This is a genomic window from Pseudomonas sp. GV047, assembly GCF_003058245.1.
Taxonomy (GTDB): Bacteria; Pseudomonadota; Gammaproteobacteria; order Pseudomonadales; family Pseudomonadaceae; genus Aquipseudomonas; species Aquipseudomonas marginalis.
The window spans coordinates 564,137-620,435 of record NZ_QCWA01000002.1 but is presented as its reverse complement, the minus strand read 5'-3'; the positions used below and the strand labels follow the sequence as shown (position 1 = coordinate 620,435).

Below are 56,299 nucleotides of genomic sequence, written 5' to 3'. Positions count from 1 at the left end.
CGGCGATAAATTGCTTTTTGGTAATCACAGGCCCTTCACTCATGCTGCTGCGTCCTCACTCAGGCCGCTGTGGCGCAAGAGTGCGTCAATCGACGGGGCACGTCCGCGGAAGTCGACGAACAGCACCATCGGCGCCTGGGAACCGCCGCGCGCCAGGATCGCCTCGCGGAAGGCACGGCCGGTCTCGGCATTGAGCACACCATCTTCTTCGAATTTGGAGAAGGCGTCCGCCGACAGCACTTCGGCCCATTTGTAGCTGTAGTAGCCCGCGGCATAACCGCCAGCGAAGATGTGCGCAAAGCTGTTGGGAAAACGATTGTAGGCCGGCGGACGCATCACCGACACCTCATCGCGCACGCCTTCGAGCACCTGCGCCACGCTGCGGCCATCACCATGGGTGGCATGCAACTCGAAGTCGAACAGCGAGAACTCCAACTGGCGCACCATCATCAGGCCGGACTGAAAGTTCTTCGCCGCGAGCATTTTTTCCAGCAGGTCCTGGGGCAGAGGCTCGCCGCTTTCATAATGGCCGGAGATCAGCGCCAGGCCTTCCGGCTCCCAGCACCAGTTCTCCATGAACTGGCTTGGCAACTCCACCGCATCCCACGCCACGCCATTGATACCGGACACGCCGGCATGCTCGACGCGGGTCAGCAGGTGATGCAGGCCATGGCCGAATTCGTGGAACAGGGTGGTCACTTCATCGTGGGTCAGCAGGGCAGGCTTGCCGCTGTCGGCCGGAGTGAAGTTGCACACCAGGTTCGCCACCGGGCTTTGCAGCGCACCGTCGATGGTACGACGACGGTCGCGCGCGCCGTCCATCCAGGCACCGCCACGCTTGTTGGCGCGGGCGTAGAGGTCGAAGAAGAAGCGCCCGACGTGCTGGCCGTTTTCCTTGATTTCAAACAGGCGAACATCCGGGTGCCAGGTGTCGAAGCCTTTTTGCTCGGCAATCTCGATGCCGTACAAACGCTGCACGATGGCGAACAGGCCGCCCAGCACCTTGTCGATCGGGAAGTAGGCGCGCAGGGCTTCCTGGGACACACTGTAGCGCTGCTCACGCAGCTTTTCGCCGTAGAAACCGCTGTCCCAGCTTTGCAGGTCGGCGCAGCCTTGTTCGGCGGCGTAGGCCTTGAGCTGTTGCAGGTCCTGGGCAGCGAACGGCTTGCTGCGCTTGGCCAGGTCGCGCAGGAAGCTCAACACCTGGTCGCTGGACTCGGCCATCTTGGTGGCCAGGCTCAGCTCGGAGAACGAGGCGTAACCCAAGAGCTTGGCCAGTTCCTGACGCAGGTCGAGGATCTGTTCCATCACCGGGCCGTTATCGTTCTGACCGGCATTCGGGCCCTGGTCTGACGCACGGGTGCAGTAGGCCGTGTAGATTTCTTCACGCAGGGCGCGGTCCTGGGCGTAGGTCATGACCGCGTAGTAGCTTGGAAACTCAAGGGTGATCAGCCAACCGTCGAGGCCTTTGGCCTGCGCGGCAGCGGCCATCTGCGCCTTGGCCGAATCGGTCAGGCCGGCGAGGGTGGCTTCCTCGGTGACGTGCTTGGTCCACGCCTGGGTGGCGTCCAGCAGTTGGTTGGAGAATTTGCTGCCCAGCTCGGAAAGCTTGCTCTGCACCTCGGCATAACGTTTTTGCTGCTCAGGCGGCAAATCGATACCCGAGAGGCGGAAGTCGCGCAGGGAGTGTTCGAGGATGGTTTTTTGCGCCACGTCGAAACCGGCGGCTTCCGGGCTGTTGGCCAGGGCTTCGAAGGCCTGGAACAGCGCGCGGTTCTGGCCCATCTCGGTGGAGTAGGCGCTCAACGCCGGCAGGCACGCCTCGTAGGCTTCGCGCAGTTCGGCGCTGTTGCACACGGCGTTGAGGTGGCTGACCGGGCTCCAGGCGGCGCCCAGGCGATCATTCAATTCGTCCATGGCCAGCACCAGGCCGGCCCATGTCGGATTTTTACCCTGGCTTTGCAGGATGCCTTCGATGGCAACACGGTTATCGGCGAGGATCTGTTCGATGGCCGGTTGCACGTGCTCGGCACGGATCGCCGAGAACGGCGGCAGGTCGTAGGACTGCAGAAGAGGGTTGTTCGCGCTCACGGTTGGCACCTTGGCTGAAGAAACATGTAAGAACAAAGATGGGGCCATCTTAATTACAATCAACGCCCACCGCAGCTATCAGCACATAAGAGAGAGGCTATCGTGACCCTTCGCACCTATCAGAACCACACGCCAACCCTGGGCGCCGGGGCTTTTGTCGATATTTCGGCGGTGGTGATCGGCGATGTCGAAATCGGCACCGACAGCTCGGTCTGGCCGCTGACCGTGATTCGCGGCGACATGCACCGCATCCGTATCGGCGCGCGCACCAGCGTGCAGGACGGCTGCGTGCTGCACATTACCCATGCCGGACCGTTCAATCCTGACGGTTTCCCGCTGCTGATCGGCGATGACGTGACCATCGCCCACAAGGTCATGCTGCATGGCTGCACGGTGGGCAATCGGATTTTGATCGGCATGGGCAGCATCGTGATGGACGGCGCCGTGGTGGAAGACGACGTCATCATCGGCGCCGGCAGCCTGGTGCCACCGGGCAAGAAACTCGACAGCGGTTTTTTGTATGTGGGCAGCCCGGTTAAACAAATCCGCCCGCTGACTGACAAGGAACGCGCCTTTTTCACCTACAGCGCCGCCAACTACGTGAAGCTCAAAGACCTGCACCTGGCTGAAGGATTCGACCAATGACCCTCCCTTACCAAACCGTGCTGTTCGACCTGGATGGCACCCTCACCGACCCACGCGAGGGCATCACCCGCTCGATCCAGTACGCCCTAGGCAAACTGGGCATTGACGAACCCGACCTGAGCAAACTCGAACACTTCATCGGTCCGCCGTTGCTGCAAGCCTTCATGCAGTTCTACGACTTCGATGAGGCCAAGGCCTGGGAGGCGGTGAATTTCTACCGCGAGCGCTTCAAGGTCACCGGGCTGTATGAAAACCGCGTATTCGACGGCGTGATGCCGCTGCTCGAAGACCTGGGCAAGCAGGGCCGCCAGTTGTACGTCGCCACGTCCAAGCCCTGGGTGTTTGCCCGCGAGATCGCGCGGCATTTCGATTTTGCCAGGCACTTCAAGGTGATCTACGGCAGCGAACTGGACGGGACACGCACCAACAAGGTCGAGTTGATTGCGCATGTGCTCCGCGAAGAAGGCCTGGATCCGGCCACTACCTTGATGATCGGTGATCGTAAGCACGACCTGATCGGGGCGCGCAGCAATGGGCTTGATTCGGCCGCCGTCGGTTACGGGTTTGGCAGTTTCGAAGAGTTGAACGCCGAGGCGCCGACCTGGCATTTCGAGACGTTGGCGCAGATGCATCAGGCGTTTTTGCAGCGGCCCTGAGGCCGCCATCGGTGGCAAGCCTCCTCCCACATTGGGAGCGGCTTGCCCCCGATGAGGCTCTACCGATCAGTACCTTCCAACCGCCTCAACGCAGCCTTGCGCTGCCCCACCGGCAACTCGCCCATCTTCTCCACTGCGGCGTAAAACTTGCGCCAATCCCCGCCTTCCTGCCTGAACAACGCCGCAAACGCCGGCACCCACCGGTCATACAGCCCGAACGGCAACAACCGCGCATTGTTCATCGGAAGGTTCATCCAGGCGTCATAACGCTTGTCCCCACCCCATTGGCTATCGCGCATCTGACGGTACTCACGGCGCAACGCCTCGAATTCGGCCGCCTTGGCCTGGCGCATCGCCTCGACGGACAGCGGTTGCACGTAGAGTTTTTCCAGGCGCTTACGGGTATCGAGGATCAACTGGGTAAATTGGTCCCGCTGCTGCCGCGTCGAGCTGCCAAGCGGCGCCAGGCCCTGGGCCGCGCGCCACTGGCGGGTGCCTTCCTGCTCGACGAAGCTGGCAAACGACTCGTTGAATTCGGTGTCGTCCTGCACGTAGAACCGCTGGTGCGCCAGCTCATGGAAGATCAGCGTGGCCAGGCGTTCGTCGCCCCAGTTCATCATCGAATTCATGATCGGGTCGTTGAACCAACCCAGGGTGGAATAGGCTTCGACGCCACCCATCGATACGTCCATGCCTTGCTGGCGCAACAATGCCGCCTCACCCCGTGCCGCGCCCTGGCGGTAATAGCCGCGATAGGCCACGCAACCGGCAATGGGGAAGCAATGGGTTTGAGGCGCCAGGGAAAATTCCTGCGTGGCGAAGACATTCCAGACCACATAAGGTCGGCCAATATCGGCATACAGCCGGTAACTTTGGTTGTCAGGCAGATGCAGGTGTTCGCTGGCGAAGGTTCGGGCTTTCTGTGCTTGAGCCAGATGATCACGCAGCCCCTGCGGACGCGACGGATCGGCGATGACCTCGGCAACCGGTTCCCGGGCTCGCAACAGCTGCCACTGGCCGCCCGCCAATTGGCTGTAGTAACTGACGCTGGAACAGCCACTGAGCAGCACGACTATCAACCCTGGAAGAAAACGCCTGACCATGCCCCGACCGCTCCTGGGTGATGTGTTCGCCAGACTATCGCGCCTGAAGGGGATTTTTCCACGGCGTGGCGTGTTTATACTCAAACCTCTCCTTGCGTTGAGTACCTGCCATGCGCCAGCTCCTGCTTCCCATCGTCGCCCTGTTGCTCAGCGCCTGCGCTTCGACCCCCCTGCCGCCGGTCGACCCGCATCAGGCCTGGGTCGATTTCGCTACGCCAACGCCGGGAGCCAAGCTGGTGATGGCGCAGCGCCTGGATGGTAAGAACCTGCCGGACGGACGCTACTTCCAGGTTTCACCGGGCAGTCACGAGTTGATGGTGCGCTTTGATTTCGAGGTGCCGACCGGCGGCAGCCTCAATGGCTTTGGGCAAACGGCCGACCGCACCTGTTTCATCACGCTGCAGTACGACCATTTCGAGGCTGGCCAACGCTATCGCCTGGAAGGGCGCTCATTGGCCTTCACGCCGAATATCCGGTTGTATAACGCCGCTCGCCAATTGCTGGCGGAAGAACGCAGCGTCAACTGTCTCTGATCAGTCGTTGTTCTTCTGATAGATGATGGCTTTGGTACCGTTCTCACAGCTGCCGACGACCATGGCGACGTCGTGCTTGTCAGCCTCTTCCTTGCTGACAATTTCCAAGGTGTAGGACGGAACCGCGTTCGCCTGGATCTTGACCTCAATCTCTTTCCTGAGCTCTTCGCAGTCTTTTGGTGCGGCCACAGCCGATGTGGCCAACACACCGCAAATGATCGCCAAAGCAAAACGTTTCATGTGTGAAGCTCCCTGAATGCATGCGCACGGGTGTGCGCCTAAGGCTGCATAGGCTATAGGACCACATTCGGGAAACACGAGTTCTGATTTAACGCAGAACAAAATGTGGGAGGGGGCTGGCCCACTCCCACAGTGGACCTGCGGTGTCAGCTGACCAGCGTGGCATCCAGGCTGATCTTCGCATTCAGCACCTTGGACACCGGGCACCCTTCCTTGGCCTTCTTGCTCAAGTCATCGAACTGCGCCTGGCTGGCACCCGGGATCTTGGCCTTGAGCACCAAGTGCACGGCGGTGATTGCGAAGCCGCCATCGACCTGGTCCAAGGTCACTTCGGCCTGGGTGTCGATGCTGTCAGCCTTGAGCCCGGCGTCGCCGAGAATCATGGAAAAGGCCATGGAGAAACAGCCGGCGTGGGCCGCGCCAATCAGTTCTTCAGGATTGGTACCCTTGCCGCCTTCGAAACGGGCCTTGAAGCCGTAGGGCGCTTCGCGCAGCACGCCGGTTTCGGTGGAAATGGAGCCCAGGCCAGTCTTCAGATCACCTTCCCAATGCGCGGATGCCTTTTTAACGATACTCATAGCTTTCTCCTCGAACGGTGGTTTTGCGTCGGTAAGGTTCTGAGGATAGACGCGCCGGCAAAGTTCAGTTGTAAGAGAAACCTAGCGATTAAGTAGGAAATTTCATTGCCGCTATTGAATCTCGGGTATATGCCCTCATTGCATAGAGCATGCACATGAAGCGGCAGGTTTTGGTTCGTCTAGGAAGCCTGCGCCCCCATTGGAGAAGCAGGCTTATGAAATCGCTGTCCGACGTAAAGTTTTCGACCCTCGACCTGGTGCCGGTGCGCGCCAACGGCAGCCCGGCGCAGTCGCTGCGCAATTCCCTGGATTTGGCCCAGCATGTGGAAAAGTTCGGCTACAACCGTTTCTGGGTGGCGGAACACCACAATATGGATGGCATCGCCAGCTCGGCCACCTCGGTATTGCTGGGCTACCTAGCCGGCGGTACCTCGACGATTCGCGTCGGCTCCGGCGGCGTGATGCTGCCCAACCATGCACCGCTGGTGATCGCCGAGCAGTTCGGCACCCTGGAAAGCCTCTACCCAGGGCGTATCGACCTGGGCCTGGGCCGCGCGCCCGGCTCCGACCAGATGACCGCCCGCGCCCTGCGCCGTGAACGCTCCGGCAGTGCGGATGACTTCCCGGAAGACGTGGCCGAACTGATGGCCTACCTCGGCCCACGCACACCGGACCAACGGGTGATTGCGGTGCCCGGCACCGGCACCAACGTACCGGTATGGCTGCTGGGTTCCAGCCTGTTCAGCGCGCAACTGGCGGGCGAACGCGGTTTGCCCTACGCCTTCGCCTCCCATTTCGCACCGCGTTTGATGCACGAGGCGATTCGCGTGTACCGCAACCACTTCAAGCCCTCGGCCGTGCTGGACAAGCCTTACGTGATGCTCGGCATTCCCTTGGTTGCCGCCGACACCGATGAACAGGCCGACTACCTGGCCACCTCGGTGTACCAGCGCATCCTTGCCTTGATGCGCGGGCAAAGCCTGGTCCAGCGCCCCCCCGTGAAAACCATGGACGGCCTGTGGCTGCCCCATGAAAAAGACGCCGTCGGCAGTTTCCTCGGACTGGCAATGGTGGGCAGCCCGGCTAAGATCCGCGCCAAGCTGGAAGTGCTGATCGAACAGACCGGCGCCGATGAATTGATCTTCACCTGCGACCTGTACGAGCACGCCGATCGGATTCATTCCTACGAGCTGCTGGCGCAGTTGATGAAGGGCTAACCCCCCAGGCGAAAAAAAAACCGACGCACCTGTGGCTAGGGAGCTTGCTCCCTAGCCACAGGTGCGTCGGCTTCAAGCCTGCCACACGGGATTAACCGCGCTTGTAGACGATTTCCTTGGTACCACCTTCACAGGTGCCAACCACTTTAGCGTCGGTCGAGGCGCCTTTATCCACGACTTCCAGCGAATAACCCGAAGCGCCCTTGGCGTCGATTTTCGCTGCAATTTCACTTTTCAGCTCTTCACAAGGCTTGCCCGCCGCCAGGGCCGTGCCCGCAATGCTCAACAAACCTACCGCTAACAGGAACTTCTTCATCCGTCACTTTCCTTGCGCTGATTGAAACGAGCGTGCCGAGGCTGCAGGCATCGGCACCCATTGTTTGTAGCGCAGGTTATGGCAATCGGCCAGCCGGCAAGTTCAACCGACGCGATCAACTACTGGCAATTCGGAACCCCACCTTGAGCGTGACCTGGTAGTGGGCAACCTTGCCATCCTTGATATGACCACGGGTCTCCGTCACCTCAAACCACTCCAAGTGCTTGATGCTCTTGTTGGCTTCGGCCAGGGCATTGTTGATTGCGTCTTCGATGCTGGTGGTGGATGAACCTACCAATTCGACTTTCTTGTAGGTGTGATGATCAGACATGGTGTTTCTCCTGAGGGTCGTCAATAAAGCCTAGCAGTCATTGTTCATACTGCTTCTGGCGACCGTTCCTACCCGAAAGTTCAGATTTACTGCACTTTCTGAAACCGCTGGAGTCGGTATCTACACACGCCACTCAATCACTTCAGGAGAATCCACATGGCCAACACTTCTTTACGCAAAGCGTCGCTGGAAAGCATGGAAGCCGAGATTTCGAGCCTGCTCAAGTCCCTTGAGAGCCTCAAGGACGATGCGTCGGATGAGTCGCGCAAAACCCTGAAGGCCCTGAAAAGCAATGCCGAGAATGCCCTCAAGCACTCCCGTCACCTGATCAGCGATGCCTACGAAGAAAGCAAAGTCAAAATCCGCGAAACCGGTGTTGCTACCCGGGATTACGCACAAGAGCACCCATGGACCACCGCCGGCGTCGCCGTTGGCGCACTGGGCCTGCTGGCCGCTTACCTGCTGTGCAAACGCGGTGACTGATTGACCGGCTACACAGGCTGGCGCGCCAGCTCAGCCTTGAGCCAGTGCGCCAACTGACCCGCGCGCCCGTCTGCGGCGCGCTTGGGTAGCCACAACGCCAGGTGCGCCGGGGTTTCACTGAAACCCCACGGCGCCACCAGGCGACCTGCGCGCAGGTCCTCTGCTACCAGCGGTTTTGGCGCAATCGCCACACCCAACCCTGCAACCGCCGCCTCCAGCAAATAATACAAATGCTCAAAACCCTGGCCGTGTTTCAACGCGCCGGGCTCGATGCCGTGCCGTTGCGCCCAACTGGGCCAGGCTTGCGGACGGGACGTGGTGTGCAATAAAGCTTCGCCACACAAGGCGTGCGGCGGCGCCTGGCGCAGGCGCTCATAGCCGGCAAAACGCGGGCTCATCACCGGGCCGATACGCTCGCTCGCCAGCTCATACACCTGCATATCCGCCGGCCACGGCGGTTCGGCGAAGACCAGCAGGGCGTCGAGGCCGGGGCGTCGAGGGTCGAGGTCGCCGTCGCCTGCCGACAGGTGCAGGCGCAGGTCCGGCAGGTCGGCATTCAAGCGGCCCAGGCGCGGGATCAACCAGCGCGCCAGCAGACTGCCTGAGCAGCCGAGCACGAAAGGTGCGTCGGCGCTGGCCTGGGTGAGTTCGGCGCACACGTCCCGCAAGCGCTCGAACGCCTCGGCGCTGGCATCTCGCAACCGCACACCTGCATCTGTGAGTTTAAGGCCGCGCCCGTCCTTGATGAACAGGCTGACACCCAAATGCTCCTCCAGCACTTTCAACTGACGGCTGACCGCACCGTGGGTCACGTGCAATTGCTCGGCAGCCTGGCTGACGCTGTTGAGGCGGGCAGTGGCTTCAAATGCGCGCAGGGCATTGAGGGGCGGGAGGTCGCGGCTCATCTGTGAGTTTTCCTGACAGGTTGCAGCGATCTTATCGGTTTTCAGCGCCGGATGTGAGGGGTAGAGTGGCCGTCATTGCTTCCCATACAGAATTCCTACCTGGAGCGTCCCATGACTCAGTCCCAGACCGATCTGCGCAACGGCCCTGACGCCAACGGCCTGTTTGGCGCGTTCGGCGGCCGCTACGTCGCCGAAACCCTGATGCCGTTGATCCTCGACCTGGCCCGCGAATACGAAGCGGCCAAGATCGATCCGGCGTTCAACGAAGAATTGGCCTACTTCCAGCGCGACTACGTCGGCCGCCCCAGCCCGCTGTATTTCGCCGAGCGCCTGACCGAGTTCTGCGGCGGCGCCAAGATCTACCTCAAGCGCGAAGAGCTGAACCACACCGGCGCGCACAAGATCAACAACTGCATCGGCCAGATCCTGCTGGCGCGGCGCATGGGCAAGAAACGCATCATCGCCGAGACCGGCGCCGGTATGCACGGCGTAGCCACGGCCACCGTGGCCGCGCGTTTCGGCCTGCAGTGCGTGATCTACATGGGCACCACCGACATCGAGCGCCAACAGGCCAACGTGTTCCGCATGAAGCTTTTGGGCGCTGAAGTGATCCCGGTGGTCGCCGGCACCGGCACCCTCAAGGACGCCATGAACGAAGCCCTGCGCGACTGGGTGACTAACGTCGACGACACCTTCTACCTGATCGGCACCGTGGCCGGCCCGCACCCGTACCCGGCGATGGTGCGCGACTTCCAGGCCGTGATCGGCAAGGAAACCCGCACCCAGCTGCAAGCCCAGGAAGGCCGCCTGCCGGACAGCCTGGTGGCATGCATCGGCGGTGGCTCCAACGCCATGGGCCTGTTCCACCCGTTCCTGGACGACACCAGCGTCGAGATCATCGGCGTTGAAGCCGCCGGCCACGGCATCGAGACCGGCAAGCACGCCGCCAGCCTCAACGGCGGCGTACCGGGCGTGCTGCACGGCAACCGTACCTTCCTGCTGCAGGACGACGACGGCCAGATCATCGACGCCCACTCGATTTCCGCCGGCCTCGACTACCCAGGCATCGGCCCGGAACACGCCTGGTTGCACGATATCGGCCGTGTCCAGTACACCTCGGTGACTGACGATGAAGCCCTGGATGCCTTCCACAAATGCTGCCGCCTGGAAGGGATCATTCCTGCCCTGGAAAGCGCCCATGCCCTGGCCGAAGTGTTCAAGCGCGCACCGACCCTGCCGAAGGATCACCTGATGGTGGTCAACCTGTCCGGCCGTGGCGACAAAGACATGCAGACCGTGATGCACCACATGGATCAGTCTCAGCAGGAGAAACACTAAATGAGCCGCCTGCAAACCCGCTTTGCGCAACTCAAGGAACAAAACCGCGCCGCCCTGGTGACCTTCGTCACGGCCGGCGACCCGGGTTATGACACCTCGCTGGCGATCCTCAAGGGCTTGCCCGCTGCGGGCGCCGATGTGATCGAGTTGGGCATGCCCTTCACCGACCCGATGGCCGACGGCCCGGCCATCCAACTGGCCAACATCCGCGCGCTGGAAGCCAAACAGAACCTGCTGAAAACCCTGCAGATGGTGCGTGAGTTCCGCAAGGACAACAACGATACCCCACTGGTGTTGATGGGCTACTTCAACCCGATCCACAAATACGGTGTGCCTAAGTTCATCGCTGACGCCAAAGAGGCCGGCGTCGACGGCCTGATCGTGGTCGACATGCCGCCAGAACATAACTGCGAGCTGTGCGACCCGGCCCAGGCTGCAGGTATCGACTTTATCCGCCTGACCACGCCGACCACCGATGACGTGCGCCTGCCGACCGTGCTCAACGGCAGTTCCGGGTTCGTGTACTACGTATCCGTGGCCGGTGTGACCGGCGCCGGCGCTGCGACCCTGGAACACGTCGAGGAAGCCGTGACCCGCCTGCGTCGGCATACCGACCTGCCGATCAGCATCGGTTTTGGTATCCGCACACCGGAACAGGCGGCCGCCATCGCGCGCCTGGCCGATGGTGTGGTGGTGGGCTCGGCCCTGATCGATCACATCGCCAATGCCAGTAACGATCAACAAGCAATCGATGGCGTATTGAGCCTGTGCGCGGCACTGTCGGAAGGTGTGCGCAACGCCCGTAAGTAAGCGCCATGTAGCCAGAGGTAAAGTTCCTGATACAGAGGAATCAACGCGCGCAATCACGGCCTAAACAGCAAGACCAAGGGATTTCGAACCGCGTTCGAGATCCCTTTTTTGTATGTGTGCCCTGAGGAATACCCGATGAAAATGCCTAAATCCGTGATTGCAGGTCTCGGTGTGCTGGTGCTTGGCGCCAGCGCCCTGGTGCAAGCCGCGCCGCCTGACCAGCGGGGTGACGACCGTGGCGGCCCGCAAGGCCAGCACGAGCAACGTGGCGACGACCATCGCGGCCCGCAGGACAACCGTCGCGGAGGCCCGCCCCAGGACTTCGGCCCGGTACGCCAGATCATTCACGACAACCACGGCCAGTTCTCCCGTGGCGCACCGCCACCGCCGAATGTGCGCCTGGTGCGCGGCCAACCCCTGCCGCGCGGCTACTACGGCGAGCGCCTGGACAACCGTGCGCTGGCGCGCCTGCCGGTGTACCCGGGTTATGAGTGGCGCCGTTCGGGGCCGGATGTGGTGTTGATCGCGGTGGGTACCGGTATCGTCTATGAAATTCTGGACGGCGTGCTGAACTGATCCGGGCTTTTTCCATATAGGCTAGGCTTGAGGGGGAATACCCCCCTCAACACACTTCGTGCCTATTGCCGTCTAACCACCTCTGCAAGTCACGCCTTCTTGCGTTGCCGGTCGTTAAGTTAGCTGCATCAGAAGTCATTATCGTCTCCCAGGAGTCCATCATGGCATTTGATCTCATCACCCCCTCGGACCGTCGTCATTCCACGTTGCAAAAGGGTTTCAACCTGCGCTGGCCATTGGGCAACGTCCAGGGCGAGTCTTCACCCAACGGCGCCAGCCAGATCTACCTCTGCCACAACCCACAAGACATCATCGACGCAGCCGCCCAGGCCCTGGCTGTGCCCAATGGCCGTATCACGGTGCGCAGCGGCGGGCATTGCTATGAAGGATTTGTCTCTAACAAGATGCCGGATGCGCCAGGCGAGGTGTTGTCGATCCTGGACATCGGCCAGATGAACCAATTGGCCTACGACCCCAACGGCCTGATCAGCTCAGTGCTGGTACCCGCTTCGCCCCATCGCTATGCATTCCGCCTGGAGCCCGGCTGCCAGAACTGGGACACCAGCGTCGCGCTGTACAAATTGGCAGGTAAGGCGCTGCCCAGTGGATCCTGCTATTCGGTGGGACTGGGCGGGCATATCTGCGGCGGCGGCTATGGGTTGTTGTCGCGTAAATACGGGCTGGTCTGCGACTGGCTGGACGGCGTCGACCTGCTGGTCGCCAATGGACCCGGCCCGGGCCTTGAACCTGTCCATGTGTCCCGTAACAGCCTCGACACCGATGAGCTGGACCTGTTCGCCGCCTGTTGCGGCGCCGGTGGCGGGCAGTTCGGCATCATCACCAGTTACTATTTCAAGACGCTACCGCCAGCCCCGGAGGAAGTGCTCTGGCTGCCATTGGAATGGGACTGGTCAGACCTCACACGCGCCGCCCTCGAACGTTTGCTGCACGCCTATCAAAACTGGTTCGTGGATCATCAGGCCGACCCGGCAACCTGGGGCCTGGCCACCAAACTGGAAATGCGCCACCTCAATACTGGCAACGTGACCCTGGGCATCCACTACGTCGACAAGGACGGGAAGCTCGATGACCTGGCGCCTTTCAACGACTTTGTCAGCAGCATGCAGGCCGCGGCGGGCGTCAGTGCGACAGCGTCGCTCCTGCCGTTCCACGTCGTGCATCAGCCACGTGGCGGGCAAAAGGGCCGCCGGATCGATTCCCTGCAGAGTGCCCATGAGGCCGCCAGGCGTTTGGACTGGTTGTACGCCACCCAATCGCTCAACGGTTCCGGTGACAATCAGCGCGGGCGGTATAAATCGGCGTATCAGAAAGGCGGGTTTACACAGCGCGTGCTGGACGCGATCTGGACGACGCTGACCTTGCCGGACGCCGAGCAATACCTGACCCAAAGCCTGATCCAGATCCAGTCGTTCGGCGGGCGCATCAACCAGATGGACGGCCCGATCCTGGCGCAGACGTCAGCCGCGCAACGCTCCTCGTACCTCAAATGGCAACCGCAGTGTTACTGGCACGCCGACGATGACGCCATCGACCGCGCCCATGCCGACTGGATCCGCGGCCTCTATTACGCTGCATTCACCAACGGTGCTCCCAATGACCCGGAGTTCGAGGGCTGCTACATCAACTACCCCGACCTGGACATGACCCACCTCGGTGGCAATCCCGCGAACCCCAGGAACCCTCTGTGGTATGGAATTTTCTTCCCCAACACGATCATCGAGAACCGCCTGCGCCGAACCAAGCAACGCTGGGATCCTTCGAATGTGTTCCGTAACGAAATGTCGGTGCCCTGAGCCCGGCCAACGGGCGGCCCGCAGGCCGCCCACGGCTTACAGCTCGATCCGCTCGACCTTGCCCACCAGCAGCACATAGGAGAGTGCGCCCAACAGCGCCAGCACGGCGATATAGGTGATCGCCGGCGCAAACGAATCGCCACTGGCCAGGAAACCGATGACGATCGGCGTGGCAATCGCCGCCAGGTTGCCGATGAAGTTGAACACCCCGCCGGTCAGTCCCAGCAGACGTGCCGGGGCAAGGGTCGAGACCAGCGACCAGGTGATCGAGGCCAGGCCATTACCGAAGAACGCCAGGGCGAGGAAGGCGATGACCAACGGTGTCGATTCGACGAAGTTGGCGCCAATGATCGCCGTCGAGATCAACAGGCCGCTGATGATCGGCAACTTGCGGGCAAACCCCACCGAAGCGCCACGGCGGATCAGCCAGTCGGAAAACAGCCCCGAACACAACACGCCGACGAAAGCCGCGAGGAAGGGCAGTGACGCGAGCATGCCGGACTTGATGAAGTCCATGCCGCGGTATTTCACCAGGTAGGTCGGGAACCAGGTCAGGAAGAACCACAACGTGGAGTTCAGGCAGAACTGCCCCAGGTAGATACCCCACAACTTGCGCTTGCTCAGGACAATGCCCAGGTCGACCCAACTGAAGGGCGCCTTGCTCTTGCTCGCTTGTGCGCTCAAGTCCACCAGCCCGCCACCTTCGCGGATCAACTCGATTTCAGCGGCGTTGACGCCTTTGAAGTCCCGAGGCTCGCGATACAGGGCATACCAGATCGCCGCCCACAGAATGCCCACGCCACCGGTCACGACAAATACCATGTGCCAGCCGTAATGGTGCTGCAACCAGGCCAGGACCGGCGTCAGGAACGCCAGCCCGACAAACTGCCCGGAGGTGTAGAAGCCAATGGCCGTGGCGCGCTCACGCTCGGGGAACCAGCTGGTGACCACGCGACTGTTGATGGGGTAAGCCGGTGCTTCCAGGGCACCCACCGCCATGCGTAGAACAAACAGCGCAATGAAGCTGGCGGCAAAACCGAGCATCACGGTGGCGATGGACCACAGCAACAGGGCGGCGGTGTAGAGGATACGCGGCGGCACCCGGTCCACCAGCCAGCCGCCGGGGATCTGCATGGCGGCGTACGTCCAGCCGAACGCGGAGAAAATCAGCCCGACATGTACCGGGTCGATACCCAGTTCGCTGGTCAGCGCCGGGGCGGCAATCGACAGGTTGCTGCGGTCGAGGTAGTTGATCACCACGGTGATAAACAGCAGCACCATGATGAAGTAGCGCTTTCGGGTAGGCGTGACTAAAGAAGCCTGCCCGCTCAAGGATTCAGGTTGCATGGTAGGTGCCTCTTCTTATATTTGTTGAGGAAGGGACTTCTGCAGAAACCGGATCAACATGTGGGAGGGGGGCAAGCCCTCTCCCGCATGTCTGACCGTGTTCTTTCAGGCAGACATCACCACTCGGCAAAGCTGCCGTCGGCGTGGCGCCAGATCGGGTTGCGCCAGCGGTGGCCGATGGCTGCGCGTTCGATCACGTATTCCTCATTAATCTCGATGCCCAGGCCCGGCCCGTTGGGGATCTTCACAAAGCCTTGGTCATAGTCGAACACGCCCGGGTCGCGCACGTAGTCGAGCAGGTCGTTGCTCTCGTTGTAGTGAATACCCAGGCTTTGCTCCTGGATAAACGCGTTGTAGCAAACCGCATCCAGTTGCAGGCACGCCGCCAACGCAATCGGGCCCAGCGGGCAGTGCAGGGCCAGGGCCACGTCGTAGGCTTCGGCCATGTTGGCGATCTTGCGGGTTTCGGTGATACCGCCCGCATGGGAAGCGTCCGGCTGGATGATGTCGACGTAGCCTTCGCTGAGCACGCGCTTGAAGTCCCAGCGCGAGAACAGGCGCTCGCCCAGGGCAATCGGGGTGCTGGTCAGGGGCGCCAGTTCCTTGAGGGCTTCGTAGTTTTCGCTGAGCACCGGCTCTTCGATAAACATCAGTTTGTACGGGTCCAGCTCTTTCATCAGCACCTTGGCCATGGGCTTGTGCACACGGCCATGGAAGTCGACGCCGATGCCGACGTTAGGGCCGACCGCATCGCGCACGGCCGCGACGTTGGCCAGGGCCAGGTCGACTTTTTCGAAACTGTCGACGAACTGCAACTCTTCGGTGCCGTTCATTTTCACCGCGGTAAAGCCACGGGCTACGGCCTCTTTGGCGGCGCGGGCGGTGTCGGCCGGGCGGTCGCCACCGATCCAGGAGTACACGCGGATCTTGTCGCGTACCTGGCCACCCAACAGATCGCTGACCGAGACGCCCAGGGCCTTGCCCTTGATGTCCCACAGCGCCTGGTCGATGCCGGCGAGGGCGCTCATGTGCACGGCGCCACCACGGTAGAAGCCGCCGCGGTAGAGCACGGTCCAGATATCTTCGATATTGCGTGGGTCCTTGCCGATCAGGTAGTCGGACAGTTCCTCGACCGCCGCAGCCACGGTGTGAGCGCGGCCTTCGACTACGGGCTCACCCCAGCCGGTCACGCCCTGGTCGGTCTCGACCTTGAGGAAGCACCAGCGCGGCGGGACGATAAAGGTCGTCAGTTTGGTGATTTTCATCTGTTATCTCTCTTATAGATGCAGCGCCAGGGGCGCGGAACTTGATCTCAGCTCAGGGCTTTCCAGGCGGCGACATAAGCCTGGGCGCGGCTCGCTACCTGATCCACTGTCATACCCGGTTTGAACAACCCGGAACCCAGCCCGAACCCCTTGGCGCCGGCGTCGATAAACACCTCCATGTTGTCCGGGGTAATGCCGCCCACCGGCAGCAGCAACGTGCCTGCCGGCAATACCGCCAGCCACGCCTTGATCACAGAGGGGCCCATTTGCTCGGCCGGGAACAGCTTCAACACGTCGGCGCCTTCATCCAGCGCGGCGAACGCCTCGGTGGGCGTGGCCACCCCCGGCGACAGGTACAGGCCAGCGGCCTTGGCGGCGCGCAGGACCTTGGCATCGCTGTGGGGCATGACGATCACTTGGCCACCGGCAGCTTTCACCTGCTCGACCTGCGCAGGCGTCAACACCGTACCGGCGCCGATCAGGCAATCGGCGGGCAGGCTGTCGCGCAGGATGCGGATGCTGGTGTAAGGGTCCGGCGAGTTGAGCGGGACTTCGATCACGCGAAAACCGGCGTCGTAGAGCACCTGGCCGACCGCCTGGGCTTCGTCCGGGCGCACACCGCGCAGGATTGCGATCAAACCGTTTTGTGCCAGTGCTTGCTTGAGCATGTCAGGCCTCCGTTGCAGGTTGAGTGAGCCCGGCGGCCACTGCCAGTTGCCACAGGCCGCGCTCGGTCGCTTCCTGCGCCAGGCTGACGTGGGCGAAACCGCAGAGGGCGAGGGCGCGTTGGTAGCGCACGCAAAGCGGGCCGGCGCCCACCAGGATGATGGGGACGAGCCGCGCACTGGCTGGCAGACCGGCCAGTTCATGGCCGATCAGCAGGCCGGACAGGTAATCGGGCTGCTGCTCAGGGGTAAGTTCGGCAGTCAGCCCAAGGGTGCGCGCACTGAACAGGGTCGACAGCACGCCGCGCTGACCCTCTTTCGACAGCGCCACTTGAACGCCGCGGTCGAAAGCCTCGGCCTGGAACTGCGCGGATACCTTTTGCGTACGTCCCAGCAGGCTGTGCTTGCTCAGCACCGCGAACAGTTCACCGGTCATGAAGGTATCGAAGTGGGTGATGCAACCTTCCACCACCTCGACCCATTTGGAATGGCTGCCGGGCAGGCCGATCAACATTTCACCGTTGGCCGAGAGGCTTTGCAGCACACCCAGCACCTGGGTTTCTTCACCGCGCATCACATTGGGCAAACCGACCTGCTCGATCACGCCGGGCACGATATGCACATCGACGCCGCGCAGGCTGCGCACCGTGTGCAACGCCTGGCCCAGGCTGGCGACGTCGACCGGCGTATTGCGATATGCCGCCTCGCTCCAGCCCTGGGCGCTGCCGACCATGCCGCAGGCGATCACTGGAAGATGGGGTTGGGCCTCGAGCCAGTCGCCGCATGCCGCATCGAACGCCAACTCGAAGCCATCGCTGCAGTGCACACCGCCGATGTCCCGGGGCTCACTGGGCAAATGCATGATGCCCGACGCCAGCGAGCGCTGTTCCAGCACGACGCCTGCGGGCCCGAGTTTATAAGCACGAAGGGAGCTGGTCCCCCAATCGAGCGCGATCAATTGCGCCTGCATCGCTTCACCTGAAATGAGTGGGTGCTGAAAAAAGCAGATGGGCGAATATAAACCTATGGCCGGCAATATCTCAATATATAAATAACAGTCCCATATAGTGAGACAAAACAAGATAAATCCTACAACTTCCTCGCCTTTTACTGCGGGAAGAAGCGGGTTTTGTCTGATAAAGAGAGGTTAAAAAACCGACAGATCCAGCTCGCGCATCGCACCCATCCAAATCGCGTGATCGGTGTGATCCTTCAGCTCATCGCCGGTTTCGGGGTGCAGGAACACCACCAGCCCATTGCGATGCAGCGCCAGCCACGGCAGCACCACGCCAATGTATTCGGCATCGAACGCCAGCTGGCAGCTCCAGTCCGGGTGCGGGCCTACGGGCCGTTCATGCACACGGCCCATGCGCAGCGGGAACAGTTTCGCGCCGTCTTCACATAGGGTGCGCGCCTGGTCGATGGTGCTGGCGTCAAAGTAGATATGGGCGTGGTAGCCCTTGATACGTTGCATGACGGACTCCGGATCCAATGTGCGGCAAATCCTAGACCGCAATCGACGGCAGGGCCAGTCCGGTCAGGGACTGCGCGCTGCTGGCCTGTTCTGCCTGCAACCAGTCGACGAAACGTTCGACCAACTGCCCACGCCGCTTGCGCTGGGGCTGCACCACGTAATAGCCAAAGCGCGAAACCACCGTGTTGCCGATCGGTCGGCACAACCAATTCTGTTCCAGCAGGTTATCCACCAAATGGCGCCAGCCGATCGCCACCCCTTGGCCGGCAATCGCTGCCTGGATCAATAAAGTGTAGTTGTCGAATCGCAGCTGGCCGGGCGTGGGCGCGGCGGTGATACCCAGCTCGCGAAATACGCCACTCCAGTCGAACCACTGACTGTTGTTTTCCTGGCGCAGGTGCAGCAACGGGTAGTCGGGCAAGGTGTGCACAGTCAAAGGACTGGCCTGCTCCTTGAGCCATTGCGGGCTGCACACCGGGAATACCTCCTCGTTGAACAACCACAGGCTGTCGCCCTGCTTGAAACGGCCATCGCCAAACAGCACCGCCACGTCGATGTCGCTGCGCAAGGTGGCGTGGTTGCGCTCGCTGGTTACCAGGCTCACGTCTACCTGGGGGTTGGCGGCGTGGAAGCGATGCAGGCGCGGCATCAGCCAGTAGGCGGCGAACGCAAAGTCTGTGGCCACTTGCAGCACTTCGTGCTGGTCCTGCTGGGTGATCACACTGAGGCCCTGGTTGATGCTCTGCAAACCGCCTTGCACATGCTCGAACAGCAGGGCGCCGGCGTCGGTCAGTTCGATGCCCCGATAGATGCGGTCAAACAGGCGGATCGTCAGTTGTTCTTCAAGGCGCTTGATCTGCTGGCTGATCGCCGGCTGAGTGGTGCCCAGCTCCATCGCAGCGGCGGTAAAGCTGCGATGGCGCGCGGCCGCCTCGAATGCGCGTAGCAGGTCGAGGGACAGGTCTCCAAGGGCTTCATACATAAGCTGTGCTTATCCTAGACATTGCTCGTCATGGGCTTTACCCCATTTTCCATGGGCTGCATGCTCATTCGCATAAACACTGCCTATGGAATGCCGAAGCCCCATGAAGCGCAAGAACATTCTTTTCATCATGGCCGATCAAATGGCCGCGCCGCTGCTTCCGTTCTACGGACCTTCTCCGATCAAGTTGCCGAATTTGAGCCGCCTCGCCGCACAGGGCGTGGTGTTCGACGCGGCCTATTGCAACAGCCCGCTGTGTGCGCCCTCACGCTTCACCCTGGTCAGCGGCCAATTGCCGAGCAAGATCGGCGCCTACGACAACGCGGCGGATTTTCCCGCCGATGTGCCGACCTATGCCCACTACCTGCGGCGCCTGGGTTATCGCACCGCGCTGTCGGGCAAGATGCACTTCTGCGGCCCCGACCAACTGCACGGCTATGAAGAACGCCTGACCAGCGACATCTACCCCGCCGACTATGGCTGGGCAGTGAACTGGGATGAGCCGGACGTACGCCCCTCCTGGTACCACAACATGTCCTCGGTGCTGCAAGCCGGCCCGTGCGTGCGCACCAATCAGCTGGATTTCGACGAAGAGGTGGTGTTCAAGGCCCAGCAATACCTGTTCGACCACATCCGCGAAGACGGTGACCAGCCGTTCTGCCTGACCGTGTCGATGACCCATCCCCACGACCCGTACACCATTCCCAAGCCGTTCTGGGACCTGTACGACGACAACGACATCCCCTTGCCCGCAACGCCGAACCAGGAAGATCTCGACCCGCATTCCCAGCGTCTGCTCAAGGTCTATGACCTATGGGACAAGCCGCTGCCTGTAGATAAGATTCGCGACGCCCGCCGCGCCTACTTCGGCGCATGCAGCTACATCGACAGCAATGTCGGCAAGCTGCTGCAGACCCTGGAAGACACCGGCCTGGCCGACGACACGATCATCGTTTTCTCCGGCGACCACGGCGACATGCTCGGTGAGCGCGGCCTCTGGTACAAAATGCACTGGTTTGAAATGGCCGCCCGCGTGCCGCTGCTGGTCAGTGCGCCGGGGCAATTTGCACCGGGCCGGGTGACCCAGGCCGTGTCCACCGCCGACCTGCTGCCCACCCTGGTGGAACTGGCCGGCGGCGAGCTGGACCCGCGCCTGCCACTGGACGGTCGCTCGCTGGTCCCGCACTTGCAGGGGCAGGGCGGGCATGACGAAGTCTTTGGCGAATACATGGCCGAAGGCACCATCAGCCCATTGATGATGATTCGCCGTGGCGCCTACAAATTCATCTACAGCGAAGACGACCCTTGTCTACTGTTCGATGTGCACAACGACCCGCACGAGCGGGAAGACCTCAGCCAGTCACCGGAACACCGGCCACTGTTAGAGGCGTTTTTGAATGAGGCGCGGGCCAAGTGGGACATCCCGGCGATCCACCAGCAGGTGCTCGCCAGCCAACGCCGTCGTCGCCTGGTGTTCGAGGCGCTGACCCAAGGCAAGCTGAAGAGCTGGGATCACCAGCCACTGGTGGACGCCAGTCAGCAATACATGCGCAACCACATCGACCTCGACGACCTGGAGCGCAAGGCACGTTATCCACAACCCTGCCAAAACCAATAAGTACAGAGGGAAGGCCATGCAAAAGTTAACTGCAGTAGTGGGCATGTTGGTGCTGAGTAGCGCCAATGCGTATGCGGACACCCGCTGTGAGACCGTGAAGATGGCCGATCCAGGCTGGAGCGACATTGCCGCCACCAACGCCATTACCGGTTTCCTGCTGAACGGCATGGGCTACAAGGCCAAGGTCGACACCCTGGCGGTGCCGATCACCTTCGGCGGGCTCAAGGACGGCCAGGTGGATGTGTTCCTGGGTAACTGGATGCCGGCGCAGCAGGGCTTCTACGACAAATTCGTGGCCAACGGCGATGTGGTGCAGTTGGCGAAGAACCTCGACGGCACCGAGTTCACCCTCGCCGTGCCGGATTATGTGTGGGATGCCGGGGTGCATGACTTTGCCGACTTGAACAAATTCGCCGACAAGTTCGACAAGAAGATCTATGGCATCGGTTCCGGCGCGCCGGCAAATATCTCGCTGCAGGAGATCATCAAGAAGAATGACTTCGACCTGGGCCAGTGGAAGCTGATCGAGTCCAGTGAACAGGCGATGCTCGCCGAGGTCTCACGGGCGGTGAAGAAACAGCGTTTCGTCACCTTCCTCGGCTGGACGCCACACCCAATGAACGTGCAACTGAAAATGCACTATCTCAAAGGCGGCGAGAAATACTTCGGTGACACCGGCAGTGTGTATACCTTGACCCGCAAAGGGTATGCGCAGGCCTGCCCTAACGTCGGCAAACTGCTGACCAACCTGAGCTTCACCCAGGAAATGGAGAACAGCATCATGGCTGAGGTGGCCAACAACAAGGTCAGCAATGCCGACGCGGCGAAGGCGTGGATCAAGGCGAACCCGGCGGTGCTGGATAAATGGTTGGACGGTGTGAAAACCGTGGATGGCAAGGACGCGTTGCCGGCAGTAAAGGCCAAACTCTAGGGCCTTGCGCTATTCCAATGTGGGAGGGGGCTTGCTCCCGATAGCGGAGTGCCAGTCAGAGAGATTTCGACGGGTCCACCTATATCGGGAGCAAGCCCCCTCCCACAAGGACCAGTGTGTACTGATACCCTGAGTCAAACCTTTTCAGCCGAGTTATAAATGCCCCGGCCCAACCGCCATACACTCTTCCCGTTCCTCAGCTGGCTGCCGCGCCAGACCCGCGCCAGCGTCGGCCGGGACGCGCTGGTCGGCCTCAGCGGCGCCGTGCTCGCGCTGCCCCAGTCGATTGCCTACGCGCTGATCGCCGGTCTCCCACCGGAGTACGGTCTGTATGCCGCCATCATCCCGGTGCTGATCGCCTGCCTGTGGGGTTCATCCTGGCACCTGATCTGTGGCCCCACGGCAGCGATTTCCATCGTGCTGTACGCCAGCGTCAGCCCGTTGGCCGTGCCGGGGTCTCAGGACTACATCACCCTGATCCTGTTGCTGACATTCCTCGCCGGGGTATTCCAGTGGCTGCTGGGCATGCTGCGCTTTGGCGCGCTGGTGAACTTCGTCTCGCATTCGGTGGTGCTGGGTTTCACCCTCGGTGCCGCCGTGGTGATTGCCCTCGGGCAGCTGCCCAATCTGCTTGGCCTGGATTTACCGAGCCAGGCCACAGCGATCAATAGCCTGCTGGCGCTGATCGACCACGCTGGCGAGTGGGACCATGCATCCCTTGCCCTTGGGCTCGGTACTTTGCTGGTGGGCGTGTTGCTCAAATACCTTGTGCCTCGCTGGCCAACGCTGCTGATCGCACTGACCCTGGGTAGCCTGGCAACGTGGCTGTGGCCGACGATGTTCGGGCATGTGGTGCTGGTCAGTTCGTTTATCGGCAAGCTGCCACCGTTCAGCCCGTTGCCGCTGGATCCGGACATGATCCTGCGCCTGCTGCCCAGCGCCGTTGCGGTGGGCATGCTGGGGCTGGTGACCAGCCTGTCGATTGCCCGTTCGCTGTCGGCCCGTTCGCAACAATTGCTCGATGCCAACCAGGAAGTTCGCGCCCAGGGTTTATCCAATATCGTTGGCGGATTTTTCTCCGGGTATCTGTCGGCAGGGTCGTTCACCCGCTCCGGCCTCAGCTATGAGGCGGGTGCCTGTTCGCCGTTGGCCGGGGTGTTTTCCGCAGTATGGGTGGCCTTGTTTGCGCTGTTTGGCGCGGCATTGATCGCACATATTCCGATCCCGAGCATGGCCGCCAGCATCTTGCTGATTTCCTGGGGCCTGGTGGATCGTCGGGGTATTCGTGCGTTGTTCCGCGTGAGCCGCGCAGAGTTCGTAGTGATGAGTCTGACCTGTGTCGCCACCTTGTTGCTGGAGTTGCAAACGGCGATTTATGCGGGGGTGTTGGCGTCGTTGTTTTTCTACCTTAAGCGCACGTCGCAGCCACGGGTACAGCAATGGCGTGATGGGGAAGAGGATGTGTTGCGCGTCGGTGGGTCGATCTTCTTTGGCGCCAGCCATTACCTGCAAGTGCGCCTGCAAAGCTTGCAGGGTGAGCGGGTGGTGATCGAGGCGCAGCAGATCAACTTTATCGACTATTCCGGGGTGGAGATGCTGCACCAGGAGGCGCGTCGTTTAAGCGGGCTGGGCCGTAGCCTGACATTGCGCCGCGCCAGGCCGCAGGTGGTGGAAGAGTTGAAAAAACTGGAGGGGGCCGACAAATGCCCCATCCAGTTTGAAGATTGATTACTGCGCCAACTGCCGGCGCAGTTCAGCCAACACCGGCGCCGAATCCGGGCGCACACCGCGCCACAGGAAGAACGCTTCGGCTGCCTGCTCCACCAGCATGCCCAGGCCATCCATCGCCACGGCTGCGCCTTGCTCACTGGCCCAACGGCAGAACGCGGTGGGTTCCTTGGCGTACATCATGTCGTAGCAAAATGTCTTGCCCGGTGCGATCAGGCTGCCGGCAATCGGCGGTACATCGCCTGACAGGCTGGCGGACGTGGCATTGATGATCACGTCCACCGGCTCACGCAGCCAGTCGAAACCACTGGCGGACACCGGGCCTAGGTCGTCGAACAGCTCGGCGAGCAATTCGGCTTTTTCCACGGTGCGGTTGGCGATGATCAACGAAGCGGGCCGTTCAGCCAGCAACGGCTCCAACGCGCCCCTTACCGCGCCACCCGCGCCCAGCAACAGGATGCGTTTGCCTTGCAGATTCAAGCCGGCGTTTACCGTCAGGTCACGCACCAGGCCGGCGCCGTCGGTGTTGTCGCCGAGCAACGTACCGTCGGCCAGTTTGCTCAAGGTGTTCACCGCCCCGGCGCGCTGGCCCCGTTCGGTGAGGCTGTTGGCCAGGCGGTAGGCGTCTTCCTTGAACGGCACGGTGACGTTGGCACCTCGGCCCTGTTGGAAAAATTCACGGGCACAGCCGGTGAAATCCTCAAGGGGCGCGAGCAAGGTGCTGTAGTCCAGTAGTTCGCCAGTCTGCTCGGCGAACATACGGTGAATCAGCGGCGACTTGCTGTGGCCGATGGGGTTGCCGAACACCACATAACGATCCATCAAACAGCCGCCTTGGGCGCGGCGATGCCCAGCCAGTCGCGGTCTTGCAGGAAGTAGTCGGTGAGGCGCGCTTCTTCGCTGCCGGCCTCGGCTTTCCAGTCGTAGCTCCAGCGCACCTGGGGTGGCAGCGACATCAGGATCGACTCTGTGCGCCCGCCCGACTGCAGGCCGAACAGGGTGCCACGGTCATACACCAGGTTGAATTCAACGTAGCGGCCGCGACGGAATTCCTGGAACTGGCGTTGCTGTTCGGTATACGCGGCGGCTTTGCGGCGCTGCACAATCGGCAGGTAGGCGTCGATGTAGGCATCGCCGATGGCGCGGATAAACGCGAAGCAGGTGTCGAAGTCCCACTCGTTCAAGTCATCGAAAAACAGGCCGCCAATACCACGGGGCTCGTTGCGGTGCTTGATGTGGAAGTAGGTATCGCACCAGGCCTTGTAGCGCGAGTAAACGTCCGGGCCAAACGGCGCGCAGGCCTGCTCGGCCACGCGGTGCCAGTGAATGCAGTCTTCTTCGTTGCCATAGTAGGGCGTGAGGTCGAAGCCGCCACCGAACCACCACACCGGCTCTTCGCCTTCTTTTTCGGCGATGAAAAAACGCACGTTGGCGTGGGACGTCGGCACGTGTGGGTTGTGCGGATGAATCACCAGCGACACGCCCAGGGCTTCAAACCCGCGACCGGCCAGCTCGGGGCGATGCGCACTGGCTGACGGTGGGAGGCCGCTGCCGAACACGTGGGAAAAGTTAACGCCGCCCTTTTCGATGACCGAGCCGTTCTCGATCACACGGGTGCGACCGCCGCCGCCGGCAGGCCGGGTCCAGGCGTCTTCGATAAAGCGAGTGTCCGTCTCGAAGGTTTCCAGGGCGCTGCAAATGCGGTCTTGCAGGTCGAGCAGGTAGGCTTTGACAGCCTCGGTGCGAGTAGTCATGACATCACCTTGAATCGGGCAAAGCTACGCGAAGCCGTGGGGCGTCGGCGGCAAATGGGCGCACAGGATACCACTGCACTTGGATAGCACTGCACTTAGGAGCGCCGCAGTTGACGAAGATCAAGCTTAGGAGTCCGATAGGGGGCTACGCGAATTCGACCTCAGGAGAAGTGCAGATGGCCAAACGTATCCAGTTCAGCGCCCATGGCGGCCCCGACGTACTTGAATATGTGGACTACACACCGGCAGAGCCCGGCCCGCAGCAGGTTCGAGTGCGTAACGAGGCGATTGGCCTGAATTTCATCGATACCTATTTCCGCAGTGGCCTTTACGCGCCGCCGGCCCTGCCATCGGGGCTGGGCGCAGAAGGCGCCGGTGTGGTTGATGCGGTGGGCAGCGAAGTCACGCAATTTAAAGTCGGTGACCGCGTGGCCTACGGCAGCGGCCCACTTGGGGCCTACAGCGAGTTGCACGTGCTGCCCGCCGCCAACCTGGTGCACCTGCCGGACGACATCAGCTTCGAACAAGCCGCCGGCGCGATGCTCAAGGGCCTGACCGTGCAATACCTGCTGCGCCAGACCTATGAGCTCAAAGGTGGCGAGACCATCCTGTTCCACGCCGCCGCCGGTGGCGTGGGCTCCCTGGCCTGCCAATGGGCCAAGGCACTGGGTGTGAAGCTGATCGGTACCGTGAGCTCGCCAGAAAAAGCCGCCCTGGCCAGATCCCTCGGCGCATGGGAAACCATCGACTACAGCAAGGAAAATGTCGCACAGCGCGTGCTGGAGTTGACTGACGGCAAAAAGGTGCCCGTGGTCTACGACGGGGTCGGCAAGGACACCTGGCTGACCTCATTGGACAGCGTGGCGCCACGTGGCCTGGTGGTGAGCTTTGGCAATGCGTCGGGCGCGGTGGATGGGGTGAACCTGGGGATACTCGCGGCCAAAGGCTCGCTATACGTGACACGGCCGACCCTGGCGACCTACGCCAACAATCCGGCGAACCTGCAGGTGATGGCGGATGATCTGTTTTCGATGATCAAGAGCGGCAAGGTGCGCATTGATATCAACCAGCGGTATTCGCTGGCAGACGCGGCGAAGGCACAGACGGAGTTGTCGGGGCGGCGTACCACTGGGTCGACCATTCTGTTGCCTTGAGGGCCTCTTCGGGGGCAAGCCCCCTCCCACATTTGACCGTGTTGTCATGACGGACACGGTTCAAATGTGAGAGGGCGCTTGCCCGCGATGGGTGCGACGCGGTCTCAGGAAGGCCGCACCACCTCACCCGTTGCCAAATCGCGAATCAGGCTCGGGTTCTTGCGCCCACCCAGGGCACCACCCAGCACCAGATCCACCTGCCCGCGGAAGTACTGCTCCACACGAATCCGCGTGCGCGCCGCCGGGCGGCCCTGGGGGTTGGCTGAGGTGGAAATCAACGGCCCCACCAGCGCGCACAAGTCCCGTACCAGCGGATGATCGCTCACCCGCAGCGCCACCGTGTCGTGCACACCGGTGACCCACTCCGGCAACAAATCCTGATGCGGCACCAACCACGTATTCGGTCCGGGCCAGGTGCTGGCCATGCGTTCGATCCAGGTATCCGGGAAGTCTTCGAACAGAAAGTCGAACTGGCGAATATTGTCTGCCACCAGGATCAGGCCCTTGTCCACCGAACGGTTCTTGATCGCCAGCAGCCGATCCACCGCCTCTTCGTTCCAGGGATCGCAACCCAGGCCCCAGACCGCTTCGGTTGGATAGGCAATCACCGCGCCTGCGCGAATTTCTCGTGCGGCTTCCAGCACACGCCACCTGTTGACCATTGTTTACTCTCCGGACTAAAGCTCTGGGCAGTTTACCGATCTTCTTTACAAAACCTAGTTCCAAAAAACTGGCCGCTACAAAAGCTGGCCACGCGCAAGCCAGCGCCCGCTTTCGCAGATCACCAGGCCTTCAAGTTCCAACTCCGTGAGGGTCGCCAACACCTGGGCCAACGGCCGCCCACTGGCAAGCGCGAGGGCTTCGCTGGTATGGGGCGCCGCGTGCAACAGCGCCACCAACGGATGTATCACAGGCATCGGCGCCGGGCGTGACAATGCCTGCCAGCCACGCAAGCCTTCGAGGATGTGTTCAATGGTTTCCACCAGCATCGCCCCATCACGGATCAACTGGTGACACCCCTTGGCCCCCGGATGATGGATGGAGCCCGGGATTGCATACACCTCGCGCCCTTGCTCGGCCGCGAGCTTGGCGGTGATCAGCGAGCCGCTGGCCATGCTGGCCTCCACCACCAGCACGCCCAGGGACAGGCCGCTGATGATGCGGTTGCGCCGGGGGAAGTTACCGGCCTGGGGCGCGGCGTCCAGCGGAAACTCGGAAACCACGGCGCTGCCTTGGGCAATCATCGCCGCCGCAAGCCGTCGATGGCGCTGTGGATAAAGATTTTCCAGGCCCGTGCCGAGTACGCCGATTGTATGACCCCCCACATCCAAAGCGGCTTGATGGGCCGCACCGTCGATTCCCAGCGCAAGGCCACTGGTGATGACAAAACCGGCGCTCGCCAGGCTGCGGGAAAATGCGGCGGCCGTGTCCATGCCGGGGCGGGATGCACGGCGGCTGCCGACCATCGCCAGTTGCGGTTTTTCCAGGATCCCGGGGTCGCCGGCGACAAATAAAAGCGGCGGGGCATCATCTATCTGGGCGAGCAGTGCCGGGTACTCAGGTTGGTCCCACATCAGCAAATGCTGGTCCGGACGTTCCAACCAGGCCAACGCCTCACTGGCGCCGTCGCGGATCTCATGGCTACGGCGGGCATCGGCGCTGATGGGTGACAACCCCAAGGAGCGCCACGCGCTGGCCGGGGCACCGATGGCCTTTGAAGCGCTGCCGAACGCTTCGATCAACAACCTAAAACGCTTCGGGCCTACCTCCGGCAGCCTGTGCAGGCGTAGGCGGGCTTCCAGTTCTGAAGGGGAAATTTCATTGCAGTTTTTCGAAAGCATCTGATCATCCTTGACCGGAACAAGCTGTGGATAACTCTGTTGGTAACTTATTTAGCAGGCTATTTATTGCGGTCGAGGGGCAGTCTCGAAATGGGGGGTAAAGCCCTTGGGACGTCGTAGTATTAAGAATGGGATTGTGTAACAAGAAATAGTGAATGGCCTGTTGCGTCGCTTGATCCAGCCGCGGGCCGGGCTCTGGAAGCAGGGCCATGGCGAACGGGGCCCATAGCAGCAAGACGAGTAGCGATTTCCTCATGGGGTGAATCTCCTTTATTATGTGCGTTCGCGTGAAATGCCACAGCCTTCGCGGCTTTCGGGCGTTTCACACCGGCCGTATGGGTCCATTCCCACCGCCGATTTGCCTTTACCTCACATGTGCAGCAATTACGCTTATGGCTATTTTGAACATCCTCGAATTCCCCGACTCGCGCCTGCGCACAATCGCCAAGCCGGTGGCCGTAGTGGACGACAAGGTTCGTCAGCTGGTCGATGACATGTTTGAAACAATGTATGAAGCACCTGGTATCGGCCTCGCCGCCACCCAGGTCAACGTGCATCTGCGCGTCGTGGTCATGGACCTGTCGGAAGATCGCAGCGAACCGCGGGTGTATATCAACCCCGAGTTCGAACCGTTGACCGACGAGATGGGCGAATACCAGGAAGGCTGCCTCTCGGTACCGGAGTTCTACGAGAACGTCGAGCGCCCGCTGCGCGTGAAGATCAAGGCCCTCGACCGCGACGGCAAACCGTTCGAACTGATTGCCGAAGGCCTGCTGGCCGTGTGCATCCAGCACGAATGCGACCACCTCAATGGCAAGCTGTTTGTCGATTACCTGTCCACGCTCAAACGCGACCGGATCAAGAAGAAGCTGGAAAAAAAGCATCGCCAGCAAGCTTGATGCCCTCCTTCCAAAGGCTTGCTGCGGCAAGCCTTTTTCTTTTGTGACTGCTTTTAACCGAGACCTCCCATGACCGAGCCATTGCGCATTGTTTTTGCCGGCACGCCTGAATTTGCCGCCGAACACCTCAAGGCCCTGCTTGCCAGCCCTTATGACATCGTCGCGGTGTACACCCAGCCGGATCGCCCGGCCGGTCGCGGGCAAAAACTGATGCCGAGCCCGGTCAAGCAGTTGGCGCTTGAGCACAACATCCCCGTGCTGCAACCGCCGACCCTGCGCAACGCCGAGGCCCAGGCTGAACTGGCGGCGCTGCAACCGGACTTGCTGGTGGTGGTGGCCTACGGTTTGATCCTGCCCCAGGTCGTGCTGGATATTCCACGCCTGGGCTGTATCAACAGCCACGCCTCACTGCTGCCACGCTGGCGCGGTGCGGCGCCGATCCAGCGTGCCGTGGAGGCAGGCGACAGCGAAAGCGGCGTGACGGTGATGCGCATGGAGGCGGGTTTGGACACCGGCCCGATGCTGCTCAAGGTCACCACTCCGATCACGGCCCAAGACACCGGTGGCAGCCTGCACGACCGCCTCGCCGAGATGGGCCCGCCCGCCGTGATCCAGGCCATTGCCGGTCTCGCTGCCGGAACCCTGCAAGGTGAGGTGCAGGACGACAGCCTGGCCACCTACGCCCACAAGCTGAACAAGGACGAAGCCCGCATCGACTGGAGCCGCCCGGCTGTGGAGCTGGAACGCCTGGTGCGTGCCTTCAACCCGTGGCCGATCTGCCACAGCACCCTCAATGGCGAAGCCTTGAAAGTGTTGGCCGCGACCTTGGCCGACGGCAAAGGCGCGCCCGGTGAAATCATCGGTGCCAGCAAGGAGGGGCTGCTGGTCGCTTGCGGCGAACAGGCGCTGTGCCTGACCCGTCTGCAATTGCCCGGTGGCAAGGCGCTTAATTTCAGCGATTTGTACAACAGTCGCCGTGAGAAATTTTCCCTGGGCACGATCCTCGGGGTGGCAGCCCAATGAACCCGCGTCTGGCCGCCGCCAAGGCCCTGGCCGCCGTACTCAACGGCAAGGCTTCGCTGAACAGTTCGCTGCCCACGCAGTTGGACAAGGTCGAAGACCGCGATCGTGGTTTCACCCAGGACCTGGCCTTCGGCACCGCCCGCTGGCAACCACGGTTGTCGGCGCTGGCAGCCAAGCTGCTGCAAAAACCTTTCAAGGCGGCCGATGCTGATATCGAGGCGCTGCTGCTGGTCGGTCTCTATCAGCTGCTCTACACCCGCGTGCCGGCCCACGCCGCCATCGGTGAAACCGTCGGTTGCGCCGACAAGCTGAAAAAACCCTGGGCCAAGGCCCTGCTCAACGCGGTACTGCGCCGCGCCCAGCGCGAAAGCGAAGCGCTGCTGGCCGAGTTGGAACATGACCCGGTGGTGCGCACTGCTCACCCGCGCTGGCTGCAAAAATCCCTGAAGGCCTTCTGGCCAGAGCAATGGGAAGCCATTTGCGCGGCCAACAACGCCCACCCTCCGATGATCCTGCGGGTCAACCGTCGCCATCACAGCCGTGATGCGTACCTGCACTTGCTGACGAGCGCAGGGATCAACGCCACGCCATGCGTGTACAGCAGCGACGGCATCGTGCTGGAAGCGGCCACCGACGTGCGCAGTCTGCCGGGCTTCGCCGAAGGCTGGATCAGTGTGCAGGACGAGGCCGCGCAACTGGCCGCCGACCTGCTCGACCTGGCTCCCGGTCAGCGTGTACTGGACGCCTGCTGTGCTCCGGGCGGTAAGACGTGTCACATCCTCGAAGTCGAAAAGGACCTGGCCGGTGTAGTGGCGGTCGATCTGGAAGCCAAGCGTCTGGTGCGTGTACGGGAGAACCTCGCGCGCCTGGGCCTCAGCGCCGAGCTGATCGCTGCCGACGGCCGCGACACCGCCACCTGGTGGGACGGCAAACCGTTCCAACGCATCCTGCTTGACGCGCCGTGTTCCGCCACCGGTGTGATCCGCCGTCACCCGGACATCAAGCTCACCCGCCAACCCGACGACATCGCCGCCCTGGCGGTGCTGCAAGGCGAACTGCTCGACGCACTGTGGCCGACCCTCGAAGTCGGCGGCATCCTGCTTTACGCCACCTGCTCCACCTTGCCCACCGAAAACACCGAGGTGATCGAAGCCTTTCTCGCCCGCACCAGCGGCGCACGGGAACTGGACCTCGCCACGGCCGCCGGTATCAAGCAGCCCCATGGCCGCCAGTTACTTGCGCAGGAAGGCGGGCATGATGGTTTCTACTACGCCAAACTGATCAAGATCGCCGCCGCGCGCGGCTGAACGGGTTTAAGGGAGTGACCGGATGAAAATCATCATCCTTGGAGCAGGGCAGGTTGGCGGCACACTGGCCGAACATTTGGCCAGTGAAGCCAATGACATCACCGTGGTCGACACCGATGCCGAGCGCCTGCGCAACCTGGGCGACCGCCTGGATATCCGCACCGTACAAGGCCGGGCGTCGTTTCCCACCGTGCTGCGTCAGGCGGGTGCCGACGACGCCGACATGCTGGTCGCGGTCACCAACAGCGACGAGACCAATATGGTCGCCTGCCAGGTCGCCCACACCCTGTTCCACACCCCGACCAAGATCGCCCGGGTGCGTGAAGCCGCCTACCTGACCCGCGCCGGTCTGTTTGATAACGACGCTATCCCCGTGGACGTGCTGATCAGCCCGGAACAGGTCGTCACCCACTACATCAAGCGCCTGATCGAAATCCCCGGCGCCTTGCAGGTGATCGACTTCGCCGGCGGCAAGGCGCAACTGGTGGCCGTGAAGGCCTACTACGGTGGGCCGCTGGTGGGTCAGCAGTTGCGTCAACTGCGTGAACACATGCCGAATGTGGAAACCCGCGTAGCCGCGATTTTCCGACGTGACCGGCCGATCCTGCCCCAGGGCGATACGGTGATCGAGGCCGATGACGAAGTATTCTTCATCGCTGCCAAAGCGAATATTCGTGCCGTCATGAGTGAAATGCGTCGGCTCGATGAGAGCTACAAACGCATCGTCATCGCCGGCGGCGGGCAGATTGGCGAGCGTCTGGCCGAAGCGATCGAGAGTCGCTACCAGGTGAAAATCATCGAGATGAGCCCGGCACGCTGCCGGCATTTGTCCGACACCCTGGACAGCACGGTCGTACTGCAAGGCAGTGCCTCGGACCGCGACCTGCTGATGGAAGAAAACATCGCCGATGCGGATATTTTCCTGGCCCTGACCAACGATGACGAGGCCAACATCATGTCGTCGCTGCTGGCCAAGCGGCTGGGGGCCAAGAAGGTCATGACCATCATCAACAACCCGGCCTACGTCGACCTGATCCAGGGCGGCGATATCGACATCGCCATCAGCCCGCAACTGGCCACCATCGGCACCTTGCTTGCCCACGTGCGCCGTGGCGATATCGTCAGCGTGCACTCCCTGCGCCGGGGCGCGGCGGAGGCCATCGAAGCGATTGCCCACGGTGATTCGAAGTCGAGCAAAGTGATCGGCAAGGCCATCCGCGATATAGGCCTGCCGCCGGGCACCACCATTGGCGCAATCATTCGTGATGAGGAAGTGATCATCGCCCACGACGACACGGTGATCGCCACGGGTGACCACGTGATCCTGTTCCTGGTGGATAAAAAACATATCCGCGATGTGGAGAAGCTGTTCCACGTGGGATTGAGCTTTTTCTGATCAACCGGAGTGACCGACATGCTCGAATCCCTGGAAAAAATGCTCGCCAAGGGTGTGGATAATTCCCTGCTGCGCTTTGGGTTGGGCAAGGGTTATCTGGACCTGAAGGACAATGCCAAGGCGGCGGAGCATTTGCACAAATGCGTCGAGTTCGATCCGAAGTATTCGGCGGCGTGGAAGTTGTTGGGCAAGGCGCAGCTGGGGCAGGGTGATAACGCCGCGGCGCGACAGGCGTGGGAGAAGGGCATCGAAGCGGCCCAGGCCCATGGCGACAAGCAGGCCGAGAAAGAGATGACGGTGTTCCTGAAGAAACTCGAGCGCCAAAGCTAAGCAGATCGAAAATGTGGGAGGGGGCTTGCTCCCGATAGCGGTGGTTCAGTCAACTATGCATTGGCTGACACACTGCTATCGGGAGCAAGCCCCCTCCCACATTTGGTTTTGGATTGGCTCTGGGTCAGTACCACCGCGCCTCACCCGGCGGGCGTTTCTTGAAGCGCTTCATGCTCCACATGTACTGGCTCGGGTAGGCGCCGACATAACGCTCCACCACTTTGCTCATCGCCGCGCAGGACGTGGCGGTGTCGGTGCTGTACATGTCTTCCGGCGCCGCTTCCAGGATCACTTTGTAGCCCGAACCGTCCGGCAGCCGCAGGGCATGCAGGAACACACCGACCGCCTTGTGGCCGGCGAGCATGTTCGGCACAAACTTGCTGGTGAGCGCCTGGGTGGCGAAGAACGGCACGAAGATCCCGGCGGACTCCGCGGGCTCCGGGTCGGCCGGAATACCCACCTGGCCGCCTTTGCGCACTTCCTTGATCACACTGAGGATGCCTTCCTTGGTGGACGCCGCCACGCGGTTACCCAGTTGTACGCGCTGCTTGCGCAGCAATTCATCCACCGCCTTGAGCTTGGGCGGACGGTAAAAAATGATCGGTTTGCACTGGCTGCAATAGAAGTGGTTCAACACCTCCCAGTTGCCCAGGTGGCTGGTGATGCCGACCACACCTTTGCCCGAGGCCAGGGCTTCGTGCAGCACCTCGAGGCCTTCGACTTCACGCACCAGGTCGATGGAGCGCTGGGCCGGCCAGATCCAGGCGCAGGCGCTTTCGGTCAGGGACTTGCCGATGTCCTTCAGGCTCTGGCCAACCAGGCGCTCGCGCGCGGCGGGGTCCATGTCCGGGAAGCATTTAGAGAGGTTGATCCGCACCGTGTCACGGGAGCGGTTAGGGGTTTTCCACATGATCCAGCCGATGGCCGTGCCGACCGCTTGAACCGCGCGCCAGGGCAATAGGGCAAACAACCGAAGAGCGCCTACCAGCAAGGCGCCTTTAAACTTTTCCACAGGTCACTCCTGATCGTGTGTGGTGCGCAAAGCCGCCATTCTAACCGGCGTTGACCAAGTCCGCGTAACGGTCGCAGTCCTGGGTATGGTCCATGACCATGCCCGAGGCCTGCATGAACGCGTAACAGATGGTCGGGCCGACAAAGGTGAAGCCGGCTTTCTTGAGTGCTTTGCTCATGGCTTCAGCCTCCGGCGTAATAGCCGGCACTTCGCTGCGGTCCTTGAAATGGTTGACCTTGGGCACGCCGCCGACAAACGACCAGAGCCACCCCACCGGATCTTCAAGCGCCAGCCAGGCTGCGGCGTTGCGCCGGGTGGCATTGAGCTTGAGGCGGTTACGCACAATGCCAGGGTCAAGCATCAGCGCTTCGATCTCGGCATCGGTCAGCTGTGCCAGACGCAGGGCATCAAAACCAAACAAGACCTTTCGATAATGCTCGCGTTTGCGTAAAACGGTGATCCAGGACAGGCCCGCCTGGAACCCTTCGAGCAAAAGCAACTCGAACAAACCCTGCGCATCGCGCAGCGGCGTTCCCCACTCCTGATCGTGATAAGCCATGTACAGCGGATCTTCAGAACACCAAAAGCAGCGTGGCATAAGGCTCCAGGGGATGGTGGCGCGGCCGAATCGGGTATACTCCCGCTCTTTAAATCGCAGCCCAAGTAACAGGTGAATTTCGTGAGCCAGCCTACGCCAGCCGTGCGTACCTTCCAAGACTTGATCCTCGCCCTCCAGCAATACTGGGCCGAGCAAGGTTGTGTGGTACTTCAGCCCTACGATATGGAAGTAGGCGCCGGCACTTTCCACACCGCTACATTCCTGCGGGCCATCGGCCCGGAAACCTGGAACGCCGCTTATGTGCAGCCCAGTCGTCGCCCGACTGACGGCCGCTACGGCGAAAACCCGAACCGTCTGCAGCACTACTATCAGTTCCAGGTAGTCCTGAAGCCGAACCCGGACAACTTCCAGGAACTGTACCTGGGCTCGCTCAAGCACGTGGGCCTCGACCCGCTGGTGCACGACATCCGTTTCGTCGAAGACAACTGGGAGTCGCCCACCCTCGGCGCCTGGGGCCTGGGCTGGGAAGTCTGGCTCAATGGCATGGAAGTCACCCAGTTCACCTACTTCCAGCAGGCCGGTGGCATCGAGTGCTACCCGGTAACCGGTGAGATCACCTACGGCCTCGAGCGCCTGGCCATGTACCTGCAGGGCGTGGATTCGGTCTACGACCTGGTGTGGGCTGACGGCCCGTTCGGCAAAGTGACCTATGGCGATGTGTTCCACCAGAACGAAGTGGAGCAATCGACCTACAACTTCGAACACGCCAACGTCGACAAGCTGTTCGAACTGTTCGACTTCTATGAAAGCGAAGCCAAGCGCCTGATCGAACTCGACCAGCCGCTGCCGTTGCCGAGCTATGAAATGGTGTTGAAGGCCTCCCATACCTTCAATCTGCTGGACGCCCGTCGTGCCATCTCGGTAACCGCGCGCCAGCAATACATCCTGCGTGTACGCACCCTGGCGCGTTCCGTCGCTCAAGCCTACCTGCTGGCTCGCGCCAAGCTGGGCTTCCCGATGGCCACCCCGGACCTGCGTGATGAAGTGTTGGCTAAGCTGGAGGCTGCACAATGAGTGCTCAAGATTTCCTGGTTGAACTGGGCACCGAAGAGCTGCCACCCAAGGCACTCAATACCCTGGCCGATGCGTTCCTGGCCGGTATCGAAAAAGGCCTGCAGAGCGCCGGCCTGAAATTTGAAGCGAAAAAAGTCTACGCCGCACCGCGCCGCCTGGCCGTGTTGCTGACCGCGCTGGAAACCCAGCAGCCGGACCGCAGCATCAACCTCGACGGCCCGCCACGCCAGGCGGCTTTCGACGCCGAAGGCAACCCGACCCAAGCCGCACTGGGCTTCGCCAAGAAGTGTGGCGTCGAGCTGAGCGAGATTGATCAGAGCGGCCCGAAACTGCGTTTCAGCCAGGTCATCACAGGCAAGCCCACCGCCAGCCTGTTGCCGACCATCGTCGAAGACTCCCTGAACGACCTGCCGATTCCCAAGCGCATGCGCTGGGGCGCGCGCAAGGAAGAGTTCGTGCGCCCGACCCAGTGGCTGGTGATGCTGCTCGGTGACCAGGTCATCGATTGCACCATCCTCGCCCAGAAAGCTGGCCGTGATTCCCGTGGCCATCGCTTCCACCATCCACAAGCGGTGCGCATCACTTCGCCGGCTAACTATGCCGCCGATCTGCGTGCTGCCTACGTGCTGGCCGATGCCAACGAGCGTCGCGAGCTGATCAGCAAACGCACCGAAGAACTCGCCCGCCTGCAGGAAGGCACCGCCATCGTGCCGCCAAGCCTGCTCGACGAAGTGACCGCGCTGGTTGAATGGCCGGTGCCGCTGGTGTGCTCGTTCGAAGAACGTTTCCTCGATGTGCCGCAGGAAGCGCTGATCACCACCATGCAGGACAACCAGAAGTATTTCTGCCTGCTGGACGTGGACGGCAAGTTGCTGCCGCGCTTTATCACCGTGGCCAACATCGAAAGCAAGGACCCGCAGCAGATCATCGCCGGTAACGAGAAAGTCGTGCGTCCGCGCCTGACTGACGCCGAGTTCTTCTTCAAGCAAGACAAGAAGCAGAAGCTGGAAGACTTCAACCTGCGCCTGCAGAACGTGGTGTTCCAGGAAAAACTTGGCAGCGTCTACGACAAGGCCGTGCGCGTTTCCAAGCTGGCGGCCTACATTGCCCCACGCATCGGCGGTGATGCCGCCTGGGCTGCGCGTGCAGGCTTGCTGTCCAAGTGCGACCTGGCCACCGAAATGGTCGGCGAGTTCCCGGAGATGCAGGGCGTTGCCGGTTACTACTACGCCCTCAACGATGGCGAGGCGGACGATGTCGCGCTGGCGCTGAACGAGCAGTACATGCCGCGTGGCGCCGGCGCCGAGCTGCCGACCACCCTGACCGGTGCGGCCGTGGCCATCGCCGACAAGCTGGATACCCTCGTCGGTATCTTCGGTATCGGCATGCTGCCTACCGGTAGCAAAGACCCGTATGCCCTGCGTCGCGCGGCCCTCGGCGTGCTGCGTATCCTGATCGACAAGAAACTCGACCTCGACCTGACCCAGGCCGTGGTGTTCGCGGTCGGCCAGTTCGGTGGCAAGGTCAAGCAAGCCGGCCTGGCCGAGCAAGTGCTGGAGTTCGTGTTCGACCGCCTGCGTGCGCGTTATGAAGACGAAGGCGTGGACGTTTCCGTCTACCTGTCGGTACGTGCCCTGCAACCGGGTTCGGCGCTGGACTTCGATCAACGCGTACAAGCCGTACAGGCGTTCCGTAAGCTGCCGGAAGCCGACGCCCTGGCCGCTGTGAACAAGCGTGTGTCGAACCTGCTGGGCAAGGCCGAAGGCCTGGGCAACGCCGATGTCGACCCAGGCCTGTTCGCCGACGCCAAGGAGTTCTCGCTGAATTCTGCCATTGCCAAGGCAGAGAACGCGGTGAAGCCGCTGATCGCCGAACGCAATTACGCCGAAGCCCTGGCACGCCTGGCGACCTTGCGTGAGCCGGTGGATGCGTTCTTCGAAGCGGTGATGATCAATGCCGAAGATGCCGGCGTGCGGAAAAACCGCTACGCCATGCTGGCGCGTCTGCGTGGCCTGTTCGTCAACATCGCTGACATTTCGACACTGAGCTGACCATGTTGAAACTGCTGATTCTCGATCGGGACGGGGTGATCAACTACGACTCCGACGCTTACATCAAGTCGGTGGCGGAATGGATTCCACTGCCCGGTTCGATCGAGGCCATCGCGCAGTTGAGCAAAGCCGGCTGGACGGTGGCCATCGCCACCAACCAGTCCGGCATCGCCCGCGGCTATTACGACATCGCCACCCTGGACGCCATGCACACGCGCTTGCGCACGCTGGTGGCGGAGCAGGGCGGGGAAGTGGGGCTGGTGGTGTACTGCCCTCACGGGCCGGATGAGGGCTGCGATTGCCGCAAACCCAAGCCTGGCATGTTGAAAACCATTGCAGAACATTACAAGGTGCCCTTGGCTGGGATATGGTTCGTCGGGGACAGCCTCGGTGACCTGGAGGCGGCCAAAGCCGTCGACTCTCAGCCAGTTTTGGTAAAGACCGGGAAAGGCGAAAAGACCCAGGCGAAAAACCTGCCGGTAGGCACCTTGATTTTTGACGATCTGGCGGCGGTTGCCGCAGAACTTATCAACAACTAGCCGCCCTCGACTTCCTGGCCAAGGACTGTTCGGGAGTGCGCTTTTAACAGGCGGGCCATGTCCCGCAACGGTAAATGCCGCCATGTCGATTTTGCAGGCCATCAGAACCTTTTTCTTTTACCTGCTGCTGGGCACCAGTTCGTTTCTCTGGTGCACCCTGAGCTTTTTTATTGCGCCGTTCCTGCCGTTCAAGGCGCGCTATCGCTTTATCAACGTCTATTGGTGCCGCTGCGCGTTGTGGCTGACCAAGGCGTTCCTGAACATTCGTTTCGAGATCAAGGGCGCTGAAAACGTACCGGAGCAGCCGTGCGTGATTCTGTCGAACCACCAGAGCACCTGGGAGACCTTCTTCCTCTCGGCTTACTTCTCGCCGTTGAGCCAGGTGCTCAAGCGCGAGCTGCTGTACGTGCCGTTCTTCGGCTGGGCCATGGCCATGTTGCGCCCGATCGCCATCGACCGTGACAACCCCAAGGCGGCGCTCAAGCACGTCGCCAAGAAGGGCGATGAACTGCTCAAGGATGGCGTGTGGGTGCTGATCTTCCCGGAAGGTACGCGGGTACCCTTTGGGACAGTAGGCAAGTTCTCTCGCGGCGGTACCGCATTGGCAGTTAACGCCAACCTGCCGGTGCTGCCGATTGCGCATAACGCCGGCAAGTTCTGGCCGAAGGCGGGTTGGGCAAAACGCGCAGGCACCATCACTGTGGTGATAGGCGAGCCAATGTACGCAGAAGGGGAAGGCCCACGCGCCATTGCCGCGCTGAATGACCGTGCCCAGGCATGGAATGAAGCGCAGCAGCGGGCCATGGGTTCCCTACCGCCAGAGCCGATTGTGGTGGAGACGCCGGTGGTATGAGCATCTGTGGATAACCTGTGTACGCTTTGTTGGCGAATTGGCTTTTTTTGGTCCTAATAAGTTGATTTAGTTAGATATTTCCAAATCCATTAAAATCGCAAAAAACGTGCATAAGTTTTTTCCTTCATTAAAAAACCGGTCCTTGAGACCGGTTTTTTATGCACAGCGGAAAAGTACGTTTTAGCAGTCGTCCAGCAAGGGCAACTGCAGGCGGAAAGTGGTGCCTTTGCCCACGGTGCTTTCACACTCGATACGGCCCCCATGACGCTCCACCACCGCCTTGACCATGCTCAGTCCCAACCCCAGCCCTTCGCTGCCTTGGGCCGAGTCAAAGCGCTTGTACTGGCTGAACAGTTCAGGCAAATCCTCGGCGGCTATGCCTGGGCCCTGGTCGCTGATGCGGCATTCCAGCCAGCCTTGCGCGCTGCTGTGTCGCAGCCGGACAGTGGTACCGGACGGGGAATATTTGATCGCGTTCTCCAGCACATTGAACAATGCGCGGGTGAGCAGCGATTGATCGGCTGACACCATCCCTTCGTCGGCCTCGTCCAGATCGTGGACCAGGTGAATCCCCTTGAGCTGGGCGATCACGGCCACTTGATCAAAGGCATCCATTACCAACATGGCGAACAGCGTAGGCTCGAACTGGTAGCCATCGGCCTCAGCCCTCGCCAGTTGCACAAATGATTCGGTCAGGCTCAAGGCGCGGCGTACTTGTTGCTCTATCTGTGCAAATATCGGCGACTCACTGTCGTGCACATCCAACAGGGCGAGGATCGCCGAGTGGGGGGCGCGCAAGTCGTGGGAGAGGAAGCGCAGCATGGTTTCCCGATGCTGCTGGGCCTCGCGCTCCTTGCTCAGGTCGGTGAGGCTCAGCAGCCATCCCAGCGCGACATCCCCTTCAGCCGGCAGCAGGGGGGCAAGTTCCATGCGCAGGCTGCGTTGATGGATATCACGAAACTCAACGAGTTCCAGCGTTGAAAGGGTAGGGCGTACGCCATTGTGCAGCGGCGGATAACCCAGGTCGGCCAGTTGCTCCAGAAGGTTATGGTTGATCAAGTCATTGCCGAACACTTCCCGGGCGATGCGGTTGGCCAACAGGACATTACCTTGGGTGTCTGTGATCAGCGTCGCCACCGGCAGGCATTCCAACCCATCGGCCATAAACCGTCGGGTGTCCCGCGTACGACTGACGGCTTGCTCCAAGGCAAAGATACGGCCCTGTAATACGTCACCCTTATTGGCAGGTGCACGGCGGCGTTCGGGCAAGACTTTGGGTTCGTTATCCAGGCGCGCCAATTCCCAGCCGAAGTAGGCCAGGATCACGCTGAGACGCCGCCAATTCCAGATCAGGTAGCTGAGCAGCAAACCGATCAAACAGGCCGCGGGCGACCACCAGTAGCCCAGGCGCAATAAGGCCGCTGAACCCACCAAGGCCATGCACATGCACCCCAGGGTCATCCAAAGCGCATAGCGTGGGCGGTAGAGCAGCAGGCCCAGCAACATCGCCACCAGGGACGTTGCGATCAGTGCGGCCAGCCAGCCGGGCAAGTCCACAATACTTCGATCTTGCAGCAAGCCATTGAGCACATTGGCCTGGATCTCCACACCCGCTGTGGTGCCAGCCATAGGAGAGAGCGGTGTGACAAAGCGATCGCCCATGCCCGACGCTGTCGCCCCCACCAGAATCAGACGGCCCCGCAACCGCTCAGGAGGGACCTCACCACGTAATACGCTGACATAAGACACGCTCGGGAAATGGGTGTCGGCAGCAATAAACGGGATACGGACCGCATGCTCCCGGTGCCAATCCTGGGTGATCGATGGCAGAGGTTCCCCGGGCATCTCGGCCGATTGCCCGCTCATCGCGAAAGCCAGCCACGCTAACTGAAGCGCCGTGGCACCGGCTGGCCCCTCGCGCATATACAGCCTGCGGACCACGCCATCGCTATCCGCCTCCACATTGATATGCCCGACACCCTTGGCACATTTGAGCAGCGACAGCATTTGTGCCCCAGACTGGCTGTAGCTGGCCGAATCGTCACGAGCCAAGGGCAACAATACGTTGCCGGCGTTGCACACCGCGTCGGCCAGGCGCTTGTCATTGACCGGGTTACCGGGCTCGCTGAAGATCACATCAAACAGGATACCGGCCGGCTGCGCCGCGCTCAGGCGATCGATCAGGTCGGCGTGCACACTGCGCGGCCAGGGCCACTGGCCGAGTTTCTTCAGGCTAGGGTCATCGATGGTTACCAGCAGGATGCGCGGATCCACCGGCAGGGGCGCCAGACGTCGAAGGCTGTCGTATAGCGGGTTGTTCAAGGCCAGGCCAGGACTCATCGAGAGGTAGGCAGTGATTGGCAACAGCAGCAAACCGATCCATAACCACTCACGTACCAGACCGTGGAACAGGCGCTGGGCATGGGTGGGTTGGCGCTTTTCGGCCTTTCCCCAGAGCATCATGGATCAACGCGCTTGAGTTGTTGGCGTGCGATAGAAGATGGCATAGCCCCCCGACTCCTCCTCAGGCGTTGCACGGCGTAAGCCGACACGCGTACGTGATAGAACGACGCATTGAGCCCAGTGAAGCTCATTTTCGACACGGTGGAAAAAATTTCCTGCTGGATGTTCATAACGGCGGGGAGTCCAAAGGGCATCCACTATCGGGGCACAGGAGTTTACGACAGCGCATGCGTCGGCTGATCCTTTTCCTTAACGCCTGGAGCCGGTATCTTTCCCACATAGGTATGGAGGGCTTTCAATGGCGTATTCGCTTATTGATCCCAGCGTACCGAGAGATCCAAGGGGTCGACGAACCTGAGCACAATTCTTCAGATTCATTGACCGGCATCTGCGCAGTACGTGCCCCTCAATACGACTGCCGTACTCTTCAAGAAGAAAGGACCCCCCCATGCGTGTCGCAATACTGGATGACGAACCCGCTGAATTGCGACGGGTGGAACAGACACTGCGACAAATCCCCAGCACCGCCGAACAACCCTGGACACTGCATTGCTTCGAGCGCGGCGAAGACCTGCTGCGACAATTGCGCCGGGAGACCTTCGACCTGCTGATACTCGACTGGCAACTGCCCGACATCACCGGTATTGCCTTATTGCGCTGGACCCGTGAACACATGGAGTCGCCACCTGCAGTCATCATGCTCACCAGCCGTGATGCCGAAAGCGATATCGTCAGCGCATTGAACAGCGGGGCCGACGACTACGTCAGCAAACCCTTTCGACCTAACGAACTGAAGGCACGAGTGACAGCCGTTCTACGTCGGCATGGCCTGCAGAGATCGGCAACCCCTGAAGTGCAGAGTTTCAACGACCTGACCTTCGACGATGCAGAGTTGACCGTCACACGCGCAGGCAAACCGATCAACCTTACCGAACGCGAATACCGCCTGGCGAGCTGCTTGTTCGCCAACCTGGCTCGGCCGCTGTCACGCGAGTACCTTTATGAGCGGTTCTGGACCCATGAAGAAATGGTGTCCTCGCGGCCACTGGATACGCATATCTATCGGCTACGCAACAAGCTGGGGCTTACTGCTGACAGGGGTTGGCAGCTGTTGACGATCTATGGGTATGGGTATCGGTTGGAGAGTGTGGCGGCGGCTTCTTCTCATGGATAAAAACCACGATGTTCCACGTGGAGCATTTGGCAGAAGATGATTTCCACACAATAAAAAAGGCCAACGCTATGCGTTGGCCTTTTTTATTTTGGGCGTCGTACCTGGATCAGAAATCCAGGTTAGACACTGCCAGGGCATTGCTCTCGATGAAGTCACGGCGAGGTTCGACCGCATCACCCATCAGGGTGTTGAAGATCTGGTCTGCGCCGATGGCGTCCTCGATGGTTACGCGCAGCATACGACGCTGAGCTGGGTCCATGGTGGTTTCCCACAGCTGATCCGGGTTCATTTCGCCCAGACCTTTGTATCGCTGGATCGTGTGGCGCTTGGTGCTTTCCGCCATCAACCAGTCCAGGGCTTCCTTGAACTCCTTGACCGCTTTCTTACGCTCGCCACGCTGAATATAAGCACCGTCGTCCAGCAGGGTGCTCAGTTGCGCGCCGAGGGTCACAACGGTCTTGTAGTCGTTGCTGCCGAAGAAGTCGCGGTTGAAGGTGACGTAGTTCGACAGGCCGTGGGAGATCAATTCGACCTCTGGCAGCCAGACGTTACGTTCACGGTCTTCACGCAGGCTGGCTTTGTACACCAGGCCGGATTTTTCGACAGTGCGCAGGCGCACTTCGTACTGGGCCAGCCATTCCTGCATGTGTGCGTGGTCGCCCAACTGCTCCAGGCTTACGGACGGCAGGTAGATGAAGTGCTCGGTCAATTCCTGTGGGTACAGGCGCGACAGGCGCTTGAGTGTCTTCATCACCATACGGAAGTCGTTAACCAGACGCTCCAGCGCCTCGCCGGAGATACCCGGGGCTTCGTCGTTCAAGTGCAGGCTGGCATCTTCCAGGGCCGACTGCGTCATGTACTCTTCCATGGCGTCGTCGTCTTTGATGTATTGCTCTTGCTTGCCTTTCTTCACTTTGTACAACGGCGGCTGGGCGATGTAGATGTAGCCACGCTCGATCAGCTCGGGCAACTGACGGAAGAAGAAGGTCAGCAGCAGGGTACGGATGTGCGAACCGTCGACGTCAGCATCGGTCATGATGATGATGTTGTGATAGCGCAGCTTGTCGATGTTGTACTCGTCTCGGCCAATACCGCAGCCGAGTGCCGTGATCAAGGTGCCGACTTCCTGGGAGGAAATCATCTTGTCGAAACGAGCCTTTTCGACGTTGAGGATCTTACCCTTCAACGGCAGGATGGCCTGGGTGCGACGGTTACGACCCTGCTTGGCGGAACCGCCAGCAGAGTCACCTTCCACCAGGTACAGTTCGGAGAGGGCAGGGTCCTTCTCCTGGCAGTCAGCCAGTTTGCCTGGCAAGCCGGCAATATCCAGCGCACCTTTACGGCGGGTCATCTCGCGGGCTTTACGCGCCGCTTCACGGGCACGTGCGGCGTCGATCATCTTGCCGACAACCAGCTTGGCTTCGTTCGGGTTTTCCAGCAGGAAGTCGGAGAAGTACTTACCCATCTCCTGTTCAACCGCAGTTTTCACTTCGGAAGACACCAGCTTGTCTTTGGTCTGGGAGCTGAACTTAGGGTCCGGCACTTTCACCGAGATGATTGCGGTCAGGCCTTCACGGGCATCGTCACCGGTGGTGGCGACCTTATGCTTCTTCGCCAGGCCTTCGGCTTCGATATAGGTGTTCAGGTTACGCGTCAGCGCCGAACGGAAACCCACCAGGTGAGTACCACCGTCACGCTGTGGAATGTTGTTGGTGAAGCACAACAGGTTCTCGTTGAAGCTGTCGTTCCATTGCAGGGCGATTTCCACGCCGATGCCGTCTTCACGCTGGATGTTGAAGTGGAACACCTGGTTGACCGCAGTCTTGTTGGTGTTCAGGTATTCAACGAACGCACGCAAGCCACCTTCGTATTTGAACAGCTCTTCCTTGCCGCTGCGCTCATCCTTGAGGACGATGCCGACACCGGAGTTGAGGAAGGACAATTCACGAATCCGCTTGGCCAGGATGTCCCAGCTGAAGTGGATGTTCTTGAAGGTATCAGCCGAGGGCTTGAAGTGGATCTGGGTACCAGTGGTTTCGCTGTCGCCAACGATTTTCATCGGTTCCTGCGGTACACCGTGGACGTAGGTCTGCTCCCAGATCTTGCCACTGCGGCGAACCGTCAGGATCAGCTCTTCGGACAGAGCGTTCACCACCGACACACCCACACCGTGCAGACCACCGGAGACTTTGTAGGAGTTGTCGTCGAACTTACCACCGGCGTGGAGCACGGTCATGATGACCTCTGCCGCCGAAACACCTTCTTCTTTGTGCACATCTACCGGGATGCCGCGACCGTTATCGCGCACGGTAATAGATTCGTCCGGATGGATGATGATGCTGATGTCGTCGCAGTGACCGGCCAAAGCTTCGTCGATGGAGTTGTCGACCACCTCGAACACCATGTGGTGCAGACCGCTACCGTCATCAGTGTCGCCAATGTACATACCGGGACGTTTGCGTACGGCATCCAAACCTTTCAGCACTTTAATGCTGGTCGAGTCGTACGTGTTTTCTTCGCTCATGCCTTCACTCCCGATGGTCGTGGGTCTGGGTGATACGGCCTTGTTCCACGTGGAACAAAGCGACTGGCGTTTCCGTCTGCCAGCCTTCCCTCAATAATTCGTGGTCTACACAGGTGATAAACACCTGGCAGCGTAAATCTTCCAACAAGCGGCATAACGCACGGCGGTGTTGCTCGTCGAGTTCAGACGGCAAGTCATCCACCAGATAAATACACTGACCACGTCGGGCTTGGCTAACCAGATGCCCCTGGGCGATCCGCAGTGCACACACCACCAACTTCTGCTGGCCGCGGGACAAGATATCCGCAGCATTGTGTGCGCCTAATCTAAGACGCAAATCAGCCCGTTGGGGTCCGGCCTGGGTATGGCCAATTTGCTGATCCCGCTGCAGGGACGTCGCGAGCACTGCACTCAGCTCACGGTCTTTGTCCCAGCCACGGTAGTAACTCAGCGTCAGCCCCTCGAGATCCAACAACTCACTCAAGGTCTGCTCAAAGACTGGTTTCAAGGCTTTGATATAGGCACGGCGGTATTCATCTATTTCATCGCTGGCCAGGCACAATTCCCGGTCCCAGGCCGCTTGCGAAGCGGCGTCAAGTGTACCATGCCGCAGCCATGAGTTCCGCTGCCGCAGGGCCTTCTGCAGGCGCTGCCACGTGGCCATGAATCGCAGTTCCACGTGGAACACTCCCCAGTCGAGGAACTGCCTGCGGATCTTCGGCGCGCCTTCCAACAAGCGGAAGCTGTCAGGGTTGATCAGTTGCAACGGCAGGATCTCTGCCAGTTGTGCGGCACTGCGAGCATTTTGCCCGTCGATGCGAATCTGGAACTCACCGCCGCGATCACGAGAAATCCCCAGGCTGCTGTGCCCACCCTCTACCAGTTCGACTTGGCCAAATACCGTGCAAGCCAGTTGTTCGTACTGAATCACCGGCAACAAGCGGGCACTGCGAAAGGAACGAGCAAGCCCGAGCAGGTGGATGGCTTCCAGCACGCTGGTTTTGCCACTGCCGTTGGCGCCGTGGAGGATATTGATGCGGGGGGAGGGGGAGAAGGTCACCGGGTGCAGATTGCGCACCGCGGTGACCGAGACGCGACTAAGGGACATCTAGCTTCTGCTGGGCATGATTACAGGCGCATCGGCATAACAACGTAAGCCGAGTCGTCATTATCGGATTCCTGCACCAGGGCACTGCTGTTGGAGTCGGACAGGATCAGGCGAACCTGTTCGGTGGTCATCACACCCAGCACGTCCAGCAAGTAGCTCACGTTGAAGCCGATTTCCAAAGAACCGCCGTTGTAGTCGACGCCCACTTCCTCTTCCGCTTCTTCCTGCTCCGGGTTATTGGCCTGGATTTTCAACTGACCGTTGGCCAGCTGCAGACGAATGCCCCGGTACTTCTCGTTGGACAGGATCGCAGTACGGCTGAACGCTTCACGCAGGGCCTGGCGATCACCGATCACCAGCTTGTCGCCGCCTTTAGGCAGAACGCGCTCGTAATCCGGGAACTTGCCGTCGACCAGCTTGGAGGTGAAGGTGAACTCGCCGGTGGTCGCGCGGATATGGTGCTGACCCAGCACGATGCTGACATTGCCATCCGGCTCGGTGAGCAGGCGCGCCAGTTCGAGAATACCCTTACGCGGCACGATCACCTGGTGACGGTCAGGTTGACCGATATCGGCGCGCATCGAGCACATCGCCAGACGGTGACCGTCAGTGGCCACGGCGCGAATGATGCCTTCCGACACTTCCAGCAGCATGCCGTTGAGGTAGTAACGTACATCCTGCTGGGCCATGGCGAAGCTGGTGCGTTCGATAAGACGGCGCAGTTTGCTTTGCTCCAGGCTGCAGGTCAGTGAGCCCGGGCCTTCTTCCACAGTCGGGAAATCATTGGCCGGCAACGTAGACAGCGTGAAACGACTGCGACCCGCCTTGACCACCAACTTCTGCTCATCAACCTTGATGTCGATCAGCGCGTCGTTCGGCAGGCTTTTGCAGATGTCCATCAGCTTGCGCGCGGGTACTGTGATCTCGCCAGGTTCAGCGGGCTCTTCCAGTTGCACGCGACCGACCAGCTCGACTTCCAGGTCGGTACCGGTCAGGGACAATTGCTGGCCTTCGACCACCAGCAATACGTTGGAGAGCACCGGCAAGGTCTGTCGGCGCTCGACGACGCCTGCGACCAGTTGCAGGGGTTTCAACAGGGCTTCGCGTTGAATGGTGAAATGCATGGTCTAGTCCCTTGCCTTAATAAGCTGCGCTGGTGTCATCAAGTAGTCAGTGTACGCAGCAGGTTCTTGTAGTCCTCGCGAATATCCGCGTCGGATTCCTTAAGTTCGTTGATCTTGCGGCACGCGTGCAAGACCGTGGTGTGGTCGCGGCCGCCAAACACATCACCGATTTCCGGCAGGCTATGGTTGGTCAACTCCTTGGAGAGTGCCATGGCCACCTGACGAGGACGCGCCACCGAGCGCGAACGGCGCTTGGACAGCAGGTCGGAAATCTTGATCTTGTAGTACTCGGCCACGGTGCGCTGGATGTTATCCACACTCACCAGTTTGTCCTGCAATGCCAGCAAGTCTTTCAGGGATTCGCGAATCAGCTCGATGGTGATGTCGCGGCCCATGAAGTGAGAGTGCGCAATGACACGCTTGAGCGCACCTTCCAGCTCACGCACGTTGGAACGGATGCGTTGGGCGATGAAAAACGCAGCGTCGTGGGGCAGATCGACTTTCGCCTGATCGGCCTTTTTCATCAGGATCGCTACGCGGGTCTCCAGCTCCGGCGGCTCTACCGCAACGGTAAGGCCCCAGCCAAAGCGCGACTTCAAGCGTTCTTCCAGGCCTTCGATTTCCTTCGGGTAACGGTCACTGGTCAGGATGACCTGTTGGCCGCCTTCGAGCAGGGCGTTGAAGGTGTGGAAAAACTCTTCCTGGGAACGCTCCTTGCGCGCGAAGAATTGAATGTCATCGATCAGCAATGCATCAACGGAGCGGTAGAACCGCTTGAACTCGTTGATCGCATTGAGCTGCAGGGCCTTGACCATGTCTGCCACGAAGCGCTCCGAGTGCAGGTACACAACCTTGGCATTCGGGTTCTTCTTTAATAGGTGGTTACCCACAGCGTGCATCAAGTGGGTCTTACCCAAGCCAACGCCGCCATACAGGAAGAGCGGGTTGTAACCATGCTTGGGGTTATCGGCGACCTGCCAGGCGGCCGCGCGGGCCAGCTGGTTGGATTTACCTTCGACGAAGTTCTCGAAGGTGAACGTGCGGTTCAGGTAGCTGGTGTGCTTGAGCGCACCTTCGACCTGCACCGTGCGCTGCTCGGCGCGGACCGGAGCCTGCTGTGAACTGGCACCCGCCATCGGATCGAAGCTGTCGCGGGACGGCTCTTCATTGATAGGCGCGTTGTTCTGCGACGAGGCTTTCGAAGGCGTCTGGGCAACCGGCGCTGGCGAGTTATTAACAGGCGCCACAGGGGCTTGAGCCTGCGAGGCACTCGCTGCGAGCGGAGCATTCGGTGCAGCACGAGGTGCCGAGCTGCGTTTGCTGCCTATTAATAAGGAAAGCACGGGCGCAAGGCCATTGCCGTGTTCATCGAGCAATTCGAGAACGCGGCTCAGGTACTTCTCGTTGACCCAGTCGAGAACAAAGCGATTGGGCGCATAGACACGCAACTCGTCGCCTTCGGCTTCGACCTGTAGCGGGCGGATCCAGGTGTTGAATTGCTGGGCAGGCAGCTCATCGCGCAAAAGCTCCACGCACTGCTGCCAAAGTTCCACTGACACGGATATCCCCTAAGTTGAAAGCCGGTGAGGCAAAAACAGCCGCCATTGTAGCGGCCAGCAGCCCACTTATCCACATGTAGGTTGCTCACAGGCCAGCCAAAATCAATGCCTTAACTGCAAAAAATGCGACAGATGGTCTGTGCATAAGCTCTGTGGATAAGCGCGCCTGAGCTCGTTGTACAAGTGGGGTCGAAAGTCTGTGGGTAACTGGCCTGTGGATAACATGCCATTCCACACACAGCTTATCCGACAGCGCAGCACAGGCAGAGCACCGCTTCTCCCCCGTGTTGTCATTCTCTGTACAGCACGTGGAATATGGCCTTAAGGCAGTTATCCACAGAGGATGGCCTGCGTAGCTTTTATAAGCTTTACAGAAAAGCTTTAAATAACTTCCTTCTTTATTTTTATATCTATGGCATTGCTCATGGAAGCAGAACGGAAAGAAAAGGTCTGGAGGCCCGTAAAGATCTAATTGAAGGAAAAGCTGGTTGGAAATTGACCTAGAGGCTTGCTTTCTCTAGAATCGCCGGTCTCTTAAAACGGGGGCCATTCCGGCCCGTTGTGGACGAACCAGGTAACAACGCCATGAAACGTACTTTCCAACCAAGCACCATCAAACGCGCCCGTACCCACGGCTTCCGTGCTCGCATGGCTACCAAGAACGGCCGTGCTGTCCTGTCGCGTCGCCGCGCCAAAGGTCGTGCGCGTCTGGCAGTTTGATAATCCGGTACTGGTGGTGAGTCAGGACTTCAGTCGGGAAAAGCGTCTGCTAACCCCCCGGCACTTCAAGGCAGTCTTTGACTCCCCCACCGGCAAGGTTCCGGGGAAAAATCTCCTGCTCCTTGCGCGTAACAACGATCTTGATCACCCCCGTCTCGGGTTGGTGATCGGCAAGAAGAGCGTAAAGCTCTCCGTTGAGCGCAATCGCCTCAAGCGTCTGATGCGCGAATCGTTTCGCCTCCACCAGGACACTCTGGTTGGTTGGGATATTGTTATCGTCGCGCGCAAAGGCTTGGGGGATGTAGAAAACCCCGAATTGATTCAGCATTTCGGCAAGCTCTGGAAACGTCTGGCGCGTACCAACAAACCAGCACCAGCAGTCAGCACCGAAACTGTAGGGGTAGACAGCACCGATGCGTAAACTGGCACTCGTTCCGATCCAGTTTTATCGCTATGCCATTAGTCCTCTGATGGCCAGCCACTGTCGTTTCTACCCCAGTTGTTCCTGCTACGCGTTAGAGGCCATAGAAAATCATGGTCTTCTGCGCGGTGGCTGGCTGACCTTTCGTCGTTTAGGTCGCTGTCATCCGTGGAATCCCGGTGGTTATGACCCGGTTCCACCTATCCCTACCTCCCGTTCTTCTTCGATGGCCGAGTAATCATGGATATTAAACGCACGATCCTGATCGTCGCCCTGGCAATCGTGTCCTACGTCATGGTCCTTAAGTGGAACCAGGACTATGGCCAGGCTGCCCTGCCGACTCAGAATGTTGCTGCCAATGCTGTTCCAGCGGGGCTTCCCGATACAGTAAGTGGCACCAATACTGCCGCCAGTGATGACATTCCACGGGCAGCGGGCGAAACAAAAGCACCTGCCGAAGTTGCAGTTGCCGCAAGCACCGACCTCATCCAGATCAAGACGGATGTGTTGGACCTGGCTATCGACCCGCAAGGTGGCGATGTTGCCAAGCTGACACTTCCGCTGTATCCGCGTCGTCAGGATCACCCGGAAATCCCATTCCAGTTGTTCGATAACGGTGGCGAACGTGTTTACCAGGCACAAAGTGGCCTGATCGGCACCAACGGCCCTGATGCGAGTGCAACCGGTCGTCCGATTTTCTCTGCGGAGAAGAAGAGCTATCAACTGGCAGATGGCCAAGACCAACTGGTCGTGGACTTGAAGTTCAGCAAGGACGGCGTCAACTACATCAAGCGCTTCACACTCAAGCGCGGCCTGTACGACATCGTTGTCACCTATCTGATCGACAACCAGAGCGCCCAGCCTTGGACCGGCGCAATGTTTGCGCAGCTCAAGCGTGACGCCAGTTCCGATCCATCGTCCAGCACTGCGACGGGTACCGCGACTTACCTGGGCGCTGCCCTGTGGACAAGTTCGGAGCCGTACAAAAAAGTATCCATGAAAGACATGGATAAAGTGGCCGAAGACAAAACCAAGGCGCCGATCACCTATAACGTGAACGGTGGCTGGGTAGCCTGGCTGCAACACTACTTCGTGACCGCGTGGATTCCTCAGCCCGGCCAGAACAATGCAGTACTGGCGCGCAAGGACAGCAAAGGCAACTACATCATCGGCTACACAGGCCCGGCGATGACCGTCGCTCCAGGTGCCAAGGCTGAAACCAGCGCTACGCTGTACGCCGGCCCGAAAAGCCAGGCCGTGCTGAAAGAGTTGTCCCCAGGTCTGGAACTGACTGTGGATTACGGCATCCTGTGGTTCATTGCCCAGCCGATCTTCTGGCTGCTGCAACATATCCACAGCATCGTCGGTAACTGGGGCTGGTCGATCATCTTCCTGACCATGCTGATCAAGGGGATCTTCTTCCCACTGTCGGCCGCCAGCTACAAGTCGATGGCGCGCATGCGTGCCGTGGCCCCTAAACTGGCCGCGCTGAAAGAACAACATGGCGATGACCGGCAGAAAATGTCGCAGGCCATGATGGAGCTGTACAAGAAAGAGAAGATCAACCCGCTGGGTGGATGCTTGCCGATTCTGGTACAGATGCCGGTATTCCTGTCGCTGTACTGGGTACTCCTGGAAAGCGTGGAAATGCGCCAGGCACCGTTCATGCTGTGGATAACTGACCTGTCGATCAAAGACCCGTTCTTTATCCTGCCGATCATCATGGGCGCGACCATGTTTATCCAGCAGCGCCTGAACCCGACGCCGCCGGATCCGATGCAGGCCAAGGTGATGAAAATGATGCCAATCATCTTCACCTTCTTCTTCCTGTGGTTCCCGGCTGGCCTGGTTCTGTACTGGGTGGTCAACAACGTGTTGTCGATCTCTCAACAGTGGTACATCACACGTAAAATCGAAGCGGCTACCAAAAAAGCCGAGGCGTAATTTACTCTGTGGATAACCACTCAAGACGCCCCCTAGTGGGGCGTTTTGCTTTCCGTCACTTTTATTCTGGAACCTGCTGATGAGCGCTCCTCGTGAAACCATCGCTGCTGTCGCTACCGCTCAGGGTCGCGGCGGTGTCGGTATCGTTCGTATTTCCGGACCGCTCGCCGGGATTGCCGCGAAGGCCATCAGCGGACGAGAGTTGACGCCGCGCTATGCCCATTACGGCCCGTTCCTCGGCTCTGATGAGGAAGTATTGGACGAAGGCCTGGCCCTGTATTTCCCGGGACCCAACTCCTTCACGGGTGAAGACGTGCTGGAATTGCAGGGGCACGGTGGCCCGATCGTTCTGGATATGTTGCTGCAGCGCTGCCTGCAGTTGGGTTGCCGCCTGGCTCGCCCGGGTGAGTTCAGTGAGCGGGCATTCCTCAACGACAAGCTCGACCTGGCACAGGCCGAGGCGATTGCCGATTTGATCGAGGCCAGTTCTGCGCAAGCTGCACGCAATGCGCTGCGCTCTCTGCAGGGCGCTTTTTCCCTGCGTGTGCATAACTTGACCGAACAGTTGATCAGCCTGCGCATCTACGTCGAGGCGGCGATTGATTTTCCTGAAGAGGAAATCGACTTCCTTGCCGATGGCCATGTATTGGCGATGCTGGATAAGGTCCGTGATGAGTTATCCACAGTCCTGCGGGAAGCCGGGCAAGGCGCGTTGCTGCGAGACGGCATGACCGTCGTGATCGCCGGGCGTCCCAATGCCGGCAAATCCAGCCTGCTCAATGCGCTGGCGGGGCGTGAAGCAGCCATTGTCACCGAGATCGCCGGCACCACCCGGGATATCCTGCGCGAACATATCCACATCGATGGCATGCCGTTGCACGTCGTCGACACCGCCGGTTTACGCGATACCGATGACCAGGTGGAAAAGATCGGCGTGGAACGCGCGCTCAAAGCCATCGGCGAAGCGGACCGGGTACTGCTGGTGGTGGACGCCACCGCGCCGGAGGCTGTGGATCCTTTTGCATTGTGGCCGGAATTCCTCGAGCAACGGCCGGACCCGGCCAAAGTCACCTTGATTCGTAACAAAGCCGATCTGACGGGTGAAGCCATTGCGATGGAAACCAGCGCTGATGGCCACGTCACTATCAGCCTGAGCGCCAAGTCTGCGGGTGAGGGCCTGGAATTGCTGCGCGAGCATCTCAAGGCCTGCATGGGTTACGAGCAGACGTCGGAAAGCAGCTTCAGTGCGCGCCGCAGGCACCTGGAGGCGCTGCGCCATGCAAGCTCGGCATTGGAGCACGGCCGGGCGCAGTTGACCTTGGCGGGGGCGGGGGAGCTGCTGGCTGAGGATCTTCGCCAGGCGCAGCAGCTGTTGGGAGAAATCACCGGCGCATTCAGCTCCGATGATTTGTTGGGACGGATCTTCTCCAGCTTCTGTATCGGCAAGTAGGAGCAGGCTTGCCAGCGATAGCGGCCTGAAGATCATTTTGATTCTTCAGGCCTTCATCCATCACCAGTTGTACGAAACAGTCCCAAGCAGTGTACGACTGTCACCCCAGTAGCAGCGGCCCGCGTCGTTGCATCCAGAAACATACTCCTTGTCGAACAGGTTCTTGGCGTTCACGTCCACTGACCAGTGCTTGTCGATCTGATAGCCGACGGCTGCGTCCACCAGAGTGACGCTCCCAGCATCCAGCTTTCCGTACAGGCTTGGCTGGGTGTAAGAAAACGTACTGTCGAAATAGCGCACACCGCCGCCCAGGGACAAGCCCTTGAGTTGGCCATCGAGGAAGCGGTACTTGCCCCACACCGAGGCCTGGTTGCGCGGAACCCCTGTCATCTGATGCCCCTCGACCAGCGAGGTAGCCGAGTCCTTGGTAATACGAGCGTCAGTGTAGGTGTAGGCTGCGGTCACATTCAGGTGGGGCGTGATGTTGCTGTTCACCTCGACCTCGGCCCCTTTGGCCCGGCTTTCGCCCACCTGACGGTAGCTGTTGGTGGTGGCGTCGAGGTAGGTGTCGTCTTCCTTGCGCAAGTCATACACCGACAGGGTCATCGCCGTATCCCAGCCGACCGGTTCGTACTTCACACCCACTTCGTACTGACTGCTGGTGATCGGCTTCAACGGTGAGCCGGCGTTGGAGATCTGCTGTACAGGCACAAATGCGGTGGAGTAGCTGACGTACGGCGTCAGGCCGTTGTCGAACTGGTACATCACCCCGCCCTGGTAGGTAAACTTGCGGTCTTCGGAGCCGGTGTCGCTGGCCTTGTTGACCTTGTCGCGGAAATCACTGTCGACCCAGTCCTGGCGGCCGCCCAGCAGGAACAACCAGTGGTCATACTTGCTCTGGATTTGTGCATAAACACCCTTCATTTGCTGCTCGAGCAAGGTGTTTTGCACAGCCACCGGGGTAAGCGGCTCACGCAGGTACACGGGGTTATACACGTTGATGGTGCCGGCGAAGCCTGCGTCCCAATCCTGGTTGAACGAGGTGCGGTCATAACTGGCGCCGAACAGCACCGTATTTTCCAGGTCACCGACCTGGAATTTGCCTTCCAACTGGTTATCCAGGGAGTAGACCATCGACTTGTTGTAGCGGTCGTAGGCCGTCATGTTCAGTTGGGTGCCGAAACCGCCATTGTTCAATGTGCCCGGCCAGGTTTCGTGACGGTTGATGCGCGATTGCATGTACCGCGAGTTCTGGCGGAACTGCCACTCATCATTGAAGTTGTGGCTGAATTCGTAGCCGCTGCTCCAGGCTTCACGTTCGAACGTATTCCAGTCCGGGTCGCCGAGCATGGTGTGCTTGGACAGCTTTCCGTTCGGATTTGTAAGCAAGGTCCCCGCGGCGGGTAGGCCGAGTTCGAGATTGGTGTGGTCCTTTTGGTAATTGGCCAACAGAGTGAGCGTGTTGAAGTCGTCGAAATTCAGGGTCAGTGAAGGCGCTATATACAGGCGATCATCAGGAACATGGTCAGTCTGCGTATCAGACTTGCGGCCGAGCATCACCACCCGGCCAAGGATATTGCCGCTGTCGTTGAGTGGACCAGAGATATCCACACCCAACTGACGCCGATTATTCGAGCCATAACCGAGCTGCACTTCACCCTGCGGCGTGGCAGTCGGATGTTTGCTCACCAGGTTCACTAAACCGCCAGGCGCGTTTTCACCGTACAGCAGGGAAGAGGGCCCACGGAATATTTCGACCCGCTCCAGGCCATAGGGCTCACTGGTGGTGTCGTACCGATTGCCTTGTACACGCAGGCCATCTCGCAGCAGGCCGTAGCCGTAATCCGTGGCATTGAAACCGCGGATGAAGAACAAGTCACCTGCGAGACCGTCGCCAGCAGCAAAGGGCGGCGCGAAGATACCTGGCACGTAGCCCAATACTTCAGTCAGGGTCTGCGACTTCTGGTCCTTGATGCGCTGGCCGGTGACGACCGATACCGAACGCGGTGTTTCCGACAGAGGCGTGCTGGTCTTGGTACCGATACGGCTGTTTTGCGCTTTGTAGCCCACATCCCCGGCAATCTCCTGATTGAACCCAGCCTGTTGATAAGTGCTGACAGTGGTGGGCGCGAGCGTGAGTTGCCCTGTAGGAATGGCCTGCAGGACATAGCTGCCTGGCGCCTGGACTACCGCTTGTAACCCCGAGTTCTGCAGCAACAGTGCAAAGCCTTGCTCAACCGAATAGTCACCTTCCAGCCCGGTGGTGTTCAAGCGCGCGGTTTGTTGGGGCGGGAAAGACAGAATCACATTCGCCCTGGCGGCAAATTGGCTCAAGGCATTGTCCAGGGGACCAGCCGCAATGGCGTAATGCTGC

The 56,299-nt window shown here is 60.4% G+C and carries 54 protein-coding genes and 1 pseudogene (2 of these 55 cut by a window edge); 28 read left to right on the top strand and 27 right to left on the bottom strand.

The features are described 5' to 3' along the window. Both C8K58_RS08075 and prlC read right to left on the bottom strand, forming a co-directional pair. A protein-coding gene (locus tag C8K58_RS08075; RefSeq protein WP_027608125.1) for a YheV family putative zinc ribbon protein crosses the window boundary here: on the bottom strand, positions 1-43 show its start. 230 nt of this gene lie to the left of the window's left edge; 43 of the gene's 273 nt are visible here — the first part of the coding sequence; the start codon lies at positions 41-43; its stop codon lies off the left edge, out of view. After that, entirely contained in the window at positions 40-2,139 is a 2,100-nt protein-coding gene (gene prlC, locus C8K58_RS08070) for an oligopeptidase A (protein WP_178087831.1), read from the bottom strand. The genes C8K58_RS08075 and prlC overlap by 4 nt, the downstream gene beginning before the upstream one ends. Before the next feature lie 54 nt (positions 2,140-2,193). Here prlC and C8K58_RS08065 point away from each other — a divergent pair, with 54 nt between their 5' ends. Together C8K58_RS08065 and C8K58_RS08060 are read left to right on the top strand one after the other, a co-directional pair. Beyond that, positions 2,194-2,736: a gamma carbonic anhydrase family protein gene (locus C8K58_RS08065; protein ID WP_027608127.1), complete on the top strand. Its 543-nt coding sequence runs from the start codon at positions 2,194-2,196 to the stop codon at positions 2,734-2,736. Continuing rightward, entirely contained in the window at positions 2,733-3,392 is a 660-nt protein-coding gene (locus C8K58_RS08060) for an HAD family hydrolase (protein ID WP_098480659.1), read from the top strand. The genes C8K58_RS08065 and C8K58_RS08060 overlap by 4 nt, the downstream gene beginning before the upstream one ends. A gap of 59 nt (positions 3,393-3,451) precedes the next feature. Here the strand turns inward: C8K58_RS08060 and C8K58_RS08055 are convergent, their stop codons facing one another. Next, on the bottom strand, positions 3,452-4,495 hold the full coding sequence (locus C8K58_RS08055; protein WP_108573547.1) for an aminopeptidase: 1,044 nt from the start codon (positions 4,493-4,495) through the stop codon (positions 3,452-3,454). A 110-nt stretch (positions 4,496-4,605) separates the two neighbouring features. Here C8K58_RS08055 and C8K58_RS08050 point away from each other — a divergent pair, with 110 nt between their 5' ends. Continuing rightward, entirely contained in the window at positions 4,606-5,028 is a 423-nt protein-coding gene (locus C8K58_RS08050) for a hypothetical protein (protein ID WP_027608130.1), read from the top strand. Here the strand turns inward: C8K58_RS08050 and C8K58_RS08045 are convergent, their stop codons facing one another. Both C8K58_RS08045 and C8K58_RS08040 read right to left on the bottom strand, forming a co-directional pair. Continuing rightward, positions 5,029-5,268, bottom strand: a complete 240-nt coding sequence (locus tag C8K58_RS08045; RefSeq protein WP_017734725.1) for a DUF1161 domain-containing protein — start codon at positions 5,266-5,268, stop codon at positions 5,029-5,031. Positions 5,269-5,414: 146 nt separating this feature from the next. Further along, positions 5,415-5,846, bottom strand: a complete 432-nt coding sequence (locus C8K58_RS08040) for an OsmC family protein (RefSeq protein WP_108573545.1) — start codon at positions 5,844-5,846, stop codon at positions 5,415-5,417. A 215-nt stretch (positions 5,847-6,061) separates the two neighbouring features. Here C8K58_RS08040 and C8K58_RS08035 point away from each other — a divergent pair, with 215 nt between their 5' ends. Further along, the gene (locus C8K58_RS08035; RefSeq protein WP_021491416.1) at positions 6,062-7,063 is read left to right on the top strand and encodes an LLM class flavin-dependent oxidoreductase; all 1,002 of its coding nucleotides are present in this window, start codon (positions 6,062-6,064) and stop codon (positions 7,061-7,063) included. A gap of 91 nt (positions 7,064-7,154) precedes the next feature. Here C8K58_RS08035 and C8K58_RS08030 read toward each other — a convergent pair whose 3' ends face one another. After that, positions 7,155-7,379, bottom strand: a complete 225-nt coding sequence (locus C8K58_RS08030; RefSeq protein ID WP_005783407.1) for a DUF1161 domain-containing protein — start codon at positions 7,377-7,379, stop codon at positions 7,155-7,157. A gap of 115 nt (positions 7,380-7,494) precedes the next feature. Then, a complete protein-coding gene (locus C8K58_RS08025) occupies positions 7,495-7,710 on the bottom strand; it encodes a dodecin (protein WP_027608132.1) in 216 nt (71 codons plus the stop codon). A gap of 156 nt (positions 7,711-7,866) precedes the next feature. Between C8K58_RS08025 and C8K58_RS08020 the strand changes: the two genes are divergently transcribed. After that, the gene (locus C8K58_RS08020) at positions 7,867-8,193 is read left to right on the top strand and encodes a YqjD family protein (protein ID WP_003170746.1); all 327 of its coding nucleotides are present in this window, start codon (positions 7,867-7,869) and stop codon (positions 8,191-8,193) included. A gap of 8 nt (positions 8,194-8,201) precedes the next feature. On the opposite strand, the gene C8K58_RS08015 is transcribed toward C8K58_RS08020, so the two are convergent. Then, positions 8,202-9,098, bottom strand: a complete 897-nt coding sequence (locus C8K58_RS08015; RefSeq protein WP_108573543.1) for a LysR family transcriptional regulator — start codon at positions 9,096-9,098, stop codon at positions 8,202-8,204. 111 nt (positions 9,099-9,209) lie between these two features. On the opposite strand from C8K58_RS08015, the gene trpB reads away from it, so the two are divergent. From trpB to C8K58_RS07995, 4 genes are all read left to right on the top strand, one after another. Beyond that, the gene (gene trpB, locus C8K58_RS08010) at positions 9,210-10,436 is read left to right on the top strand and encodes a tryptophan synthase subunit beta (protein WP_108573541.1); all 1,227 of its coding nucleotides are present in this window, start codon (positions 9,210-9,212) and stop codon (positions 10,434-10,436) included. Beyond that, positions 10,437-11,246 carry a tryptophan synthase subunit alpha gene (trpA, locus tag C8K58_RS08005; protein ID WP_108573539.1) on the top strand — a complete coding sequence of 270 codons (810 nt, stop codon included), beginning with the start codon at positions 10,437-10,439 and terminating at the stop codon, positions 11,244-11,246. Between the two features lie 135 nt (positions 11,247-11,381). Then, on the top strand, positions 11,382-11,822 hold the full coding sequence (locus tag C8K58_RS08000) for an anti-virulence regulator CigR family protein (RefSeq protein ID WP_027608136.1): 441 nt from the start codon (positions 11,382-11,384) through the stop codon (positions 11,820-11,822). Positions 11,823-11,983: 161 nt separating this feature from the next. Continuing rightward, positions 11,984-13,636 (top strand): BBE domain-containing protein, encoded by a 1,653-nt coding sequence (locus C8K58_RS07995; RefSeq protein WP_108573537.1) that lies wholly within the window; start codon positions 11,984-11,986, stop codon positions 13,634-13,636. Positions 13,637-13,672: 36 nt separating this feature from the next. On the opposite strand, the gene C8K58_RS07990 is transcribed toward C8K58_RS07995, so the two are convergent. The 6 genes from C8K58_RS07990 to C8K58_RS07965 all read right to left on the bottom strand — a co-directional run bounded on the left by C8K58_RS07990 (position 13,673) and on the right by C8K58_RS07965 (position 19,369). Further along, a complete protein-coding gene (locus tag C8K58_RS07990) occupies positions 13,673-14,983 on the bottom strand; it encodes an MFS transporter (protein ID WP_027608138.1) in 1,311 nt (436 codons plus the stop codon). Between the two features lie 116 nt (positions 14,984-15,099). After that, positions 15,100-16,248, bottom strand: coding sequence for a galactonate dehydratase (dgoD, locus tag C8K58_RS07985; RefSeq protein ID WP_003170741.1), 1,149 nt, complete (start codon positions 16,246-16,248; stop codon positions 15,100-15,102). A gap of 47 nt (positions 16,249-16,295) precedes the next feature. Then, the gene (locus tag C8K58_RS07980; RefSeq protein ID WP_108573534.1) at positions 16,296-16,916 is read right to left on the bottom strand and encodes a 2-dehydro-3-deoxy-6-phosphogalactonate aldolase; all 621 of its coding nucleotides are present in this window, start codon (positions 16,914-16,916) and stop codon (positions 16,296-16,298) included. Between the two features lies 1 nt (position 16,917). Beyond that, complete coding sequence (locus C8K58_RS07975; RefSeq protein WP_098480664.1) at positions 16,918-17,883, bottom strand: 2-dehydro-3-deoxygalactonokinase; 966 nt, start codon at positions 17,881-17,883, stop codon at positions 16,918-16,920. Positions 17,884-18,060: 177 nt separating this feature from the next. Beyond that, complete coding sequence (locus C8K58_RS07970; protein WP_027608141.1) at positions 18,061-18,387, bottom strand: DOPA 4,5-dioxygenase family protein; 327 nt, start codon at positions 18,385-18,387, stop codon at positions 18,061-18,063. Positions 18,388-18,418: 31 nt separating this feature from the next. Next, positions 18,419-19,369 carry a LysR family transcriptional regulator gene (locus tag C8K58_RS07965; protein ID WP_027608142.1) on the bottom strand — a complete coding sequence of 317 codons (951 nt, stop codon included), beginning with the start codon at positions 19,367-19,369 and terminating at the stop codon, positions 18,419-18,421. A gap of 103 nt (positions 19,370-19,472) precedes the next feature. Between C8K58_RS07965 and betC the strand changes: the two genes are divergently transcribed. The 3 genes from betC (at position 19,473) to C8K58_RS07950 (ending at position 23,646) form a co-directional block, all read left to right on the top strand. After that, positions 19,473-20,987: a choline-sulfatase gene (betC, locus tag C8K58_RS07960; protein ID WP_108573532.1), complete on the top strand. Its 1,515-nt coding sequence runs from the start codon at positions 19,473-19,475 to the stop codon at positions 20,985-20,987. Between the two features lie 16 nt (positions 20,988-21,003). Next, positions 21,004-21,918 (top strand): choline ABC transporter substrate-binding protein, encoded by a 915-nt coding sequence (gene choX, locus C8K58_RS07955; RefSeq protein ID WP_027608144.1) that lies wholly within the window; start codon positions 21,004-21,006, stop codon positions 21,916-21,918. Positions 21,919-22,077: 159 nt separating this feature from the next. Continuing rightward, positions 22,078-23,646, top strand: coding sequence for a SulP family inorganic anion transporter (locus tag C8K58_RS07950; protein ID WP_108573530.1), 1,569 nt, complete (start codon positions 22,078-22,080; stop codon positions 23,644-23,646). On the opposite strand, the gene aroE is transcribed toward C8K58_RS07950, so the two are convergent. Next, the gene (aroE, locus tag C8K58_RS07945) at positions 23,647-24,468 is read right to left on the bottom strand and encodes a shikimate dehydrogenase (RefSeq protein ID WP_108573528.1); all 822 of its coding nucleotides are present in this window, start codon (positions 24,466-24,468) and stop codon (positions 23,647-23,649) included. Beyond that, positions 24,468-25,400 carry an oxygen-dependent coproporphyrinogen oxidase gene (gene hemF / locus C8K58_RS07940; RefSeq protein ID WP_027608147.1) on the bottom strand — a complete coding sequence of 311 codons (933 nt, stop codon included), beginning with the start codon at positions 25,398-25,400 and terminating at the stop codon, positions 24,468-24,470. Before hemF ends, aroE begins: the two co-directional genes overlap by 1 nt. Before the next feature lie 176 nt (positions 25,401-25,576). On the opposite strand from hemF, the gene C8K58_RS07935 reads away from it, so the two are divergent. After that, positions 25,577-26,554: a quinone oxidoreductase gene (locus C8K58_RS07935; protein ID WP_027608148.1), complete on the top strand. Its 978-nt coding sequence runs from the start codon at positions 25,577-25,579 to the stop codon at positions 26,552-26,554. Between the two features lie 104 nt (positions 26,555-26,658). On the opposite strand, the gene C8K58_RS07930 is transcribed toward C8K58_RS07935, so the two are convergent. From C8K58_RS07930 to C8K58_RS32670, 3 genes and pseudogenes are all read right to left on the bottom strand, one after another. Continuing rightward, positions 26,659-27,216, bottom strand: a complete 558-nt coding sequence (locus C8K58_RS07930) for an L-threonylcarbamoyladenylate synthase (RefSeq protein WP_027608149.1) — start codon at positions 27,214-27,216, stop codon at positions 26,659-26,661. A 75-nt stretch (positions 27,217-27,291) separates the two neighbouring features. Further along, complete coding sequence (gene dprA / locus C8K58_RS07925) at positions 27,292-28,395, bottom strand: DNA-processing protein DprA (RefSeq protein WP_092355999.1); 1,104 nt, start codon at positions 28,393-28,395, stop codon at positions 27,292-27,294. Between the two features lie 118 nt (positions 28,396-28,513). Beyond that, positions 28,514-28,651: pseudogene (locus C8K58_RS32670) on the bottom strand (peptidoglycan-binding protein); the annotation flags it as partial. Between the two features lie 136 nt (positions 28,652-28,787). On the opposite strand from C8K58_RS32670, the gene def reads away from it, so the two are divergent. The 5 genes from def (at position 28,788) to C8K58_RS07895 (ending at position 33,350) form a co-directional block, all read left to right on the top strand. Then, the gene (gene def, locus C8K58_RS07915) at positions 28,788-29,294 is read left to right on the top strand and encodes a peptide deformylase (RefSeq protein WP_005783383.1); all 507 of its coding nucleotides are present in this window, start codon (positions 28,788-28,790) and stop codon (positions 29,292-29,294) included. A gap of 69 nt (positions 29,295-29,363) precedes the next feature. Next, positions 29,364-30,317, top strand: a complete 954-nt coding sequence (gene fmt / locus C8K58_RS07910; RefSeq protein WP_027608151.1) for a methionyl-tRNA formyltransferase — start codon at positions 29,364-29,366, stop codon at positions 30,315-30,317. Beyond that, a complete protein-coding gene (rsmB, locus tag C8K58_RS07905; protein WP_098480670.1) occupies positions 30,314-31,624 on the top strand; it encodes a 16S rRNA (cytosine(967)-C(5))-methyltransferase RsmB in 1,311 nt (436 codons plus the stop codon). Before fmt ends, rsmB begins: the two co-directional genes overlap by 4 nt. Before the next feature lie 22 nt (positions 31,625-31,646). Further along, positions 31,647-33,020, top strand: a complete 1,374-nt coding sequence (gene trkA / locus C8K58_RS07900; protein ID WP_027608153.1) for a Trk system potassium transporter TrkA — start codon at positions 31,647-31,649, stop codon at positions 33,018-33,020. A gap of 18 nt (positions 33,021-33,038) precedes the next feature. Continuing rightward, positions 33,039-33,350 carry a M48 family metallopeptidase gene (locus C8K58_RS07895; RefSeq protein WP_027608154.1) on the top strand — a complete coding sequence of 104 codons (312 nt, stop codon included), beginning with the start codon at positions 33,039-33,041 and terminating at the stop codon, positions 33,348-33,350. Between the two features lie 124 nt (positions 33,351-33,474). On the opposite strand, the gene C8K58_RS07890 is transcribed toward C8K58_RS07895, so the two are convergent. After that, positions 33,475-34,362, bottom strand: a complete 888-nt coding sequence (locus tag C8K58_RS07890; protein ID WP_027608155.1) for a lysophospholipid acyltransferase — start codon at positions 34,360-34,362, stop codon at positions 33,475-33,477. Positions 34,363-34,402: 40 nt separating this feature from the next. Further along, positions 34,403-34,960 carry a DNA-3-methyladenine glycosylase I gene (locus C8K58_RS07885; protein ID WP_027608156.1) on the bottom strand — a complete coding sequence of 186 codons (558 nt, stop codon included), beginning with the start codon at positions 34,958-34,960 and terminating at the stop codon, positions 34,403-34,405. An 81-nt stretch (positions 34,961-35,041) separates the two neighbouring features. Here C8K58_RS07885 and glyQ point away from each other — a divergent pair, with 81 nt between their 5' ends. From glyQ to C8K58_RS07865, 4 genes are all read left to right on the top strand, one after another. Beyond that, positions 35,042-35,995, top strand: a complete 954-nt coding sequence (gene glyQ, locus C8K58_RS07880; RefSeq protein WP_003187265.1) for a glycine--tRNA ligase subunit alpha — start codon at positions 35,042-35,044, stop codon at positions 35,993-35,995. After that, entirely contained in the window at positions 35,992-38,046 is a 2,055-nt protein-coding gene (gene glyS, locus C8K58_RS07875; RefSeq protein WP_074848083.1) for a glycine--tRNA ligase subunit beta, read from the top strand. The genes glyQ and glyS overlap by 4 nt, the downstream gene beginning before the upstream one ends. Before the next feature lie 2 nt (positions 38,047-38,048). Beyond that, positions 38,049-38,585, top strand: a complete 537-nt coding sequence (gene gmhB, locus C8K58_RS07870) for a D-glycero-beta-D-manno-heptose 1,7-bisphosphate 7-phosphatase (RefSeq protein WP_166655292.1) — start codon at positions 38,049-38,051, stop codon at positions 38,583-38,585. Between the two features lie 82 nt (positions 38,586-38,667). Beyond that, positions 38,668-39,438: a 1-acyl-sn-glycerol-3-phosphate acyltransferase gene (locus C8K58_RS07865; protein WP_027608159.1), complete on the top strand. Its 771-nt coding sequence runs from the start codon at positions 38,668-38,670 to the stop codon at positions 39,436-39,438. Positions 39,439-39,618: 180 nt separating this feature from the next. Here C8K58_RS07865 and C8K58_RS07860 read toward each other — a convergent pair whose 3' ends face one another. Then, a complete protein-coding gene (locus tag C8K58_RS07860) occupies positions 39,619-41,901 on the bottom strand; it encodes a CHASE2 domain-containing protein (protein ID WP_092355994.1) in 2,283 nt (760 codons plus the stop codon). Positions 41,902-42,349: 448 nt separating this feature from the next. Between C8K58_RS07860 and C8K58_RS07855 the strand changes: the two genes are divergently transcribed. Beyond that, positions 42,350-43,075 carry a response regulator transcription factor gene (locus C8K58_RS07855; RefSeq protein WP_027608161.1) on the top strand — a complete coding sequence of 242 codons (726 nt, stop codon included), beginning with the start codon at positions 42,350-42,352 and terminating at the stop codon, positions 43,073-43,075. A gap of 106 nt (positions 43,076-43,181) precedes the next feature. Here C8K58_RS07855 and gyrB read toward each other — a convergent pair whose 3' ends face one another. Genes gyrB through dnaA form a run of 4 tightly spaced genes read right to left on the bottom strand, consistent with a single transcriptional unit; the run spans position 43,182 to position 49,390 of the window. Beyond that, positions 43,182-45,599: a DNA topoisomerase (ATP-hydrolyzing) subunit B gene (gene gyrB / locus C8K58_RS07850; RefSeq protein WP_027608163.1), complete on the bottom strand. Its 2,418-nt coding sequence runs from the start codon at positions 45,597-45,599 to the stop codon at positions 43,182-43,184. Between the two features lie 4 nt (positions 45,600-45,603). Further along, a complete protein-coding gene (gene recF, locus C8K58_RS07845) occupies positions 45,604-46,707 on the bottom strand; it encodes a DNA replication/repair protein RecF (RefSeq protein WP_108573526.1) in 1,104 nt (367 codons plus the stop codon). Between the two features lie 20 nt (positions 46,708-46,727). Beyond that, positions 46,728-47,831 carry a DNA polymerase III subunit beta gene (gene dnaN / locus C8K58_RS07840; RefSeq protein ID WP_005783345.1) on the bottom strand — a complete coding sequence of 368 codons (1,104 nt, stop codon included), beginning with the start codon at positions 47,829-47,831 and terminating at the stop codon, positions 46,728-46,730. Between the two features lie 38 nt (positions 47,832-47,869). Continuing rightward, positions 47,870-49,390: a chromosomal replication initiator protein DnaA gene (dnaA, locus tag C8K58_RS07835; RefSeq protein ID WP_027608165.1), complete on the bottom strand. Its 1,521-nt coding sequence runs from the start codon at positions 49,388-49,390 to the stop codon at positions 47,870-47,872. Positions 49,391-49,975: 585 nt separating this feature from the next. On the opposite strand from dnaA, the gene rpmH reads away from it, so the two are divergent. The 5 genes from rpmH (at position 49,976) to mnmE (ending at position 53,925) form a co-directional block, all read left to right on the top strand. After that, positions 49,976-50,110: a 50S ribosomal protein L34 gene (rpmH, locus tag C8K58_RS07830; RefSeq protein ID WP_003213577.1), complete on the top strand. Its 135-nt coding sequence runs from the start codon at positions 49,976-49,978 to the stop codon at positions 50,108-50,110. A gap of 16 nt (positions 50,111-50,126) precedes the next feature. After that, positions 50,127-50,531 (top strand): ribonuclease P protein component, encoded by a 405-nt coding sequence (rnpA, locus tag C8K58_RS07825; protein WP_053128141.1) that lies wholly within the window; start codon positions 50,127-50,129, stop codon positions 50,529-50,531. After that, a complete protein-coding gene (gene yidD, locus C8K58_RS07820; RefSeq protein ID WP_010207715.1) occupies positions 50,524-50,769 on the top strand; it encodes a membrane protein insertion efficiency factor YidD in 246 nt (81 codons plus the stop codon). Before rnpA ends, yidD begins: the two co-directional genes overlap by 8 nt. 2 nt (positions 50,770-50,771) lie before the next feature. Continuing rightward, positions 50,772-52,475, top strand: a complete 1,704-nt coding sequence (gene yidC, locus C8K58_RS07815) for a membrane protein insertase YidC (RefSeq protein WP_027608166.1) — start codon at positions 50,772-50,774, stop codon at positions 52,473-52,475. A gap of 79 nt (positions 52,476-52,554) precedes the next feature. Further along, positions 52,555-53,925 (top strand): tRNA uridine-5-carboxymethylaminomethyl(34) synthesis GTPase MnmE, encoded by a 1,371-nt coding sequence (gene mnmE / locus C8K58_RS07810; protein ID WP_043293853.1) that lies wholly within the window; start codon positions 52,555-52,557, stop codon positions 53,923-53,925. Between the two features lie 60 nt (positions 53,926-53,985). Here mnmE and C8K58_RS07805 read toward each other — a convergent pair whose 3' ends face one another. After that, positions 53,986-56,299: the 3' portion of a TonB-dependent siderophore receptor gene (locus C8K58_RS07805; protein WP_108573524.1), read on the bottom strand. It continues 125 nt past the right edge of the window; the window shows 2,314 of its 2,439 coding nt (coding positions 126-2,439); its start codon lies off the right edge, out of view; its stop codon occupies positions 53,986-53,988.

Bases quoted from the DNA above. Each gene is read 5' to 3' on its own strand.
- prlC (WP_178087831.1), bottom strand. From the start codon at position 2,139: ATGGCCCCATCTTTGTTCTTACATGTTTCTTCAGCCAAGGTGCCAACC.
- C8K58_RS08060 (WP_098480659.1), top strand. From the start codon at position 2,733: ATGACCCTCCCTTACCAAACCGTGCTGTTCGACCTGGATGGCACCCTC.
- C8K58_RS08055 (WP_108573547.1), bottom strand. From the start codon at position 4,495: ATGGTCAGGCGTTTTCTTCCAGGGTTGATAGTCGTGCTGCTCAGTGGC.
- C8K58_RS08050 (WP_027608130.1), top strand. From the start codon at position 4,606: ATGCGCCAGCTCCTGCTTCCCATCGTCGCCCTGTTGCTCAGCGCCTGC.
- C8K58_RS08045 (WP_017734725.1), bottom strand. From the start codon at position 5,268: ATGAAACGTTTTGCTTTGGCGATCATTTGCGGTGTGTTGGCCACATCG.
- C8K58_RS08040 (WP_108573545.1), bottom strand. From the start codon at position 5,846: ATGAGTATCGTTAAAAAGGCATCCGCGCATTGGGAAGGTGATCTGAAG.
- C8K58_RS08035 (WP_021491416.1), top strand. From the start codon at position 6,062: ATGAAATCGCTGTCCGACGTAAAGTTTTCGACCCTCGACCTGGTGCCG.
- C8K58_RS08030 (WP_005783407.1), bottom strand. From the start codon at position 7,379: ATGAAGAAGTTCCTGTTAGCGGTAGGTTTGTTGAGCATTGCGGGCACG.
- C8K58_RS08025 (WP_027608132.1), bottom strand. From the start codon at position 7,710: ATGTCTGATCATCACACCTACAAGAAAGTCGAATTGGTAGGTTCATCC.
- C8K58_RS08020 (WP_003170746.1), top strand. From the start codon at position 7,867: ATGGCCAACACTTCTTTACGCAAAGCGTCGCTGGAAAGCATGGAAGCC.
- C8K58_RS08015 (WP_108573543.1), bottom strand. From the start codon at position 9,098: ATGAGCCGCGACCTCCCGCCCCTCAATGCCCTGCGCGCATTTGAAGCC.
- trpB (WP_108573541.1), top strand. From the start codon at position 9,210: ATGACTCAGTCCCAGACCGATCTGCGCAACGGCCCTGACGCCAACGGC.
- trpA (WP_108573539.1), top strand. From the start codon at position 10,437: ATGAGCCGCCTGCAAACCCGCTTTGCGCAACTCAAGGAACAAAACCGC.
- C8K58_RS08000 (WP_027608136.1), top strand. From the start codon at position 11,382: ATGAAAATGCCTAAATCCGTGATTGCAGGTCTCGGTGTGCTGGTGCTT.
- C8K58_RS07995 (WP_108573537.1), top strand. From the start codon at position 11,984: ATGGCATTTGATCTCATCACCCCCTCGGACCGTCGTCATTCCACGTTG.
- C8K58_RS07990 (WP_027608138.1), bottom strand. From the start codon at position 14,983: ATGCAACCTGAATCCTTGAGCGGGCAGGCTTCTTTAGTCACGCCTACC.
- dgoD (WP_003170741.1), bottom strand. From the start codon at position 16,248: ATGAAAATCACCAAACTGACGACCTTTATCGTCCCGCCGCGCTGGTGC.
- C8K58_RS07980 (WP_108573534.1), bottom strand. From the start codon at position 16,916: ATGCTCAAGCAAGCACTGGCACAAAACGGTTTGATCGCAATCCTGCGC.
- C8K58_RS07975 (WP_098480664.1), bottom strand. From the start codon at position 17,883: ATGCAGGCGCAATTGATCGCGCTCGATTGGGGGACCAGCTCCCTTCGT.
- C8K58_RS07970 (WP_027608141.1), bottom strand. From the start codon at position 18,387: ATGCAACGTATCAAGGGCTACCACGCCCATATCTACTTTGACGCCAGC.
- C8K58_RS07965 (WP_027608142.1), bottom strand. From the start codon at position 19,369: ATGTATGAAGCCCTTGGAGACCTGTCCCTCGACCTGCTACGCGCATTC.
- betC (WP_108573532.1), top strand. From the start codon at position 19,473: ATGAAGCGCAAGAACATTCTTTTCATCATGGCCGATCAAATGGCCGCG.
- choX (WP_027608144.1), top strand. From the start codon at position 21,004: ATGCAAAAGTTAACTGCAGTAGTGGGCATGTTGGTGCTGAGTAGCGCC.
- C8K58_RS07950 (WP_108573530.1), top strand. From the start codon at position 22,078: ATGCCCCGGCCCAACCGCCATACACTCTTCCCGTTCCTCAGCTGGCTG.
- aroE (WP_108573528.1), bottom strand. From the start codon at position 24,468: ATGGATCGTTATGTGGTGTTCGGCAACCCCATCGGCCACAGCAAGTCG.
- hemF (WP_027608147.1), bottom strand. From the start codon at position 25,400: ATGACTACTCGCACCGAGGCTGTCAAAGCCTACCTGCTCGACCTGCAA.
- C8K58_RS07935 (WP_027608148.1), top strand. From the start codon at position 25,577: ATGGCCAAACGTATCCAGTTCAGCGCCCATGGCGGCCCCGACGTACTT.
- C8K58_RS07930 (WP_027608149.1), bottom strand. From the start codon at position 27,216: ATGGTCAACAGGTGGCGTGTGCTGGAAGCCGCACGAGAAATTCGCGCA.
- dprA (WP_092355999.1), bottom strand. From the start codon at position 28,395: ATGCTTTCGAAAAACTGCAATGAAATTTCCCCTTCAGAACTGGAAGCC.
- def (WP_005783383.1), top strand. From the start codon at position 28,788: ATGGCTATTTTGAACATCCTCGAATTCCCCGACTCGCGCCTGCGCACA.
- fmt (WP_027608151.1), top strand. From the start codon at position 29,364: ATGACCGAGCCATTGCGCATTGTTTTTGCCGGCACGCCTGAATTTGCC.
- rsmB (WP_098480670.1), top strand. From the start codon at position 30,314: ATGAACCCGCGTCTGGCCGCCGCCAAGGCCCTGGCCGCCGTACTCAAC.
- trkA (WP_027608153.1), top strand. From the start codon at position 31,647: ATGAAAATCATCATCCTTGGAGCAGGGCAGGTTGGCGGCACACTGGCC.
- C8K58_RS07895 (WP_027608154.1), top strand. From the start codon at position 33,039: ATGCTCGAATCCCTGGAAAAAATGCTCGCCAAGGGTGTGGATAATTCC.
- C8K58_RS07885 (WP_027608156.1), bottom strand. From the start codon at position 34,960: ATGCCACGCTGCTTTTGGTGTTCTGAAGATCCGCTGTACATGGCTTAT.
- glyS (WP_074848083.1), top strand. From the start codon at position 35,992: ATGAGTGCTCAAGATTTCCTGGTTGAACTGGGCACCGAAGAGCTGCCA.
- gmhB (WP_166655292.1), top strand. From the start codon at position 38,049: ATGTTGAAACTGCTGATTCTCGATCGGGACGGGGTGATCAACTACGAC.
- C8K58_RS07865 (WP_027608159.1), top strand. From the start codon at position 38,668: ATGTCGATTTTGCAGGCCATCAGAACCTTTTTCTTTTACCTGCTGCTG.
- C8K58_RS07860 (WP_092355994.1), bottom strand. From the start codon at position 41,901: ATGATGCTCTGGGGAAAGGCCGAAAAGCGCCAACCCACCCATGCCCAG.
- C8K58_RS07855 (WP_027608161.1), top strand. From the start codon at position 42,350: ATGCGTGTCGCAATACTGGATGACGAACCCGCTGAATTGCGACGGGTG.
- gyrB (WP_027608163.1), bottom strand. From the start codon at position 45,599: ATGAGCGAAGAAAACACGTACGACTCGACCAGCATTAAAGTGCTGAAA.
- recF (WP_108573526.1), bottom strand. From the start codon at position 46,707: ATGTCCCTTAGTCGCGTCTCGGTCACCGCGGTGCGCAATCTGCACCCG.
- dnaN (WP_005783345.1), bottom strand. From the start codon at position 47,831: ATGCATTTCACCATTCAACGCGAAGCCCTGTTGAAACCCCTGCAACTG.
- rpmH (WP_003213577.1), top strand. From the start codon at position 49,976: ATGAAACGTACTTTCCAACCAAGCACCATCAAACGCGCCCGTACCCAC.
- yidD (WP_010207715.1), top strand. From the start codon at position 50,524: ATGCGTAAACTGGCACTCGTTCCGATCCAGTTTTATCGCTATGCCATT.
- yidC (WP_027608166.1), top strand. From the start codon at position 50,772: ATGGATATTAAACGCACGATCCTGATCGTCGCCCTGGCAATCGTGTCC.
- mnmE (WP_043293853.1), top strand. From the start codon at position 52,555: ATGAGCGCTCCTCGTGAAACCATCGCTGCTGTCGCTACCGCTCAGGGT.